Source organism: Bradyrhizobium sp. (assembly GCF_035701725.1).
In the GTDB taxonomy this organism is placed as follows: Bacteria; Pseudomonadota; Alphaproteobacteria; order Rhizobiales; family Xanthobacteraceae; genus Bradyrhizobium.
In genome coordinates this window covers 1-43884 of the sequence record NZ_DASSRP010000317.1, presented here as the reverse complement: position 1 = coordinate 43884, position 43884 = coordinate 1, and the positions used below count along the sequence as shown (strand labels likewise).

General features: G+C 62.3%; 40 protein-coding genes and 1 pseudogene. 26 read left to right on the top strand and 15 right to left on the bottom strand.

Annotated elements, in window-relative coordinates; genetic code table 11:
* From VFL62_RS19045 to VFL62_RS19025, 5 genes are all read right to left on the bottom strand, one after another.
* On the bottom strand, window positions 1-480 hold a 480-nt coding region (locus VFL62_RS19045), incomplete at its 3' end, for an ATP-binding cassette domain-containing protein (RefSeq protein WP_325173934.1).
* Window positions 477-1463, bottom strand: a complete 987-nt coding sequence (locus VFL62_RS19040; RefSeq protein WP_325173933.1) for an ABC transporter ATP-binding protein — start codon at window positions 1461-1463, stop codon at window positions 477-479. The genes VFL62_RS19045 and VFL62_RS19040, both read right to left, overlap by 4 nt.
* Window positions 1460-2422 carry an ABC transporter permease gene (locus tag VFL62_RS19035; RefSeq protein ID WP_325173932.1) on the bottom strand — a complete coding sequence of 321 codons (963 nt, stop codon included), beginning with the start codon at window positions 2420-2422 and terminating at the stop codon, window positions 1460-1462. Before VFL62_RS19035 ends, VFL62_RS19040 begins: the two co-directional genes overlap by 4 nt.
* 11 nt (window positions 2423-2433) lie before the next feature.
* Entirely contained in the window at window positions 2434-3414 is a 981-nt protein-coding gene (locus VFL62_RS19030; RefSeq protein ID WP_325173931.1) for an ABC transporter permease, read from the bottom strand.
* 104 nt (window positions 3415-3518) lie between these two features.
* Window positions 3519-5114, bottom strand: a complete 1596-nt coding sequence (locus tag VFL62_RS19025; RefSeq protein ID WP_325173930.1) for an ABC transporter substrate-binding protein — start codon at window positions 5112-5114, stop codon at window positions 3519-3521.
* 198 nt (window positions 5115-5312) lie between these two features.
* Between VFL62_RS19025 and VFL62_RS19020 the strand changes: the two genes are divergently transcribed.
* From VFL62_RS19020 to VFL62_RS18995, 6 genes are all read left to right on the top strand, one after another.
* On the top strand, window positions 5313-6554 hold the full coding sequence (locus VFL62_RS19020) for an FAD-dependent oxidoreductase (protein WP_325173929.1): 1242 nt from the start codon (window positions 5313-5315) through the stop codon (window positions 6552-6554).
* A gap of 90 nt (window positions 6555-6644) precedes the next feature.
* Window positions 6645-6899: a DUF6489 family protein gene (locus VFL62_RS19015; RefSeq protein WP_325173928.1), complete on the top strand. Its 255-nt coding sequence runs from the start codon at window positions 6645-6647 to the stop codon at window positions 6897-6899.
* Window positions 6896-7699 carry an alpha/beta hydrolase gene (locus VFL62_RS19010; RefSeq protein ID WP_325173927.1) on the top strand — a complete coding sequence of 268 codons (804 nt, stop codon included), beginning with the start codon at window positions 6896-6898 and terminating at the stop codon, window positions 7697-7699. The genes VFL62_RS19015 and VFL62_RS19010 overlap by 4 nt, the downstream gene beginning before the upstream one ends.
* A 64-nt stretch (window positions 7700-7763) precedes the next feature.
* Window positions 7764-9314, top strand: coding sequence for a wax ester/triacylglycerol synthase family O-acyltransferase (locus VFL62_RS19005; RefSeq protein WP_325173926.1), 1551 nt, complete (start codon window positions 7764-7766; stop codon window positions 9312-9314).
* A 10-nt stretch (window positions 9315-9324) separates the two neighbouring features.
* Window positions 9325-10320 (top strand): alpha/beta hydrolase, encoded by a 996-nt coding sequence (locus VFL62_RS19000; RefSeq protein WP_325173925.1) that lies wholly within the window; start codon window positions 9325-9327, stop codon window positions 10318-10320.
* Between the two features lie 132 nt (window positions 10321-10452).
* Window positions 10453-13686, top strand: a complete 3234-nt coding sequence (locus VFL62_RS18995; protein WP_325173924.1) for a bifunctional cytochrome P450/NADPH--P450 reductase — start codon at window positions 10453-10455, stop codon at window positions 13684-13686.
* A gap of 42 nt (window positions 13687-13728) precedes the next feature.
* On the opposite strand, the gene VFL62_RS18990 is transcribed toward VFL62_RS18995, so the two are convergent.
* A complete protein-coding gene (locus VFL62_RS18990) occupies window positions 13729-14136 on the bottom strand; it encodes a GFA family protein (RefSeq protein WP_325173923.1) in 408 nt (135 codons plus the stop codon).
* 16 nt (window positions 14137-14152) lie between these two features.
* On the bottom strand, window positions 14153-15073 hold the full coding sequence (locus tag VFL62_RS18985; RefSeq protein ID WP_325173922.1) for an alpha/beta hydrolase: 921 nt from the start codon (window positions 15071-15073) through the stop codon (window positions 14153-14155).
* A 217-nt stretch (window positions 15074-15290) separates the two neighbouring features.
* Here VFL62_RS18985 and VFL62_RS18980 point away from each other — a divergent pair, with 217 nt between their 5' ends.
* The 7 genes from VFL62_RS18980 (at window position 15291) to VFL62_RS18950 (ending at window position 21183) form a co-directional block, all read left to right on the top strand.
* Complete coding sequence (locus tag VFL62_RS18980) at window positions 15291-15677, top strand: poly(R)-hydroxyalkanoic acid synthase subunit PhaE (protein WP_325173921.1); 387 nt, start codon at window positions 15291-15293, stop codon at window positions 15675-15677.
* A complete protein-coding gene (locus VFL62_RS18975; protein ID WP_325173920.1) occupies window positions 15674-16768 on the top strand; it encodes an alpha/beta fold hydrolase in 1095 nt (364 codons plus the stop codon). The genes VFL62_RS18980 and VFL62_RS18975 overlap by 4 nt, the downstream gene beginning before the upstream one ends.
* Window positions 16765-17361, top strand: coding sequence for a GNAT family N-acetyltransferase (locus VFL62_RS18970; RefSeq protein WP_325173919.1), 597 nt, complete (start codon window positions 16765-16767; stop codon window positions 17359-17361). Before VFL62_RS18975 ends, VFL62_RS18970 begins: the two co-directional genes overlap by 4 nt.
* Before the next feature lie 181 nt (window positions 17362-17542).
* Window positions 17543-18019, top strand: coding sequence for a phasin (locus VFL62_RS18965; protein WP_325173918.1), 477 nt, complete (start codon window positions 17543-17545; stop codon window positions 18017-18019).
* Window positions 18020-18212: 193 nt separating this feature from the next.
* On the top strand, window positions 18213-18980 hold the full coding sequence (locus tag VFL62_RS18960) for an alpha/beta hydrolase (RefSeq protein ID WP_325173917.1): 768 nt from the start codon (window positions 18213-18215) through the stop codon (window positions 18978-18980).
* A 109-nt stretch (window positions 18981-19089) separates the two neighbouring features.
* On the top strand, window positions 19090-20109 hold the full coding sequence (locus tag VFL62_RS18955; protein WP_325173916.1) for a zinc-binding alcohol dehydrogenase family protein: 1020 nt from the start codon (window positions 19090-19092) through the stop codon (window positions 20107-20109).
* A gap of 9 nt (window positions 20110-20118) precedes the next feature.
* Window positions 20119-21183, top strand: a complete 1065-nt coding sequence (locus tag VFL62_RS18950; protein ID WP_325173915.1) for a YeeE/YedE family protein — start codon at window positions 20119-20121, stop codon at window positions 21181-21183.
* 6 nt (window positions 21184-21189) lie between these two features.
* On the opposite strand, the gene VFL62_RS18945 is transcribed toward VFL62_RS18950, so the two are convergent.
* The 3 genes from VFL62_RS18945 to VFL62_RS18935 form a co-directional block, all read right to left on the bottom strand.
* The gene (locus VFL62_RS18945; protein WP_325173914.1) at window positions 21190-22407 is read right to left on the bottom strand and encodes a bifunctional alpha/beta hydrolase/OsmC family protein; all 1218 of its coding nucleotides are present in this window, start codon (window positions 22405-22407) and stop codon (window positions 21190-21192) included.
* Between the two features lie 157 nt (window positions 22408-22564).
* A complete protein-coding gene (locus VFL62_RS18940) occupies window positions 22565-23884 on the bottom strand; it encodes an MFS transporter (RefSeq protein WP_325173913.1) in 1320 nt (439 codons plus the stop codon).
* A gap of 146 nt (window positions 23885-24030) precedes the next feature.
* A complete protein-coding gene (locus VFL62_RS18935; RefSeq protein ID WP_325173912.1) occupies window positions 24031-25458 on the bottom strand; it encodes an amidase in 1428 nt (475 codons plus the stop codon).
* 103 nt (window positions 25459-25561) lie between these two features.
* On the opposite strand from VFL62_RS18935, the gene VFL62_RS18930 reads away from it, so the two are divergent.
* Window positions 25562-26404, top strand: coding sequence for an alpha/beta hydrolase (locus tag VFL62_RS18930; RefSeq protein ID WP_325173911.1), 843 nt, complete (start codon window positions 25562-25564; stop codon window positions 26402-26404).
* Between the two features lie 127 nt (window positions 26405-26531).
* Here VFL62_RS18930 and VFL62_RS18925 read toward each other — a convergent pair whose 3' ends face one another.
* Complete coding sequence (locus VFL62_RS18925) at window positions 26532-27308, bottom strand: SDR family oxidoreductase (RefSeq protein WP_325173910.1); 777 nt, start codon at window positions 27306-27308, stop codon at window positions 26532-26534.
* 177 nt (window positions 27309-27485) lie between these two features.
* Between VFL62_RS18925 and VFL62_RS18920 the strand changes: the two genes are divergently transcribed.
* Both VFL62_RS18920 and VFL62_RS18915 read left to right on the top strand, forming a co-directional pair.
* Window positions 27486-28565: a tartrate dehydrogenase gene (locus tag VFL62_RS18920; protein ID WP_325173909.1), complete on the top strand. Its 1080-nt coding sequence runs from the start codon at window positions 27486-27488 to the stop codon at window positions 28563-28565.
* A gap of 234 nt (window positions 28566-28799) precedes the next feature.
* Window positions 28800-29519, top strand: coding sequence for an OmpW family protein (locus VFL62_RS18915; protein WP_325173908.1), 720 nt, complete (start codon window positions 28800-28802; stop codon window positions 29517-29519).
* An 86-nt stretch (window positions 29520-29605) separates the two neighbouring features.
* On the opposite strand, the gene VFL62_RS18910 is transcribed toward VFL62_RS18915, so the two are convergent.
* From VFL62_RS18910 to VFL62_RS18900, 3 genes are read right to left on the bottom strand one after another with little or no spacing between them, the layout of a single operon-like run.
* Window positions 29606-30520, bottom strand: a complete 915-nt coding sequence (locus tag VFL62_RS18910) for an NAD(P)-dependent oxidoreductase (RefSeq protein WP_325173907.1) — start codon at window positions 30518-30520, stop codon at window positions 29606-29608.
* Window positions 30521-30548: 28 nt separating this feature from the next.
* On the bottom strand, window positions 30549-31796 hold the full coding sequence (locus VFL62_RS18905) for a Zn-dependent hydrolase (protein WP_325173906.1): 1248 nt from the start codon (window positions 31794-31796) through the stop codon (window positions 30549-30551).
* A gap of 32 nt (window positions 31797-31828) precedes the next feature.
* Window positions 31829-32761, bottom strand: a complete 933-nt coding sequence (locus tag VFL62_RS18900; protein WP_325173905.1) for a LysR family transcriptional regulator — start codon at window positions 32759-32761, stop codon at window positions 31829-31831.
* A 114-nt stretch (window positions 32762-32875) separates the two neighbouring features.
* On the opposite strand from VFL62_RS18900, the gene VFL62_RS18895 reads away from it, so the two are divergent.
* The 6 genes from VFL62_RS18895 (at window position 32876) to VFL62_RS18870 (ending at window position 38320) form a co-directional block, all read left to right on the top strand.
* On the top strand, window positions 32876-33694 hold the full coding sequence (locus VFL62_RS18895) for a putative hydro-lyase (protein WP_325173904.1): 819 nt from the start codon (window positions 32876-32878) through the stop codon (window positions 33692-33694).
* Between the two features lie 81 nt (window positions 33695-33775).
* Window positions 33776-35020, top strand: a complete 1245-nt coding sequence (locus VFL62_RS18890; RefSeq protein ID WP_325173903.1) for an ABC transporter substrate-binding protein — start codon at window positions 33776-33778, stop codon at window positions 35018-35020.
* Window positions 35021-35045: 25 nt separating this feature from the next.
* On the top strand, window positions 35046-35924 hold the full coding sequence (locus VFL62_RS18885; RefSeq protein ID WP_325173902.1) for a branched-chain amino acid ABC transporter permease: 879 nt from the start codon (window positions 35046-35048) through the stop codon (window positions 35922-35924).
* Complete coding sequence (locus tag VFL62_RS18880; protein ID WP_325173901.1) at window positions 35924-36904, top strand: branched-chain amino acid ABC transporter permease; 981 nt, start codon at window positions 35924-35926, stop codon at window positions 36902-36904. Before VFL62_RS18885 ends, VFL62_RS18880 begins: the two co-directional genes overlap by 1 nt.
* Window positions 36901-37632, top strand: a complete 732-nt coding sequence (locus tag VFL62_RS18875) for an ABC transporter ATP-binding protein (protein ID WP_325173900.1) — start codon at window positions 36901-36903, stop codon at window positions 37630-37632. Before VFL62_RS18880 ends, VFL62_RS18875 begins: the two co-directional genes overlap by 4 nt.
* A complete protein-coding gene (locus VFL62_RS18870; protein WP_325173899.1) occupies window positions 37616-38320 on the top strand; it encodes an ABC transporter ATP-binding protein in 705 nt (234 codons plus the stop codon). The genes VFL62_RS18875 and VFL62_RS18870 overlap by 17 nt, the downstream gene beginning before the upstream one ends.
* 133 nt (window positions 38321-38453) lie before the next feature.
* Here VFL62_RS18870 and VFL62_RS18865 read toward each other — a convergent pair whose 3' ends face one another.
* On the bottom strand, window positions 38454-39113 hold the full coding sequence (locus VFL62_RS18865) for an aldolase (RefSeq protein ID WP_325173898.1): 660 nt from the start codon (window positions 39111-39113) through the stop codon (window positions 38454-38456).
* A 98-nt stretch (window positions 39114-39211) separates the two neighbouring features.
* Here VFL62_RS18865 and ltnD point away from each other — a divergent pair, with 98 nt between their 5' ends.
* From ltnD to VFL62_RS18845, 4 genes and pseudogenes are all read left to right on the top strand, one after another.
* Window positions 39212-40126 (top strand): L-threonate dehydrogenase, encoded by a 915-nt coding sequence (gene ltnD, locus VFL62_RS18860; RefSeq protein ID WP_325173897.1) that lies wholly within the window; start codon window positions 39212-39214, stop codon window positions 40124-40126.
* A 36-nt stretch (window positions 40127-40162) separates the two neighbouring features.
* On the top strand, window positions 40163-40945 hold the full coding sequence (gene otnI / locus VFL62_RS18855; protein ID WP_325173896.1) for a 2-oxo-tetronate isomerase: 783 nt from the start codon (window positions 40163-40165) through the stop codon (window positions 40943-40945).
* Window positions 40942-42216, top strand: a complete 1275-nt coding sequence (gene otnK, locus VFL62_RS18850) for a 3-oxo-tetronate kinase (RefSeq protein ID WP_325173895.1) — start codon at window positions 40942-40944, stop codon at window positions 42214-42216. Before otnI ends, otnK begins: the two co-directional genes overlap by 4 nt.
* Before the next feature lie 166 nt (window positions 42217-42382).
* Window positions 42383-43884 (top strand): annotated as a pseudogene (locus VFL62_RS18845) (efflux RND transporter permease subunit); the annotation flags it as partial.

Genomic DNA, 43884 nt, shown 5'->3' with positions numbered 1-43884 from the left:
AAATTTCCAGCCATCGTCGGCATGCAGGCCGACCAGGCCGAGCAATTCGCCGACGCGGGCGCGAATATCAGCTTCGCTTTTCAGAAGCTCGAAGGCGCGGATCGGCTCGGCGATGATGGCATCGACCCGAAGCCGCGGGTTCAGGCTCGCATAGGGATCCTGGAAAATCATCTGGATCCGGCGGCGCAAGTCCCGCCGCGCCTGACTTTGGCGCGGATCGGTCATCGATACGCCATCGATGACGACATCGCCTGACGTCGGCGGCAAGAGGCCGACCACCATCCGCGCCACGGTGGTTTTTCCCGAGCCGGATTCGCCGACCAGCGCGAAGGTCTCGCCCTTGGCGATGTCAAAAGAGATGTCGTCGACGGCCTTGAGAAATTCCAGATGCCCGCCTTCGAGCACGCGATTGAGCCACGGCTTCGAAACATCGAAGACACGTCTGAGATTTCGCACATCGACAAAAGGTTTTTCGCTCATGCCGCGGTCTCCTGCGGGGCGGCATCGTAGAGATGGCAGGCCACGGCCTGCGTGCCGCGAGCGATCGGCTCGGGCCGCTCGGTACGGCAGCGGTCGAACGCGAAGGCGCAGCGCGGATGGAACGGGCAGCCCTGTGGAACCGCCGATAGCCGCGGCATGCTGCCCGGAATCTGGACCAGACGCGTGGCGTCGCTCGCGAGCGTCGGGATCGCGCCCATCAAGCCTTTGGCGTAGGGGTGAAGCGGATTCTGCACGAGGTCGCGCACCGGGCCGATTTCGGCGATGCGCCCGGAATACATCACGGCGACGCGGTCGGAGGTTTCTGCGATCACGCCCATGTCGTGGGTCACTAGCATCACCGCCGTGCCGTGATCGCGTCCGAGGCGCTTGATCAGGGCGATGATCTGGGCCTGCACCGAGACGTCGAGCGCGGTGGTCGGTTCGTCGGCAATGATCAGTTCGGGCTCGGCGCAGATCGCGAGCGCAATGACGACGCGCTGGCGCATGCCGCCGGAAAATTCGTGCGGATAGGAATCGATGCGCTTTTCTGGCGCGGGAATTCCGACTTCCGCGAGCAGGTCGATCGCGCGCTTGCGGGCCTTTTGTTCGGAGAGACTGGTGTGGGTGCGAATGGTCTCGATCAGCTGGTCGCCGATCCGGTACAGCGGATTAAGGCTGGTGAGCGGGTCCTGAAAGATCATTCCGATCCGTTTTCCACGGATGCGGCGCATTTCTTCCGGCGAAAGATTGTCGATCCGCAGGCCCGAGAGCTGGATTTCGCCGCCGGCGATGCGGCCGGGTCGGTCGATCAGGCCAATGACGGCAAGTCCGGTCACGGACTTGCCGGCGCCGGATTCGCCGACCACCCCAAGCACTTCGCCTTTGGCGATATCGAAGGAAACGCCGTCGATCGCGCGCAGCACGTGATGACGGGTGGCGAATTCGACCCGCAGGTTTCGGACGGAAAGAACCGGTACACTCATCGCAGTTTCGGGTTGAGGGCGTCGCGCAGCCAGTCGCCGAGCAGGTTGATGGACAGGATCAGCGCGGCAAGCGCGATGCCGGGGAAGGCCACGATCCACCATTCGCCGGCGAACAGATAGTTGTTGCCGATGCGGATCAGGGTGCCGAGCGATGGCATGGTCTCCGGCATGCCGGCGCCGAGAAACGACAAGGTCGCCTCGGTGATGATGGCGAGCGCGAGATTGATGGTTGCAATGACCAGGATCGGGCCCATGGTATTGGGCAGCACATGCCGCAGCATGATGACGGGCGCGGGCAGGCCGATGAGCTGGGCCGCCGCCACATAATCCTTGTTCTTTTCCACCATCACCGAGCCGCGCACGGTGCGCGCATATTGCACCCAGAAACTGAGGCCGATCGCAAGCACGAGCACGGCCAGCATGCTCATCGCATCGAGCCGGTTGCCGAACAGCGATTTGACGATTCCGTTGACCAGGAGCGCGATCAGGATCGCGGGGAAGGTGAGCTGCACGTCGGCGATACGCATGATCAGCGCATCGAGGGCGCCGCCGAAATAGCCGGCGATCAGGCCAAGCCCGATGCCGAGCACGCCGGAAAATATGACGCCGAGAATCCCGACGACCAGCGAAATGCGCAGTCCGTAGAGGATTGCCGACAGCACGTCGCGGCCTTGCTCGTCGGTGCCGAGCAGGAACGGACTTTGGCCGTCCGCAGTCCAGAGCGGCGCAATCCGCGAATTGATCAGCTGAAGCTCACTCGGGTCGAACGGGTTCTGAACCGCGATGAGCGGGGCCGCGATCGCCACCGCAAAGAACAGCAGCGTGATAATGGCTGCCACCATGGTCAGCCGCGAGCGGCGGAATGAATAGAAGATGTCGCTGTCGAGCGCACGCCGGATCAGTCCGGCCGGCGGGGTGCGGCTTGCGCTGGCTTTGTGGGGCAGGGCGGCGTCGGACATCTCAGTTTCTCTTAGACCGGGCGGCCGACGGTCGAGCGCAAGCGCGGATCGACCACGGTGTAAAGCACGTCGACGGCCAGATTGATGGTGACGAAGATCAGCGACACCATCAGCAAATAGGCGGCCATGATCGGGATATCGACATTCTGAACGGCCTGTACGAACAGAAGCCCCATGCCGGGCCACTGGAAGACGGTTTCGGTGATGATCGCAAATGCAATAACCGAGCCAAATTGCAGGCCGGCCACGGTGATCACGGGCACCAGCGTATTTTTCAGCGCGTGACCGAAATGAATGGCGCGCGTGGTTAGCCCGCGTGCGCGGGCGAAACGGATATAGTCCGTACGCAGCACTTCCAGCATTTCGGCGCGTACCAGCCGCATGATCAGCGTCATCTGAAACAGGCCGAGCGTGATCGAGGGCATGATCAGGGCCTTCAATCCCGAGGCGGTCAGAAGGCCCGTAGTCCACCAACCCAGACGCACGACGTCGCCGCGGCCGAACGAAGGCAGCCAGCCGAGCGTCACCGAGAACAGATAGATCAGGAGAATGCCGATCAGGAAGGTCGGCAGCGAAATGCCGATCAGCGAGATCGTCTGGAACAGTTTCGCCAGCAGGGTGTCCCGGCGCAGCGCCGAATAGACCCCCATCAGGATGCCGAACACCAGCGCCAGGATGGTCGCACAGGTCGCAAGCTCCAGCGTCGCCGGCATGCGTTCTTTCAGAAGATCCGCGACCGGAAGGCGGAACTGATAGGAGACGCCGAACTTGAATTGCGCGGCATTGCTGAAATAGCGCAAGAACTGCACGGCGACAGGATCGTCAAGGCCGAGCGATTTCCTGATCTCCGCGCGCTCTGCCGCCGAGGTGTCGATCGAGACGATCTGGCTTACGGGATCGCCAACGAAGCGGAACATCGAGAACGAGATGATCCCGACGGCGATCATGACCCCGATCGCTTGAATGGCGCGGCGAAGCGTGAAAGCGAGCATTTCTTCTTTTCGCTTCTTCCTTGGATCGCAAGACGCGTGTGACTGGACTGAAACGACAAGTCCCGGAAGGTGAACCTCCCGGGACCGCAAACCTCAAGCCATTGCTATTCCTGCTTGGTAGCCCAGTAGAACAGAACCTGATTGTCGGCGCGCTGGGTGATCTTCACTTTTTTCGAAACGCCCCAGGCCAGAGACTGCTGGTGCAGCGGGATATAGCCGTAGTCCTTGATTCCGATTTCGAACGCCTGCTTGATCATCTGGTCGCGCTTGTTGGTGTCCGGCTCGATCAGGATCTTGTCGGCCAGCGCGTCAAGCTCCTTGTTGCAATAGCCGCCGAGATTGGCCTCGCCGCGCGTCGGCTGCTTCGGATCGTGGCAGCCCATGATGTCATAGAGCACGTTATGGGAATCCATCGAGGCGGGCGTCCAGCCGAGCAGATAGAACGAGGTCTGATAGCCGCCCGGTTTGAGCACCTTGCCGAAATACTGCGCCTTGGGCTGCGCCAGAAGATTCACCTTGACGCCGATGCGCGCCAGCATGCCGACCACGGCCTGACAGATGTCGGCGTCATTGATGTAGCGGTCGTTGGGGCAGTCCATCGTGACTTCGAAACCGTCCGGATAGCCCGCTTCCACCATCAGCTTCTTCGCAGCTTCGGGATCGGCTTTGGGCCGCACGAAATCCTTCGACAGTGCGAACAGCTGCGGCGCGACCATCAGCGCCGATGGCGTCGAAAGCCCGCGCATCACGCGGGTCTTGATCAGATCGACGTCGATGGCTTTGTAGAAGGCCTCGCGGACGCGAATGTCCTTGAACGGGTTCTTGCCTTTGACGTTGGAATAGAGCAGTTCAGGGCGTTCCTGGTCCATGCCGAGGAAGATGGTGCGAACTTCCATTCCGGTCAGGACTGTGGCATTGCCGCCGGTATTGACGCGGGCAATATCTTGCGTCGGCACCGGCTCGATGACGTCAACTTCGCCGGACAAAAGTGCCGCAACGCGCGTGGCGGCCGATCCGATCGGCGTGAAGACGATTTCCTTGATGTTGTGTTCGGGCTTGCCCCACCAGTTCGGATTGACTTTGAACACGGTCTTCACGCCGGGCTGATGGCTTTCGATGATGAAAGGACCGGTGCCGTTCTCGTGCAGCGAGGCGTAGCTCGGCGTGGTCGCGGAAGCCGGCGTCGGCGCGACGGAATTGTTTTCCTCGCACCACTTCTTGTCCATGATGAACCAGCCGTCCCATTGCGAGGTCAGGATCGGGTTGGGCGCATCGAGTTTGACGTCGACCGTATAGTCGTCGATCTTGATGAACTTGGCATCCGCAGGGACGTTGGTGAGGAAGTTTGAGCCTTTGGCGCGCACGCGGTCGGCGGAGAAGATCACATCATCGGCAGTGAAGGGGTCGCCATTATGGAATTTGACGCCCTTGCGCAGATGAAAGCGCCAGCGCGTCGGCTCCGGCGTCTCCCAGCTTTCGGCCAGTGCCGGGGCGATCTTCAGCTCCTTGTCGCGGGTGACCAGGCCCTCATAGACGTGGGCATGATGCGCAATGGTCGTGGTTTCCTTGAGCGTATACGGATCGAGCGACTTGAGCTCGCCCTGGTTGGCATAGCGTATGGTCTGGCTTGAGGCCGGCAGCGCCGCAAAGGCGACGATCGAAGCAGTGGCCGTTGCAAGCAAGATCTGACGTAACGGCATTGGTGAACGCTCTCCACGCTGGTGTACACTTCGCTGATGCAGCAAGGGCTGCAATAACGATGCCAAACCATGTTGCCAGAGTTTGGCCGCCGCGCAAAGGCGATTTCCTCTGGCTGCAATGGTTTACGGGCATCATGTCCTACCTAAGTTCAACGCTGGCGGCTTTTCTGGATTTCGCCAAATCGACAGGAGTGAAGGATGGCGGAACCGAAAGCGGATGTCCTCGTACTTGGCGCCGGAATGGTCGGCGTCAGCGCGGCCTTGCAGCTGCAAGGCAAAGGGCGCGATGTCATCCTCGTCGACAAGCATGAAAATGCGGGCGAAGAGACGAGTTATGGGAATGCGGGGCTGATCGAAAGTGCCTCGGTCTTTCCCTATATGTTCCCGCGCGATATCGGCCAGATTTTCAACTACGCGCTGAACCGTTCGCCGCAGGCCTATTATCGTTTTTCCGAGCTGCCGGACTTCCTGCCGTGGCTGTTGCGCTACTATCTCGCCTCGTCCCCCAAACGGGCGATGCACAGCGCCATGGCCGAGCTGCCGCTGATCCGCCGAAGCCTGATCGAGCACGAGGCATTGATTGCGGAAGCCGGCGCGGGCGAACTGCTTCGCCGCACCGGGTGGATCAAGCTGTTTCGCGCGCAAGCCAGTCTTGCGGCTGCGGCCAGCGAGGCCGAGCGGGTCAAGCAATATGGTATTCCGAGCGAGATCCTCGACCCCCGCGCGATCGCCGCGCGCGAACCCAATCTGAGCGGTGATTTTGCGGGCGCGGTCTATTGGCCGACCCCTGGCTTCATTGCCGATCCGGGTGGGCTGGCGAAGGCCTATGCGTCGCTGTTCTTGCGCAAGGGCGGACGCTTCGTCACGGCGGATGCGCGGACCCTTGCTCAGGAAGGGAGCGGCTGGCGGGTCAACGGCGCGTCCGCGCGCGAAGTCGTGGTCGCGCTCGGGCCATGGTCTGATCTGGTGTTTCGGCCGCTCGGCTATTCGATCCCGCTGGGTGTCAAGCGCGGCTATCACCTGCACCTGAAGGCGAGCGGCAATGCTGTGCTCAATCATCCGGTCCTGGATTCCGATCTCGGCTATCTGCTGGCGCCGATGAACCGGGGCATTCGCCTGACCACCGGGGTGGAGTTTGCCCGCCGCGATGCGCCGCCACGGCCGATCCAGATCGAGCAGGCGCTGCCGCGGGCACGCGCGCTGTTTCCGCTCGGCGAGCCGGTCGATGCGCAGCCGTGGATGGGTGCGCGTCCCTGCTTGCCGGATATGCTGCCGGTGATCGGCAAGGCGCCGCGCCATTCCGGGCTGTGGTTCGATTTCGGCCATCAGCATCACGGCCTGACGTTGGGCCCGGTCACGGGACGGCTGCTGGCGGAAATGATGACCGACACCGAGCCGTTCACCGATCCGCGCCCCTATGCAGTCGAGAGGTTCGGTTGACCACGTTCGGCTTTTGCCGTTCGGACGGCTTGCGTCCCCCGCGAGGCGTGTCGATACTGGTGTCCCGCTCAAGGCAGCCAGGGAGTGTCTATGAAAGTTAACGTGGAGATCGACTGCACGCCGCAAGAGGCGCGACAGTTCTTCGGACTTCCGGATGTGCAGCCGATGCAGACGGCGGTGATGGACAAGCTCCAGCAGCAGATGCTCGACAATATCCAGAAGGTCTCGCCGGACGCGCTCATGCAGAGCTGGTTGTCGTTCGATCCGAAATTCGCCGAACGCTTCACCGACATGTTCGCGGCCATGACCGGCCTTGGCGGCTCGCGCTCGCCCGACAAGAAATGACCGCGTCGCCGGACGGAGGCGACGTGCCGCCGGGCCGGCCGCTTCGCCCGCCGGGTCTCGGCCTGCTGCTGGCCGAAATGCGGGGCATCTTCGAACTCAATGCCAGCCTGATCATGTCCCCGCTGTTGATGCGGGCTCCGAGGGGAGACGGTCACCCGGTGCTGGCATTGCCGGGCTTTCTCGCCAGCGACCTCTCGATGGCCCCGCTGCGGCGCTATTTGACGGAACTCGGATACGACACCCATGCCTGGCAGATGGGCCGAAATCTCGGCGGCCTCTCGCGCATGCGTGCGGCGTTGCGCGAGCGGCTTGCCGCAATTCACGCAACCACCGGCCGCAAGGTCAGCCTGGTCGGCTGGAGCCTCGGCGGTGTCTATGCGCGCGACCTCGCGCTGCATGCGCCCGAGATGGTGCGCTCCGTGGTGACGCTTGGAAGCCCGTTCGCCAATGACGTGCGCGCCACCAATGCGACGAGACTCTACGAGGCGCTGTCCGGCGAGACGGTTGGCGATGATCCCGTGTTTCTTGAAGCGATCGCGGGGGATCTGAGCGTGCCGGCAACCTCGATCTATTCGCGGGCGGATGGCGTCGTGAACTGGCGCACCTGTCTGCTGCGTCCTTCGGCCACCGCGGAGAACATCGAGGTCTACCTCGCGAGCCATGTCGGCCTTGGCGTCAACCCGGCGGTATTGTGGGCGGTCGCCGATCGCCTCGCCCAGGGCGAAGGCCAATTCAGCCAATTTGACCGGTCCGGGCCCTTTGCCATTGCATATGCGGCGCCAGAACGGGCACAATCATGAACGGTCTGAACTAAAATCAAAAACACCGCTCAAGGTGTAGCGTCACGGTTCGCGGGAGGAGCCTATGAGCGAGGCCAGGAAACTGTCCGCCATGGACGCGTCGTTTCTGTATCTGGAAACGCCGGAAATGCCGATGCATGTCGGAAGCATGGCAATCTTCCGTCTGCCGGAGGGATACAAGGGCGACTTCTTCGAAGACTTCAAGGCGATGATCGCCTCGCGGCTGCATATCGCACCGATCCTGAAAGCGCGCCTGGAAAAGGCGCCGCTCGACATCGACCATCCGTCGTGGGTCGAGGACGATCAGTTCGATATCGATCGTCACATCTTCCGCGCCAGCCTGCCGGCGCCGCGCGATCGTGCCACGCTCGAGCGCATCGTTGGCTGGATGCATGCCAAGCTGCTCAACCGCGCGCGCCCGCTCTGGGAGTTTTACGTCTTCGAGGGCATGAAGGACAACGAGATCGGGCTCTATTCCAAGATGCACCATGCCTGCATCGACGGCGGCGCCGGGGCTGCGCTGACCAACATGATCTATGACCTGACGCCGGTGCCGCGGGTCGTGGAACCGCCGGCCGAGCGCGCCAAGGTCGGCCAGGAGCCGCGCGACATCGCGGCCAATCTCCTGGATTCCTACCAGCAGCTGTGGCGCGAACCGTTCAACGCCTCGGCGGCTGCCCAGAGCATCGAATTGCCGCGCTCCGGCAAGAGCGATCTCGGCTCGATCCTGTTCGACAATGCGATGTTCCAGATCGAGAATGCGATCAAATTCGCCGGCAACGTGCCGACGTTGCTCAAGAGCGTCTCGGACGTTGTCGGGAAGATCACCGACCCGAAATCGCGCGAGAGCCTCACCGGCATGATGTCGCCGCCGACCATTCTCAACAAGCAGATTTCATCAGAGCGCAGTTTTGCCGGGGTCTCGATCCCGTTGTCGCGCGCCAAGGCGGTGGCGAAAGCCTCCGGCGGCAAACTCAACGACGTCGTGCTGGCGATCTCGAGCGGCGTCGTGCGCCGTTATCTCGTCGAACGCGGCGCATTGCCTGCCAAGGCGATGACCGCCGCCGTGCCGATTTCACTTCGCGAAGAAGGTAACACCGACTCCAACAATCAGGTGTTCGGCATGATCTGCGCAATCGCGACCAATGTCGAGGATCCCAGAACGCGGCTGGAGACGATCATCGCGCAGTCGACCAAGGCCAAGGAGATGTCGCATCCGCTGCGCGCATTGATGCCGCAGGTGCAGAATGTGTCGATGCTGGGAGCGCCGATCCTGGTGCAGATTCTGGCGCTGCTCTACAGCCGCACCAATCTGTCGGATGTGCTGCCGCCGGCGGCCAATATCACGGTCTCGAATGTTCCGGGGCCGCGCCAGACGCTGTATGCCGCCGGCGCCGAGCTGTTGCACATCTTCCCGGTGTCGATCTCGACCCATGGGCTGGCGCTCAACATCACCGTGCAAAGCTATCGCGATCAGCTCGACTTCGGCTTCATCGCCGGCGCGAATATCATTCCGCATGTGCAGGTGCTGTGTGACATGCTGCCGGATGAATTCGCAGCGCTTGAGGCCGCTTTCGCGCCGCCCTCGGCCGAGGTGAAGGGCGCAGCGGAGTAGGGCACGCGCCATGATCGAAATGCCGCCGCTGCAATTTGCGCAGGTTAACGGGATTCGGATGGGCTTCTACGAGGCCGGTCCTAAGTCGGATGCGCCGCCGATGGTGCTTTGCCATGGTTGGCCGGAGATCGCCTTCTCCTGGCGCTACCAGATCAAGGCTTTATCGGAAGCCGGTATTCGCGTGATCGCGCCGGACCAGCGCGGCTATGGCGCAACCGAGCGGCCCGAGCCGGTCGAGGCCTACGATCTCGAACATCTGACCGGCGATCTCGTCGGTCTGCTCGATCATCTTGGGATCGACAAGGCGATCTTTGTCGGCCATGACTGGGGCGGCTTTGTCGTCTGGCAGATGCCGCTGCGGCATCCTGGGCGCGTCGCCGGCGTGGTCGGCGTCAACACGCCGCATTTGCCGCGCGCGCCGATCGACCCGATCGAGCTGTTCCGCAAGCGGTTCGGCGATCAGATGTATATCGTGCAGTTCCAGGATCCCTCGCGCGAGGCCGACAGGATCTTCGCTAGCCGGGTGGATCAGACCTTTGAGTTCTTCATGCGCAAGCCGCTGCCGCGCAAGGCGGACACGCCGGCCGCGCAGCCGGTCGAGGGGCTCGGTGCTTCGCCGAAGCTCAATCTGGCATTCCCGCAAATGGTTGCGGCCTATGATGCCAAATACGATCCACGCAAGCCGATCCTGTCGGCGGAAGAAAAGCAGGTTTTCGTCGACACTTTCAGCAAGACCGGCTTCACCGGCGGCATCAACTGGTATCGCAACTGGACCCGAAACTGGCAACGCTCGGAAGCTCTCGATCACACGGTTCGCGTGCCGTCCCTGATGATCATGGCGGAGAACGACCCCGTGCTGCCGCCATCGGCCGCCGACGGCATGGAGAAGATGGTGCCGGATCTCGAGAAATATCTGGTGCGCGACAGTGGGCACTGGACGCAGCAGGAAAAGCCGGAGGAAGTCAGCGCCAGGCTGATCGAATGGCGACGTAAGCGGTTTGGATAGACCGTCATTGCGAGCGCAGCGAAGCAATCCAGAAGAAAGACTGGATCGCTTGGTCGCTCCAGCGCAAATTGCATTGCAATTTTGTCGCGGGCTCCTCGCGATGAAGAGATGAGGTAGGGGGACTCTTTCACGATGGCATCGAAGAACAGGCTAGCTCCGATCCCGCATCCGCCGACCAAGCCGGTGGTCGGCAACATGCTGTCGCTGGATTCGACCGCCCCGGTGCAAAATCTGGCGCGGCTTGCCAGGGAGCTGGGACCGATTTTCTGGCTCGACATGATGGGCGCGCCGCTCGTCATCGTTTCCGGCCATGACCTCGTTGACGAGCTCAGTGACGAAAAGCGCTTCGACAAGACCGTGCGGGGGCCGCTGCGGCGCGTCCGTGCGATCGGCGGTGATGGCCTGTTCACCGCGGACACGACCGAGCCGAACTGGAGCAAGGCGCACAACATCCTGCTGCAGCCGTTCGGCAACCGCGCCATGCAGTCCTATCACCCGAGCATGGTCGACATCGCCGAACAGCTCGTGAAGAAATGGGAGAGACTGAACGCCGACGACGAAATCGACGTCGTCCACGACATGACCGCGCTGACCCTCGACACCATCGGGCTGTGCGGCTTCGACTACCGCTTCAATTCCTTCTATCGTCGCGACTACCACCCCTTTGTGGCGTCTTTGGTGCGATCGCTTGAAACCATCATGATGATCCGCGGCCTGCCGCTGGAAAATTTGTGGATGCAGAAGCGTCGGCGCGACATGGCCCAAGACGTCGAATTCATGAACAAGATGGTGGACGAGATCGTCGCCGAACGGCGTGCCAATGCGGCCGCCGCCGACGACAAGAAGGATATGCTGGCTGCGATGATGACCGGGGTCGACCGTGTCACCGGCACGCAGCTCGACGACGTCAACATCCGCTACCAGATCAACACGTTCCTGATCGCCGGCCACGAGACCACGAGCGGACTGTTGTCCTGCACGATCTATGCTCTGCTGAAACATCCGGAAGTACTGAAGAAGGCCTATGAGGAAGTCGATCGCGTGCTTGGGCCGGATATCAATGCCAAGCCGACCTATCAGCAGGTGACGCAGCTCACTTACATCACGCAGGTGCTGAAGGAAGCCTTGCGGATGTGGCCGCCGGCGCCGGCCTACGGCATCACGCCGCTGAACGATGAGGTCATCGGCGGCAAGTACAGGCTCAAGAGAAACACCTTCATCACGGTGCTGGTGCTGGCGCTGCATCGCGATCCCTCGGTTTGGGGGCCCAATCCTGATGCCTTCAATCCGGACAACTTTTCGCGCGAAGCGGAAGCGGCGCGCCCCGTGAATGCGTGGAAGCCGTTCGGCAACGGACAGCGCGCCTGCATCGGCCGCGGCTTTGCGATGCATGAAGCCGCGCTTGCGATCGGCATGATCCTGCAACGCTTCAAATTGCTCGACGTGCATCGTTACCAGATGCATCTGAAGGAAACGCTGACGATCAAGCCGGATGGTTTCAAGATCAAGGTGCGGCCGCGAACCGATCAGGAGCGCGGTAATTTTGCCGGCGCGACGGCGGCAAAGCCTGCGGCGCCGGCGGCAGCGCCAAGGGTGCGGACCCGGCCCGGTCACAACACGCCGCTGCTCGTGTTATACGGCTCCAATCTGGGCACGGCCGAAGAGCTTGCGACACGTGTCGCCGATTTAGCCGAAGTCAACGGCTTTGCGACTACGCTCGCGCCGCTCGACGATTACGTCGGGAAATTGCCGGCCAAAGGCGGCGTGCTGATCTTTTGTGCTTCGTATAATGGTGCGGCGCCTGACAATGCGACACGATTTGTCAAATGGCTTGGCAGCGGCTTGCCGAAGGATGCATTTGCCGGCCTGCGCTATGCCGTGTTCGGCTGCGGCAATAGCGATTGGGCCGCGACCTACCAGTCGATCCCGCGCCTGATCGATGAAGAGCTGGCCGCGCATGGCGGCAGGAGCGTTTATACGCGCGGCGAGGGCGATGCCCGCGGCGATCTCGACGGCGAATTCGAGAGTTGGTTTGCCAAGCTTGCGCCGCTCGCCACTAAAGAGTTCGGCATCGAGTCCAGCTTCAGCCGCAGCGCCGAAGATGAACCGCTCTACAGCATCGAACCGGTGGCGCCATCGGTTTCCAACGTCGTCGTCGCACTCGGGGGTGCCGCGCCGATGCAGATCATCGCCAATACTGAGCTGCAGAACAAGACCGGCCCCAACCCGTCACAACGCTCGACCCGGCACATTGAGGTGCAGTTGCCTCCCGGCGCGAGCTATCGCGTCGGCGATCATCTGAGCGTCGTTCCACGCAACGATCCCGCGCTGGTGGATTCGGTTGCGCGCCGGCTCGGCTTTCTTCCCTCGGACCAGATACGGCTGCAGGTCGCCGAGGGCCGGCGCGCGCAATTGCCGGCGGGCGAGGCCATCTCGGTCGGACGGTTGCTCGCCGAGTTTGTTGAATTGCAGCAGGTCGCAACCCGCAAGCAGATCCAGATCATGTCGGAGCACACCCGCTGTCCGGTGACGAAGCCAAAACTCCTGTCATTCGTCGGCGAGGACGCGGCGTCCGGCGAGCGTTACCGCAACGAGATTCTTGGCAAACGCAAATCGGTGTTCGACCTGCTGGAAGAACATCCGGCCTGTGAGCTGCCGCTGCACGTCTATCTCGAAATGCTCTCGCTGCTCGCCCCGCGCTATTACTCCATCTCGTCGTCGCCTTCGCTTGATGCCTCACGATGCAGCATCACCGTCGCGGTGGTCGAAGGACCCGCCGTGTCGGGACGGGGCATTTACAAGGGTATTTGTTCGAATTTCCTGGCCGGCCGCCGCGCCGGCGAGACCATCTATGCGACCTTGCGCGAAACCAAAGCCGGCTTCCGGCTGCCGGCCGATCCGGCGGTGCCGATCATCATGATCGGTCCCGGCACGGGCCTCGCACCGTTCCGCGGCTTTCTTCAGGAGCGCGCCGCGCTGAAGGCGAAGGGCTCGACCTTGGGGCCGGCGATGCTGTTCTTCGGCTGTCGGCATCCCGAGCAGGATTACCTTTACGCCGAGGAGCTGAAAGCTTTTGCGGCCGAGGGCATCACCGACCTGTACACGGCGTTCTCGCGTGGCGACGGCCCAAAGACCTATGTGCAGAATCTGATTGCGGCCCAAAAGGACAAGGTCTGGGCGCTGATCGAGCGGGGCGCGATCATCTATGTCTGTGGCGATGGCGGCAAGATGGAGCCTGACGTCAAGGCGGCGCTGGTTGCGATCTATCGCGAGAACAGCGGTGCGGATGCGCAAGGCGGCCAGCGGTGGATCGACGATCTCGGCGCGAAAAACCGCTACGTACTCGACGTCTGGGCGGGCGGCTGACGCAATTCAATGCCGTCCCCGCGAATGGACGACCAGCATCATTTATCTTGGCGGTAGCTTCTCGAAGCTCGGCATGCCCTCGGGGATCGAATGAAACGCCTGCTTGTCGCAGGTGAAGATCGCGATCTTGGGCGTTCCATATTCACCGGGATCGTCGAGCGTGCCGACCTTGAGGATTGCCGCGGGCAGTCCCGGCCGGTGGGTCACCAGATGCGTGCCGCACTCGGCGCAGAAATCGCGGGTCACCGGATTGTCCAGGTCGCTGCGAGTGAATTTTTTCGGGGTTCCTTTGGTATAGCTGAACCCTTTGATCGGCATCAGCATGAACATATTGGGAGCGCCGCCGGAGAAGTATTGACACTCCCGGCAATGGCATTGCGCCTTCAGCATCGGGTCGCCCTCGGCGACGTAGCGCATGTTGCCGCAATAGCATCCGCCTTCCAGTCTCATCGGGCTCTCCTGGTCCTCAGTGTGTCCTCGCAGAAGCCGCGTGCGCGTGCTTGTCGATCGCGTCGATGATCTGCGGCCACATCCTTATCGGCAGCGCATGACCCATGTGCTCGATCATCACCAGCTTCGCCCCGGGGATCGAGGCCGCGGTGTCCTTGCCGCCGGCGGGGCGAACCAGCGGATCGACGGTGCCGTGAATGACCAGCGTCGGGGCCTTCACGCCGCGTAGCCGTTGCTTGCGGCTGCCCGAGGCCAGAATCGCCCGCATCTGTCGGCCGACGCCGGGCGGGTTGAGACCGCGCGCAAAGGTGCGCTCGGCGCGCGCGGGATCAAGCGCTTCGTCGTCCGGGAAAGAGCCGGCGCGCAGCACCTTCCAGGTTTTGCCGAAACGCACGATGTATTCTTCCTTGGATTTCGGCGGTGGCGCCATCAACACGGCCATCGCCTCGCGCGTCGGGCCGGGAATTTTCGGGTTGCCCGTGGTCGACATGATCGAGGTCAGCGATTTCACACGCTGCGGAAACGAGATCGCGATTTCCTGGGCGATCATTCCGCCCATCGAGGCGCCGACCAGGTGAGCCGACCTGATGCCTAGCGCGTCCATCAGGCCGACGGTATCTTCGGCCATGTCGCTCAGCCGGTAGGGCGCCTTCACCGGGATCCTGAACAGGCGAAGCTTCAGCAATTCCAGCGCGGTCAGCGGCCTGCCGCCGGACAGTCTGCTGGACTGGCCAATGTCGCGATTGTCGAAGCGGATCACGCGAAAACCGCGCGCGGCCAGTTGCCGGCAGAATTCGTCATCCCACTGGATCATCTGCGCGCCCAGCCCCATGATGAGGATCAGCGGTTCGGCGGCGGGATCGCCAAAAATCTCGTAACAAAGATCGATGCCGTTGGCCCGCGCGATCTGCGGCGGTTGGTGAAAGGGCGCGTTCACGTCGGCGGTTCCTTCTTGCAGTACTTTGAGCGAACCTGTCGGTGGTGCATTTTATGCCACGCTTTTTCGCGCTGCAGAAGCCGCCGCGCGCGAAATCGCCTTTGCGGTTGACCGGCCTTACGCGAGGGTGTCGTATGATGGCTGGCGGTTGTCCCGTTTCGCGGAATAAGCAGCCCACCTCGACGCAACGACGTCGCGATCTTGCTGGAGGACGCCGATGGCAGACAAGAGCAGCGATCCGGTCGCGCTGTGGCAGAACATGATCGGCGAGATGGAAAAAGGCTTCAATGCCTTTGCCAACCAGGCGATGGCTTCGCCGCAGTTCAGCAAAGCAGTCAATCAAATGGGCGGAGCGACCGCCAACGCGCAAAAGCAGCTCAGCGAGCTGATGGAGAAATATCTGGTCTCCATGAATCTGCCTAGCCGCGCCCAAATGATCGGCTTGGCCGAGCGGCTGCAATCGATTGAAGGCCAGCTCAACGAGATCAAGGCGATGCTGCATCAGATGCAGGGCGGTGCGGCCGGCAACTCGGCGACGTCTCGGCAGGCGCCGCGTCCGCCGCGCACCAAGCGTCCGCCCCCGGCGGGCGGAGAGCCAAAATGATGGCCGCCGGTCCGGATCTGGCAGGTATCGATCTCGCCTCGATCCCGGCACGGATTCAGACCGAAGTCGAGCGCGCGATCCAGCGCAGCATCAAGGGTGTCGAATATATTTCGACCTCGGGGCCCTCGCTGGGCTCGACCCCAAAGGACATTCTCAGCGCACGCGGCACGATGAATCTCTATCACTATCGGCCGGTGGCGGACGAAATCTACCGCGTGCCGATCCTGATCGTGATGGCGACCACCAATCGCGGCTATATCCTGGACCTGGTGCCGGGCCAAAGCTTCATCGAGTTTCTCTTGAAGCGTGGCTACGACGTTTACATGCTGGATTGGACCGCGCCGAAACCGGAAGAGAAGAACCTGCGGATGGAGGATTACGTCCTCGATTTCATTCCGCATTGCGTTGAGCAGGTGCAGCGCGATTCCGGCGAGAGCGACATCACCGTGATCGGCTATTGTTTCGGCGGCGTGCTGTCGCTGCTTTATGGCTCGATCTTCAACGACGGCCCGATGAAGAACCTGATCTGCTTCACAACCCCGATCGACTTTCGCGAAATGAAGCTGTTTCAGAATTTTTCCGACCGTCGTTATTTCGATGTCGATCACCTCGTCGATAGCGTCGGCAATGTGCCGCCGGAGATGATCCTGTCTTCCTTCGAGATGCTGCGTCCGGCATCGCGGGCGGCGAGCCAGGTTCAGCTATGGGAGAACATCTGGAACGACGAGTTCGTGAAATCGTACCGGATGTTCGACCGCTGGGCGACCGATACTCTGCCGCTCGCGGGCGAGTATTTCCGCACCATCACCAAGGACCTGATGTGGGACAATAAGCTTTATAACGACACCATGACCGTCGGCGGCCGCAAGGCCGACATCGCCCGTATCAAGGTGCCGATCCTGCATGCGGTCGCCGAGCACGATCACATCATTCCCTATGGCGCTGCCAAGCACCTGATCGCGAAGATCGGTTCGGCCGACAAGGAGGAAGTGATCCTCAAAGGCGGCCACGTCAGTCTGGTGGCTGGCGCCAATGCGGTGCGCCGGCTGTGGCCCAAACTGGATTCCTGGCTAGGCGAGAGATCGACATGAGCGAGACGCGTTCCTATCCGCGCCGGGCCAACACGGAGGCCGGTGAAATCGAATTCCGCCTGATGGGGCGCGCCGACGAGGCTGCCGTACTGGCTTTTGCCAGGGCACTGCCGCCCCACGATCTATTGTTCCTGCCGCGCAACATCAGCCAGCCAAAGGTGCTGTCGGCCTGGATCAACGAAATCGAGGCGGGCGACATCACGAGCCTGCTCGCCCTCAAGGACGGCGGGGTGGTCGGTTGCGGCACCCTGGTCAGGGATTCCCATTCCTGGTCGCCCCATGTCGGCGAAATCAGGATGGTGGTTTCGCTCGACGTGCGCGGCAAGGGGGTGGGCCGGGCGTTGTCGCAGGAGACCTTCGCGCTGGCGCTCGGCGCCGGCCTGGAAAAGCTGTCAGTGCAGATGACGGTTGACCAGCGCGCCGCCGTTGCGCTGTTTGAGAGCCTCGGTTTCAAGGCCGAAGCGTTACTGCGGGACCACGTCCGGGACGTCGACGGTAAAAAGCACGACATTGTCGTCCTGGGGCACAATGTGGCGCAGGTCCAGGCACAAATGGAGGCCTATGGCGTTCCGGGTGCCGTAAGACCTTCTTAAAACTTCGGAATCGGCCGTTTCCTTGGGCAAATTGCCCGAATATTCCGCTCATCACGAATTTGTGATATCGCGTTGCAACATATATATTGCATCGCACCATTAACCCTGTTATGTAGAGGTCACCCCGGGCCAAGTGGACGGGGAGAGCCCATAGCTCAAACCCTGAGGATGGAGAGACCCCATGACCACCGAAACCAATTCCGTGTACAACACCTTCAAAGAAGCCTTTGCTCCCGTGACCGAAGCCTTCAAGAACTTCCAGAATCTGGAAGTGCCCGAGGCTGCTCGTGAATTCGTGAAGAAGCAGGCCGAGACCGCCAAGGAACGTGCCGCCGACTTCTACGCCGGTTCGGAAAAGGCCTCTGAAGTGATCGAGTCCGCCGTCGCGGGTTCGGTCAGCGAAGCCGCCAAGATCGGCCGCAACATTCAGCAGGCGATCTACCAGGATACGGAAGCGTTCTTCGCCGGCGTCGACAAGCTCGCTTCTGCGAAGTCGATCAACGAAGCGGTTCAGATCCAGTCGGATTTGCTGCGTGCGCACGGTGAGACCCTGGTCTCGCGCGCCAAGGCGTCGACCGAGTATCTCGGCAAGCTCGTCACCGAAGGTGCGAAGTCCGCGCAGGACAACTTCGCGAAGGTCTACAACAAGACTGCCTGATCGCAGCCTTCGAGTAGCATCCCTTTTCAAGGCCCGCTTCTTGCGGGCCTTATTTTTTGCGGCGCACGCGATAGCCTCTTTTTCCAAGAGGTTTCCTGCTGCTGTGTGATGGACGCTATTGTCCTGCCGGCTGGGCGCGGCTTGAATGAGCGAATCGGCGCCATAGCTTTCTCTCGTCCGAAAGGGAGATCCGATGACCGCGACTGCCCACACGCTGCGTCCGCCGTCGCGGACCCTGATGTTCCTCGAGGGACGGGCGATCCACGAGTTCGGCGCGTTCTTGGGCGCATTGCCGCTGCTCAGCCTGGCGCCGCGTGGCGACGGGCATCCGGTGCTCGTACTTCCCGGTCTCATCGCATCAGATGTTTCCACCCGGCCGCTGCGCAGCTTCCTGCAGAACAAGGGTTATGCGGTCAGCGGATGGCGGCAGGGCCGCAACCTTGGCCTGCGCGACGGTGTGCAGGAGGGACTGGTCGATCTCGTTTGCGAACTCAGCGACCGGCATGGACGTAAGATCAGCCTGGTCGGCTGGAGCCTTGGCGGCCTCTATGCACGTCAGCTCGCCAAGACGATGCCGGACCGGGTGCGTTCGGTCATCACGCTCGGCAGCCCGTTCGCAGGTCATCCGAAGGCCACCAATGCCTGGCGCGTCTATGAGATGGCCAGCGGCCGCCGCGCCGAGGAGGACCATCGTTTCGGCGGATCGTTATCGGAACCGCCTCCGGTGCCGACCACGGCGATCTTCAGCCGCACCGACGGCATCTGCGCCTGGCAGGGCTGCAAGGAGAAACCGTCTGCGATCGCCGAAAGCATCGAGGTTGAAAGCAGCCACTGCGGCATGGGCCATCACCCGGCCGTTGTCTATGCCGTTGCCGACCGCCTCGCGCAGGTCGAAGGTCAATGGCAGCCGTTCGACCGCTCGGGCTGGCGCAGCCTGATCTATCCCGATCCCAACCGCTAGGTTCTCGTGCCGACGGCCGCTCCTCCGCGCGCCTTCGCGCGGGCGGGCATTGTCGCATGGACGAAAACTGCGCTAAGCGTGGACAATCGTCTGTAATCCGGAAAATACGATGCCGTCCGAGAATAATTCCAATACGCAGCCGGTCACGGTTGAGGCGCGCTGCGTTCGCCTCAACGCCAAGGCAGAGACGCCGGCCGCTGTCATGCCTGCGGTCGAGCGGCGACTGTTGTCGCGCGGCGACGGTCAGGTCCTGATCGAGATCAAGGCGGCCGCCGTCAATCCTTCCGATATCAAGGCGGCGACAGGGTTGATGCCCTACGCGGTGTTCCCGCGCACCTCGGGCCGAGATTATGCCGGTGTCGTGATCGACGGTCCGACCAATATGATCGGCCGCGAAGTGTTCGGCTCATCCGGCGATCTCGGCATTCGCCGCGACGGCACCCATGCCACGCATCTGGTCGTCGAGGCGGATGCCGTCGTGGAAAAGCCGAAGAACCTGTCATGGGCCGAAACCGCCGGGATCGGCGTGCCTTTCGTCACCGCAATCGAAGGCTTTCGTCGCGCGGGGATGCCGGAACGGCACGAGACCGTGCTCATCTTCGGGGTGACCGGCAAGGTCGGGCAGGCCGCGGTGCAGATCGCGAGCTGGCGCGGCGCGCGCGTGATTGGCGTGGCCCGCAAGGACGAAGCATATGCGGGACACAGCAATGGTCCCGTCGAGATGATCGATTCCTCAACGACCGATGCCGCCTCACGCGTCCGCGAACTGACGGACGGCAAGGGCGCCAACATCGTGTTCAACACGGTCGGCGATCCCTATTTTCAGGCAGCGCACAAGTCGCTCGCTTTGCGTGGACGTCAGATCCTGATCGCAGCGATCGACCGCATCGTCCAGTTCAACATTCTCGAATTCTATCGCGGCCAGCATTCCTACTTCGGCATCGACACGCTCGGCCTGTCATCGACCGCGACAGGCGCGGTGCTGCGCGAACTGGTTCCGGGCTTCCTGAGCGGCCACCTCGAACCGTTTGCGATCCGGCCGAATGCGATCTATCCGCTGGAAGATGCGCGGTCGGCTTTTCTCGCGGTTGCAGGGTCCTCGCGCGACCGCATCATCCTGCGGCCATAAGCTGAAAAAATGCCGCAGGACTTCAACATCGTCGTCGGCGCGGGCGCGTTGATCGGCTTTGCCTACGGCATCGTCGGGTTATTGAGCGGCTTTTGTCTCTTGAGCAGCCTGCGTGGCTGGTGGACGGATGGCGACGACCGTTTGATCCGTACCTTTGCGCTGGCGCTCGCGGTCGCGGTGATCGCGACACAAAGTTTGGTCGGATACGGTGCCGTCGATCTCACCAAATCGGTCTATCTCCAGCCGTCATTCTCGATGCCGCTGATGTTCGGCGGCGGGCTGTTGTTCGGCTACGGCATGGTGCTGTCGAACGGCTGTGGCTCGCGGGCACTGGTGCTGCTCGGCCGCGGCAATCTGCGTTCATTCGTGGTCGTGATTGTGCTCGGCATATCGGCGCAGATGACCTTGCGCGGATTGCTCGCGCCGGCGCGAATGGCGTTGTTGCAGGCATCGACGATCAAACCGGCTCACCTGACGCTGCCCGAGCTGTTGTCGACGGGCGGCGGACTGCCGGCGCGGATCGCGGTGGCTTCGGCGATATCGGCGGTCTTGATCATCTTCGCCTTTGCGCACGCGCGGTTCCGCCGCGCAAGCGGACAGATCGCGGCGGGCATCGCGGTCGGCTTGCTGGTGGCCGCGGGCTGGATCGCGACCGGTTATCTCGGCGCGGATGAATTCAATCCGGCCGCGGTGACCTCGCTGACCTTCATCGCCCCTGTCGTCGATGCCGTGCAATATGTGATGCTGTCGACCGGGTTGACCCTCAATTTCGGCATTGCCATGGTATTCGGCGTTTTCGCCGGCAGCCTCATCACCGCGCTCGCGACCGCTCGCTTTCGTCTCGAAGGCTACCAGTCTGCGCAGCACATGCTTCGCTCGATCATCGGCGCGGCGTTGATGGGATCGGGCGGGGCGATGGCGCTGGGCTGTTCGATCGGGCAGGGGCTGACCGGAATCTCGACGTTGGCGCTCTCATCCTTTGTCGCCGTCGCCGGCATCCTCTTGGGCACGGCCGCGGGTCTTCGCGGCGCGCTCCGGGTCCCGCCGCTCAAGGAGCAAGACGCAGCCAGCTGAACGCCGTCAGCTCTTGGCGCTGGTGAGGATGCGAACTTCCGATGTCAGGGTGCGGTGTACCGGGCATTTATCGGCGATCTCCAGCAGTTTCTCGCGCTGCTCGGCATCGAGCGGGCCTTCCATCGTGATCACGCGCTCGATCTGATCGAGCATGCCGGCCTTGGTTTCGCACTCGGCGCAATCTTCCGCGTGAATCTTGCCATGCCTGAGCGTGACGGTCGTCCGCGTCAGCGGCAGCGACTTTCGGTCGGCGTAAAGCCGCATCGTCATCGAGGTACAGGCGCCAAGACCGGCCAGCAGGAGATCGTAGGGCGCAAGCCCGGTGTCCTCGCCACCCGCGGCCGCGGGCTCGTCAGCGAGCAGTTGATGCGGACCAACCGAAACGGTTTGCTGGAATTTGCTGTTGCGGGTCTCGCGCACGATCACTTCGCGCGGCGTCATGCTTTGGTCCGCACTTTGGGCCGTTGGTATTTCGACATAGCGAGAGGCCCACGCGGCGATGACGTCGGCGACATAGGCGGCATCGCGCCGGTCGCTCAACAGGTGGTCCGTATCCGAAAGCGACACGAAGCTCTTGGGATGCCTGGCAGCGACGAAAATGCGCGTCGCGTTGTCGATGCCGACCGTATCGTCGGTCGGTGAGTGCATCACGAGCAATGCCCTGCGGAGCCGCGTGATGTGGCCCATCAGGTTGTGTTCAGCGATATCGTCGAGGAATTCGCGTTTGATGGTGAAGGGACGGCCGGCGAGCGACACTTCCGCCTGGCCGTCCTCGCGGATTTTCTCGATCGAAGCGGCGAACTGGCCGGTGACGTGCGTCGGATCGGACGGCGCGCCGATGGTAACGACCGCCTTGGCTTCTGGAATCTGGTCGGCCGCGGCCAAAATAGCGGCGCCGCCGAGACTGTGGCCGATCAGAAGGCTGGGCGCTTGATAGGCCTTGCGCAGATGATTGGCGGCCCGCACCAGGTCGGCGACATTGGAGGAGAAGGTCGCGTTGGCGAAATCGCCCTCGCTCGATCCAAGACCGGTGAAGTCGAACCGCAGCACCGCGATGCCCCTGGCGGCGAGCGCAACCGCGATCCGCTTGGCGGCCAGCACGTCCTTGCCGCAGGTGAAGCAATGCGCAAAGAGCGCGTAGGCGCGCACCGGCCGATCCGGCGTATCGAGCGCGGCCGCCAGTTGGCCCCCCGAACCTGGGAATTGAAAGCGTTCGGTGGGCATGGGCGTCTCCAACGACGGCTCACCTCTCCCCGGCGGGGAGAGGTCGGCGCGAAGCGCCGGGTGAGGGGTCTGTTGACAGACTTTAACCCCTCACCGGAATTTTTCACCAGGCTCAAAATTTCACCTCTCCCAAAAGGAAAGGTGAGAAACGATCATTCTATTCGTGCCGATGCATCGCCGATTCATGCTTGGTATCGCGCATCGTCGAGTAAATGATCAGCGACAGAAAAATGATGCCGGAGAGATAATAGTAGAACCAATCCTCATGCCCGAGGCTCTTGAAATAGAGTGCAACCGCGGGCGCCGTGCCGCCGAAGATCGAGACCGTGATCGAATAGGGGATGCCGACGCCAAGCGCTCGGATCTTGGTCGGAAACAGCTCCGCCTTCACCACCGCATTGATCGAGGTATAGCCGGCGGTGAAGATCCAGGCCCCGCAGATCAAAAGGAACACCATCAACGGCGATTTGCTTCCCTTCAGTTCGGTCAGGATCGGCACAGTGGCGAGCGTGCCGACGACACCGAAGAAGATGAGGAGCGGCTTGCGGCCGATCCGGTCCGACAGGGCCCCATAGACCGGTTGCAGAAGGGTTGCAAAGACGAGCGTGCCGAAGATCACTATGGTGGTTTGATCCGCGGTGAGGCCGACCGACAATTTGACGAAAGTCTGCATGTAAGTCGTGAACGTATAGAAGGCCGCAGTGCCGCCCGCGGTCAGCCCGACTACCAGCAGAAGCTCGCGGGGGTATTGCAAAAGGCCGAGAATCGAGCCGGTCGGCTTCACAACCTTCCTGGCTTCTTCGAACGCTTCGGTCTCGTGTAGATTACGGCGCATGACGGCAGCGAAAATCGCGAGCGCCGCTCCGATCACGAACGGGATCCGCCAACCCCATGCACTCAATTCTTCTGGAGTCAGAAACACTTTCTGCAACAGCAACAGTACAATGATTGCGGTGAGTTGCCCGCCGATCAAGGTGACGTACTGAAAGCTCGAGTAGAATCCGCGATGCTTGGCGTCAGCGACCTCGCTGAGATACGTGGCGCTGGCGCCATACTCGCCGCCGAGGCTCAACCCTTCGATGATGCGCGCCAGCGCCAGGATCGCGGGAGCGGCGATGCCGATCGAGGCATAAGTCGGGGTGACCGCGATGATCAGCGAGCCGAAGCACATGAAGACCACGGACAAGGTCAGCGACAGCCGGCGGCCATGATGGTCGGCTATGTAGCCGAACAACCAGCCCCCGAGCGGTCGCATCAGGAAAGTCGCGGCGAACAGCACGGCGGCGTTGAGCTGCACCACCACGGGATCACTGTTCGGGAAGAACGCTGGGCCGAAGTAGAGGGCGAACGCCGTATAAGCGTAGAAGTCGTACCACTCGACCAGATTGCCGACGGAACCAATGAAGATCGCCTTCACGCGGCGCTCGACGTCCTGGATATCGAGACGGTCGGTCGCGCTTGCAGTCTGTTCGGTCACGTTTTCTCCCCCGAAACTGTTTTTTGAAGGCTGCCCGCACCAGCGGCCGGCCAAGTGGTTATTGCTTGAGGCGGATTATAGCGGCGGAACAGCCGCCCGCCAGCTTCCACTGATCGCCTCGCTTCTTGAAGTTCGTGGCGTGCGGATTACTGCCGGGCCGGTCTGGGGTCAATCGGCGTGGCATCGCGCAGGCCCAGAATGTCCTCCAGCACCTTGGCGCCGGCGAGCAGCGACGGTTCGCCGCGTGGCGGGGCTACCACTTGCATGCCGACCGGAAGCCCCGAGGCGGTAAACCCGCAAGGCAACGACATGGCCGGACAGCAGGTGAGCGTGATCGCGTAGACGATGCCGAGCCATACGACATAGTTGTCGAACTTCCTGCCGGCGCATTCGGCGACGTAGCGGTTTTCGATCGGGAACGGGGCAACGATCGTCGCCGGCGTCAGAAGCAGGTCATAGCTGTTGAAGAATTCGAGCATGCGTGCGGCCATCGCAACCCGTTGTCCTTCGGCGCGTTCAAGCTGCTCGACGGAAAGCTTCAGACCTTCTTCGATGTTCCATATCACTTCCGGTTTGAGATAATCGCGCTTGTTCCGCAGCAGCGCGGCTTTGGAGATCGCAAAATCGAAGGCGCGCAGCACGTGAAAGCATTCATGGGCTTCGCGCAGATCGGGATGAGCTTCCTCGACAACGACGCCCGCCTCGGCGAAGCGCAAGGCCGCTTTGCGCGTGATCGCTGCGACCTCGGGATCGACCGGCGTGATGCCAAGATCGGGCGAGTAGGCGACGCGCTTCGGCTTGTTGCCGGACCGGGCGGCCGACAGGAATGACGTCGGCAGGCGGGGCAGGGACAAGGGATCGGCGGGGTGCTCGCCGCTCATCGCGTCCAACAACAGCGCGATGTCCTCGACATTGCGCGCCATCGGGCCGTGGACCGTCAGGTTGCGGTCGATCTTGAAGGCCGGACTATGCGGCACGCGGCCGATGCTCGGGCGCAGGCCGACCACGCCGCAGAAACTCGCGGGATTGCGCAGCGAGCCGCCCATATCCGTGCCGTGCGCAAGCCACGCCATGCCGGTCGCGAGCGCCACCGCGGAGCCGCCGGAAGAGCCGGAAGCGGAGCGCGACGTGTTCCACGGGTTGCGCGTCGCGCCAAATACTTCGTTGAAGGTGTGTGCGCCGGCGCCGAATTCCGGGGTGTTGGACTTGGCGTAGACGACGGCGCCATTGGTTTCGAGCAGCTCGACGACGATGTCGGACTGCCTGGCGACGGTATCCTTGAAGATCGGCGACCCCTGCGTGGTCTTCACGCCCGCGACGTTGGTGAGGTCCTTGATCGGGACCGGAAGTCCGGCGAGCAAGCCTCGCTCCCCGGCCGGTCTCTGCATCAGCACCTTGGCGCTGGCGCGCGCCCGGTCGAAACACAGGATCGGCAATGCGTTGGTTTTGGGATCGACCTCGGCGATGCGGTTCTCGAGTGCATCGAGCAGGTCCAATGGCGTGACCTCGCCGGATCGGAGTTGGTCGACGAGTGCGCATGCCGTTGACCGTATGAGCGCTTGATCCGATGGCATCGGGCTTTCCCTTGAGTGGCCGATTTTTGATAGACGATTGTCTAACCCCGTAAAACGCCCTACGACAAGGACCGAAAGTAGGCAGATGGGCGGAGACAGCAGCATGACCACGCCGTTTGAGGAGCTTGACTGGCGCAGCCTCAGTCAGGAGGCGCTCGACAGCGGTCTGAACAACTCGGCGGCGGTTGCCGGCAGCGGCGAGATGGTGGACGGGTGGGGAAAGCTTTCGGCGGAAATGCGCGCCAGGCACGGCGCCCACCTCAATCTCGCCTACGGCCCCCGTGCGCGCAACCGCATCGACTTCCTTAAGGCGGCTCCGAACGCGCCGACGCTGCTGTTCATCCATGGCGGTTATTGGCAGATGCGCGCCAAAGAATTCTTCACGATGTTCGCGGCAGGCCCGATGGCGCATGGCATCAATGTTGCGCTGATCGGCTATACGCTCGCGCCCGAAGTTACGCTCGAGCAGATCGTCGCGGAAATTCACGCCGGGATCGACCATCTCGCCGGCCGATTGGCGGAGCTGGGCGCCGACGCCAGCCGCCTGGTGGCCTCCGGTTGGTCCGCCGGCGGTCACTTGACGTCGATGGCGATGCAAAACAAGCACATCAAAGGCGGGGTGGCGATCAGCGGCATCTACGATCTCGAGCCGATCCGGCACTCTTATCTCAACGTCAAACTCGGCCTCGACGAGGCGATGTCCAGGCGTAATTCGCCGATGCTGCTGACCCACGGGGCCAAGCCGATGGCGCTGACCGTAGGCGGTGCGGAGCTGCCGCTGCTGCGCCAGCAGACCGCCGATTTTGCCGCTTATCGCGCCTATCACGCGCTGCCGGTGATCTATGAAGAGATCCCCGGCGCCAATCATTTCACCATCATGGATCAAATGGCATCGCCCGCGGGACGGATCACGACGATGATCCGCGAGATCATCGAGCGGGTGTAGTTGCGTTTCCCGGATGCTGTGCAGCGCGGAGGGATGCGCTGCTGATCCGGGATCGTGGTGGGTTGTCGGTGGGTCCCGGCTCTGCGGAGCAGCATATGAACGCTGCATCGCGTCCGGGACAAGAAGGCTAGCCCCAGCCGGCTGCGATGCCGCCGTCGACGGTATAAATCACGCCTGACGTGTAGGCTGAACGGTCGGAGGCTAGGAACGCCATCAGGTCCCCGATTTCGCGCGGATGCGCGGGGCGGCCGAGCGGTAAGCCTTTCTGAAATTCCTTGTAGCGATTTTCGTCGCCGAGCTGGTTCTTGGCGCGGGTCTTCAAGAGCGTGACGTGGCGGTCGGTGCCGACCGGGCCCGGATTGATGCCGACCACGCGGATGTTGTCGGCCAGGCTCTTGCTGCCGAGCGCGCGGGTGAACGACATGATCGCGGCGTTGCCAGTCGAGCCGCAGATATAGTTCGCATCGAACTTCTCGCCGGCGACGCCGATATCGTTGACGATGACGCCGCCGCCACGCGCTTTCATCTGCGCGTAGATCGCGCGCGTGATGTTGATATAGCCGAACACCTTCAGTTCCCAGGCATGACGCCAGGTGGCCTCGTCGATCCTGTCGATCGAGCCGCCGGGAATGTCGCCGGCATTGTTGACGAGGATGTCGATGTCGGCGGCCTCTTTCACCAGCCGTGTGATGTCTTCGGGCTTGCGCAGGTCCGTGACGATCGTCGCGGCATCGATCTGGTGCGCCGAGCGCAGGCGTTCAGCGACCGCCTTGAGCTGTTCGGCGTTGCGCGCAGCCAGAAGCAGGTTCGCACCTTCTTCGGCAAAGCTTTCGGCGGCGGCCGCGCCAATGCCCTTGGAAGCGCCGGTGATGAGGACGCGTTTGCCGCGCAGATGAAGATCCATGGGATTGCTCGCTAAATGGGTGGCGGGAAGGAAATGAGGGACATTTTCACTTAGGCCGCCCCTCCGGCGGCGGTCAATCTTGCACTGCACCGTTGCGCGCAAACCCTGTTTGGTCCATTGCAGGGGCCATCGCAAAGCCGGCCGATCGACAGGCCGGCGAACCCAGGGATTCTTTCGATGAGCAGCGGAAAAAAGCAATACCGGATCGCAGTCATTCCCGGCGACGGGATCGGCAAGGAGGTTATGCCGGAGGGGCTGCGCGTCATCGAGGCCGCGGCGAAGAAGCATGGCGTCGCCGTGCACTTCGATCATTTCGATTTCGCGTCCTATGACTACTACGAAAAGCACGGCCAGATGATGCCGGATGACTGGAAGGACAAGATCGGCAGGCATGATGCGATCTACTTCGGCGCGGTCGGCTGGCCGGCGAAAATTCCCGATCACGTTTCCTTGTGGGGTTCGCTGATCAAATTCCGGCGAGAGTTCGATCAATATGCCAACCTGCGCCCGGTACGATTGATGCCGGGCGTGCCGTCGCCGCTGGCCGGCCGCAAGCCCGGCGACATCGATTTCTGGGTGGTGCGCGAAAACACTGAAGGCGAGTATTCATCCGTCGGCGGGAGGATGTTCCCTGACACCGACCGCGAATTCGTCACCCAGCAGACGGTGATGACGCGCACCGGCGTCGACCGCATCCTGAAATTCGCCTTCGAACTCGCCGCCTCCCGGCCAAAGAAGCACCTGACCTCGGCAACGAAGTCCAACGGCATTTCGATCACCATGCCGTACTGGGACGAGCGTGTGGAAGCGATGGCCAAGAACTATCCGAAAGTGAAGTGGGACAAGTTCCACATCGACATCCTGACGGCGAATTTCGTGCTGCATCCGGACTGGTTCGACGTCGTGGTCGGCTCGAACCTGTTCGGCGATATTCTTTCCGACCTCGGCCCGGCCTGCACCGGTACCATCGGCATTGCCCCATCGGGCAACATCAATCCCGAAGGTGACTATCCCTCCGTGTTCGAGCCGGTGCACGGCTCGGCGCCTGACATCGCCGGGCAGGGCATTGCCAACCCGATCGGCATGATCTGGTCGGGCGCGATGATGCTGGAACATCTCGGCGAGAAGGACGCGGCAGCCGCCATCGTCAGCGCGATCGAGCGTACGCTCGGCGAGCGCACGCTGCGCACCCGCGACCTCGGTGGCAATGCCGACACCACCGCTTGCGGCAAAGCGGTTGCGGAGATGGTGGAGTAGATTCGTACCGGAGTTCATCGTGACAACCGCAGAGATGACAATGGCAGGAGAGTTGCCTGCAGGAATCCGATAGAACGAAGCGTTCAACTGTATCCTGCGTGCAACAGCTACCGCCAATCTGCGGTGGCTAGCGCGCGAGTTTGATCCAGCGCAAATTCTTGCGACCCAACCTTCCTTCATGTCCCGTTGGCTGCGCGAATCCTTCCCGCCGCCGATACATTGGGACGTTTCAAGATGACTGGAATTAAGACGAAGGTCGGATCGCTGGCCTTGGCCATCGGCCTTTTTGGTTTCGCAGGTGTGGGCTCGGCGGCCGATCTACCGGCGGCGCCTTATTACAAGGCTCCGCCGCCTGTGGCCGATGAATGGAATCCCTGGATGATCCGTCTGCGTGCGCTTGGCGTCATCCCCAACGACTCCGGGTCGGTGGATCAGGTGCCGGGATCAGGCGTCAAGGTCACCAACAACCTGACGCCCGAGCTTGATATCTCGTATTTCTTTACCAGGAATATTGCGGCCGAGTTGATCCTCGGCGTCACCCGTCACGACATCACCGGCACCGGCGTGGCGGCGACAAACGGTCTTCCTGTTGGCAGCTCCTGGCTGCTGCCCCCGACCCTGACGCTGCAATATCATTTTACTGATTTGGGCGCCTTCAAGCCTTATATCGGCGCCGGTGTGAACTACACGGTGTTCTTCGATCAGTCAGCCGGCAATGCCGCAAACGCTGCTGGCACGGTCGTAACGTCCAGTCATCTGCACAACGCATTTGCGCCTGTCGTGCAGGTCGGCTTCGACGTCATGATCAACAAGCACGTCGGATGGAACGTCGATCTCAAGAAGCTTTGGCTTGAACCAAACTGGAATGGCACGCTCAACGGCGCTGTTCCGGTGACCGGCAAAGTCAATCTCGATCCGTGGCTTGTGGGCACGGGTCTGACCTACAAGTTCTGAGACAATAGCAGGTGGTTACCGAGCGGGGCAGGTCACGATCTGCTCCGCCTGTTTTTGCGACGGAGCGACCGGTTCGTTTGATCCGGTCAGTTCGATTTCGCGATCCTTCGGCAATGTTCCCACGCAGCCTGGATCAGGTTCTCGCTCGCTTCCGGTGTGCGGAACGCGGCATGCGCCGACAGCGTGACGTTTGGGATTTTGGTCAGCGGATGGCCTGATGGCAGCGGCTCGGTGTTGAATACGTCGAGCCCGGCGTGGCGGATATGGCCTGACTTCAAAGCCTCGATCATCGCCGCTTCGTCGACCACGGCGCCACGCGCGGTATTGATCAGGATCACCCCCGGCTTCATCGCGTTGATGCGTTCGCGGGAGAGGAAGCCGCGCGTCTCGTCGTTGAGCAGAAGGTGGAGCGACACGATGTCGCTCTGTCCCAGCAGCGTCTCGACGGAAGCGAACTCCACGCCGGAAAATTGTTTTGGCGAGCGGTTCCAGGCGATCACCTTGATGCCGCTGCCCAGCGCGATGCGGGCCACCTCGGCCGCGATGCCGCCAAAGCCGATCAGGCCAAGCGTCTTGCCGGTCAATTGCATGCCGTCTTCGCCCAGCCAGTTTCCGGCCCGGATCGCACGATCCATCGTCGCAATACCGCGCGCCGCCGCCCACATCAGCGCGATCGCGCATTCGGCGACCGCCGTATCGCCGTAGCCCTTGATCAGGTGAACGGTAATGCCGAGCTGGCCAAGTTCATCCGGGTTCATGTAGCTGCGCGCGCCGGTCCCCAGGAACACCACGTGCTTGAGGCCGTTGCAGCGCTTGGCAACGTCCGTCGGCAATTCGGTGTGGTCGATGACGACGACTTCGGCGCCGTCGACCAGCGCCGGCATGTCAGCGGATTTGATGTCGGGGTCACGGTTGACGCGCACGGCGGGATCGCCGGGTTCGTTCAGCCGCTCGAAAATATCGGCAAGCGAATCGTCAGCATCGACAAAAACGCCGCGCACGAAACTCTCCTTCGTCCTTAAGACAGGCTCACGACGCGACGCCGGCGAGCGCCAGCACGGTATGCATCAGGACATTGGCGCCCGCCGCACAATCGACTTGCGTCGCGTCTTCCAATTCGTTGTGGCTGATACCGTCCTTGCAGGGCACGAACACCATCGCGGCCGGAATCTTCGTATTGAGATTGCAGGCATCGTGTCCGGCGCCGGACGTGATGCGGCGATGTGAGAAGCCGAGTTTCTTGGCCGCGCTCTCCACCGCATCGACAAGCTTCGGGTCGAAATGGGTCGGCGGCTTGCGCCAGATCAGATCGACCGTAACCTCGACCTTGCGCCGCGCTGCAATCTCCTTGATGGCGGCGCGCAGGTCTGCATCCAGCGCGTCCATGATTTTGGCATCGGCGCTGCGGCAGTCCATCGTGAAGGCGATTTCGCCGGGAATGACGTTGCGCGAGGGATTCGCGATGACCGCCTCGCCGATGGTGCCGACAGCATTCGGTCCGTGCTTCTTGGCGATCGCCTCCATTGCGAGCACGATCTCCGACAAGGTTGCAAGCGCATCGCGGCGAAGCTGCATCGGCGTCGAACCTGCATGGCTTTCAAAGCCCACAATCTTGCCGTCGTACCACAGCACGCCTTGGCCGGAATCGACGACGCCGATGGTCTTGCCTTCGGCTTCGAGAATTGGCCCTTGCTCGATGTGCAGCTCGACGAAGCCTGAGAATTTCTGGAAGCCGACCGGCTTATCGCCGCGGTAGCCAATGCTGTCCAGCGCCTCGCCGACGGTCACGCCTTCGGCATCCTTGCGCGAGAGGATATCATCGGTGGTGAAATCGCCGACATAGGCCGCAGACGCCATCATCGCCGGCGCAAAGCGCGAGCCTTCCTCATTGGTCCAGTTGGCAATGCAGATCGGAATTTCGGTCTCAATGCCGGCGTCATTGAGCGTACGTACCACTTCGAGCGCGGCGAGCGTGCCGAGCACGCCGTCGTATTTGCCGCCGGTCGGCTGGGTGTCGAGATGCGAGCCGAGCCCGATCGGCGCCTTCGACATGTCGCGGCCCTTGCGCAGGCCGAACATCGAGCCCAGCGCGTCGACATGTACTTCGAGGCCGGCGGCCTCGCATGCCTTGCGAAACCAGTCGCGCACCTGCTTGTCTTCGGGACCCAGCGTCAGCCGCCGCACGCCGCCTTTCGGGGTGGCGCCGAATTTGGCGGTCTCGTGAATCGTGCCCCAGAGGCGGGCGGAGTCGATTTGCAGGTTAGATGCGGTGGGCATGAGATTTTCCGGTGATAGGGACGGGCCCTGATTCAATGACGCGCCCTTCGCGGCGCGTCAATGATCGAACCGTCCGTTGCAGCGCTGCTCTGCGCGATCCTGGCAGCGAGGTCGGCGACGCGTTCGACCGCGAGCGTGTCCGGCGATTCCAGCCAACTCGCCCAAAACGTCAAAGGCGGGATCTTAAGGTCGGTTGAAAGCAGCCGAAGCCTTCCGTCCGCCAGTTCGTTTTCCACGATGGAGGTCGGAATGACAGCAATACCGAGGCCTTCGAGCGCCATATGGATCACGGTCGCGAGCGAGGCGCTGGCGTGCAGGCGGATCGGCGGCAGGTCAGGCCGGTTGAACAGCGAGCGCACGGTCTCATAAGGCTGTGTCTTGCGCGGAAAGGTGATGATCGGAAATTTCGCGAGGTCTTTCGCCTTCAGCGGGCCGGCGGGCAGACCGAGCGACGGGCTTGCCAGGAACCCGATCGGGTAGTCGCATAACACGCGGTTGCGCACGCCGGAGGTCGCGATTGGCCCGAGCGACAGAGCGAGCTCGATTTCCTGTCCCATCAGGCGGGCGTTCAGGTTTGGTGTGATGTCGACCTCGATCTCAAGCGACAGGTTGGGGTAGTCGGTGTTGACGCTCTTGACCAGCCGCGACAGCCAGGTGTGCACGATGGTTTCGGCGACGCCGAGCCGCAGCACGCCGCGCATCGCCGAACGATCGCCGACTTCTGACATCATCTCGGCCCGCAGACCGATCAGCTTCTCGGCATAATGCATCAATTGCCGGCCGCTCGCGGTCGGCGACACCACGCGATGATCGCGGTTCAACAGCTTGACGCCGAGTTCGCGTTCGAGCTGGGCAATCCGCTGCGAGATCGCGGGCTGCGTGGTGTTAAGGCGCTGGCCGGCACCGCGGAAACTGCCGAGCGTCACCACCCAAAGGAATGTCTCGATAGACTTGAAGTCCACCATGTTGCCGGTCCTGCTCTGATAAGCATGGCTTATCCAAACTGATTAGAAAGTAAGATTAGACTTTATAGTACGTGTGAGTTTCACTGATGTCGAGATCATGGGCAGGAAGACATCATGACCATTTCTGCGGCAGTGCAGCCGTTTCGTGAGGACGGAGATTTACTTCCAAGCCGGGAGGCCCGACTTGCCTACCGTTCGGGAAAGACGGGATCCACTGCCGGCGTCGCCAAGGGCTTTGTTCAGGGCAATCTTGCGATCCTGCCGGAAAAATTCGCGGCATCGTTTCATCGTTTCTGCCAGCTCAATCCCAAGCCGTGCCCGATCATCGGCATGTCCGATGTCGGCGATCCCCGCATTCCTTCGCTCGGACTCGACCTCGACATTCGCACCGACGTGCCACGCTATCGCGTCTGGCGCGACGGCGAGGTGATCGACGAGCCGACCGATGTCAAGGCGCACTGGCGTGACGATCTCGTCGCCTTCGTGCTCGGCTGTTCGTTCTCGTTTGAAGAAGCGTTGCTGGCTGAAGGCCTGCCGATCCGCCATATCGAGCGCGACGTCCGCGTGCCGATGTACAGGACCAATGTCGCCTGCCAATCGGCCGGGCCGTTCGCCGGCCCGATGGTGGTGTCGATGCGTCCGTTCAAACCGGCGCAAGCGATCCGCGCGGTGCAGATCACCACGCGCTTTCCCTCGGTGCATGGGGCGCCGGTTCACTTGGGCCATCCGCATCTGATCGGCATCACGGACATCACCAGGCCCGATTACGGCGATCCGGTTCCGGTCGAAGCGGACGAGATCCCGGTGTTCTGGGCGTGCGGCGTCACACCGCAGGCCGTGATCGCTGCGGCCAAGGTGCCATTTGCTATCACCCATGCACCGGGCTTGATGCTGGTAACCGACTTGCAGAACAGGGACCTTGCCGTGCTTTAACCGGAAGCAACGCTTGCCGTTCTTTGAGGCTTTACGCATGCTCTCAATCGTTTCATAGCCGCGATACAAAAGGATTCTTCGATGACGATCTCCCGCCGAAACGTGTTGCTCGGGGCCACCGCGAGCGCTGCTCTGCTGCCGATGGCCTCGCGTGCCCAAACCTCCGAAGTTGTCATCGGTGTGATCTATCCGTTGTCGGGCGCGAGCGCCCAGATCGGCGTCGACGCGCAGAAGGCGTTCGAGACCGCGGCCGAGATCATCAACAAGAAATTCGATTTCGATCTGCCGCTGGCGCGCGGCGAGGGGCTGCCGGGTCTCGGCGGCGCCAAGGTCCGCCTCGTTTTCGCCGACCACCAGGCCGATCCGCAGAAGGGCCGCGCCGAAGCCGAGCGCCTGATCACGCAGGAGAAGGTCTGCGCGGTCGTCGGTACCTATCAGAGTGCGGTTGCGGTCACCGTCAGCCAGATTTGCGAACGCTACCAGATCCCGTTCATGTCGGCGGACAACTCCTCGCCGAGCCTGCATCGCCGCGGCCTGAAATTCTATTTCCGCGCCTCGCCGCATGACGAAATGTATTCCAAGGCGATGTTCGACTTCTTCGACGTCATGAAGAAGAAGGGCACCAAGATCGAAACCCTGTCACTGTTCCATGAAGACACGATCTTCGGCACCGATTCCGCCAATGCGCAGACCAAGCTCGCCGCCGAGCGCGGCTACAAGATCGTCGCCGACGTCAAGTATCGCGCCAATTCGCCCTCGCTCTCTGCCGAAGTGCAGCAGCTCAAGGCCGCCAACGCCGACGTGCTGATGCCTTCGAGCTACACCACCGATGGCATCCTGCTGGTCAAGACCATGGGCGAACTCGGCTACAAGCCGCCGGCGATCGTGGCGCAGGATGCCGGCTTCTCGGAAAAGGCGCTTTATGACGCGGTCGGCGACAAGCTGGAAGGCGTGATCTCGCGCGGCACCTTCTCGCTCGACCTGGCGCAGAAGCGGCCGATGGTCGGCAAGATCAACGACATGTTCAAGGAAAAGTCCGGCAAGGACCTCAACGATTACTCCTCGCGGCAGTTCATGGCGCTGATCCTGATGGCGGACGCCATCAATCGCGCCAAATCGACCGAAGGCGAGAAGATCCGCGACGCCCTCGCCGCAACGGACGTTCCCGGCGACCAGACCATCATGCCCTGGAAGCGGGTCAAATACGACGAGACCGGCCAGAACAACGATGCCGATCCGGTCCTGCTGCAATATGTCGGCGGCAAGTTTGTCACCATCTTCCCGGCGCAGGCGGCGGTTGCCGACGCCTCCTGGCCAATGAAGTAGATTTCGCTATGCGGGGGCAGGGGGCGTGACCGCCGAAACCATCATTCAAAGCCTGGCCAGCGGCCTCTTGATGGGACTGCTCTACGGCCTGATCGCCGCGGGGCTGGCGCTGATCTTCGGCCTGATGGACGTCGTGAATTTCGCGCACGGCGAATTCCTGATGATCGCGATGTACGCGACGTTCTTCCTGTTCGCGTTCTTCGCGATCGACCCGCTACTGTCGGCGCCGCTGGTCGCCGCGGCGCTGTTCGTGTTCGGCGCTGTGGTTTATCTTTTTATCGTGCGGTTTGCGATGCGCGCCAAAGCCAATGCCGGCATGGTGCAGATCTTTTCGACGTTCGGCCTTGCGATCGTGATGCGCGGGCTTGCGCAGTATTTCTTCACGCCGGATTATCGCAGCATCACGCATTCCTGGCTCGGCGGCAAAACCATTTCGCTCGGTGGCATCTTCCTGCCGGTGCCGCAGCTATGCGGTGCGTTCGTGGCGATCGCTGCGTTCGTCGCGCTCTATTTCTTCATCAACCGCACCGACTTCGGCCGGGCGCTTGAGGCGACGCGTGAGGACGCCGGCGCAGTCGCCCTGGTTGGCATCGACAAGAACCGCGTGTTTGCGCTCGGCTGGGGCCTGGGCGCAGCGCTCGTTGGCCTCGCCGGCGCGATCATGGCGATCTTCTTCTACATTTATCCCGATGTCGGCGCGTCCTTTGCGCTGATCGCCTACGTCACGGTGGCGCTTGGCGGCTTCGGCAGCGTGTTCGGTGCCTTCGCCGGCGGACTGATCGTCGGCCTTGTCGAGGCGTCCACGGCGCTGATCCTGCCGCCGTCGCTGAAATCGATCGGCATCTACGCGGTCTATCTGCTCGTGGTCTTCATCCGGCCGCGCGGCCTGTTCGGGTCAATGTGATGGATACGACTTTCGCCCAGCGCCGCCGCCGCGATCTCGTCATCGCCGCCGTCTTTACGGCGATCTCGGCTGCCGTCCCGTTGTTCGTGAAGGACGTCTACGTCCAGAACATCATGGTGCTGACCCTGATGTATGCGGCGCTGTCGCAGAGCTGGAACATTCTCTCCGGCTATTGCGGACAGATTTCGCTCGGGCATGCGCTCTATTTCGGGCTCGGCGCCTATACGACGGCGTTGCTCTTCACCAAGTTCGGCGTGCTGCCCTGGTTTGGCATGATCGGCGGTGGCTTGATCTCGGCGGCCATCGCGATGGCGCTCGGCTATCCCTGTTTCCGTCTGCGCGGGCATTATTTCGTCATCGCGACCATCGTGATTGCCGAGACCGCGCTTCTCTTGTTCCAGAACTGGGATTGGGCAGGGGCTGCGCTCGGTATCGATATTCCCGTGCGCGGCGATAGCTGGCTGAAATTCCAGTTTACCCGCAGCAAGCTGCCTTACTTCTATTTTGCTCTGGCGCTTGCCTGCATCGCCTGGCTCGTCACCTGGTGGCTGGAAGATTCCAAATGGGGCTATTGGTGGCGCGCGGTGAAGGATAATCCGGATGCCGCCGAAAGCCTCGGCGTCGTCGTCTTCAATTCCAAGATGGGCGCGGCCGCGGTCTCGGCCTTCCTGACGGCGATCGGCGGCAGCTTCTACGCGCAGTTCGTCTCCTATATCGATCCCGAAAGCGTCATGGGCTTTCAGTTCTCGCTGCTGATGGCGCTGCCGGCGGTGCTGGGAGGCATCGGCACATTGTGGGGACCGGTGCTCGGCGCCGTCATCCTCATTCCGCTCACGGAACTGACCCGTTCGTTCATCGGCGGCTCCGGCCGCGGCGTCGACCTGATCGTCTACGGCGGGCTGATTGTCCTGATCTCGCTGGCGCGGCCGCAAGGATTGGTCGGACTGTTTTCGCTCCGGCGCAAGGAAGTCGCCCGATGACCGCGCTGTTGGAAACCAAAGGCATCTGGCAGCGCTTTGGCGGCCTGGTCGCCAACAGCGATGTCTCGATCTCGATCGGGCGCGGCGAAATCGTCGGCCTGATCGGTCCGAACGGCGCCGGCAAGTCGACGCTGTTCAATCTGATCGCGGGCGTCTACACGCCGACGCAAGGCTCGATCATCTTCGATGGCGAGGATGTCACGCGGCTATCGGCGGCGGAACGCTGCGAACGCGGCATCGGGCGCACCTTCCAGGTCGTCAAGAGCTTCGAGACCATGACCGTGGTCGACAACGTCATCGTCGGCGCGCTGATCCGCACCACCGTGATGCGTGAGGCGCGCCGCAAGGCCCACGAGGTGCTGGAGTTCTGCGGGCTGGCGGCGCGGGCCAACACGCTCGCCAGCCAGCTCATTCCATCGGAGAAGCGTCGCCTCGAGGTGGCGCGTGCGCTTGCCACCGAGCCGAAACTGCTGCTGCTCGATGAAGTGCTCACCGGGCTGACGCCGATCGAGGCGCAGACCGGCGTCGAACTGGTTCGCAAGGTGCGCACCACGGGCGTCACCGTGCTGATGGTCGAGCACGTCATGGAGATTGTGATGCCGCTGGTCGATCGCGCCATCGTGCTCGATCTCGGGAAAGTCCTGGTCGAGGGCAAGCCGGCCGACGTCGTTCGCGATCCGAAAGTGATCACGGCCTATCTTGGGGATCGTCATGCTGTCGGTGCGTGAAGTCACCACCGCCTATCAGGGGCTGGTTGCGATCTCGCAGGTCTCGATCGAGGTTGAGAAGGGCGAGGTCGTCGCCGTCGCCGGCGCCAATGGTGCCGGCAAGTCGACGCTGTTGAAGACCATTGCCGGCGCCGAGCGGCCGCGTTCCGGCAGCGTCACCTTCGATGGCGACCGCATCGACGGCATGGCGCAGCACCTGATCACGGCGCGCGGCATCGCTTACGTGCCGGAGAACCGCCGCCTGTTTCCGCGGCTGTCGGTGCGCGACAACTTGCGGCTCGGCAGCTATCTCTACCGTGGCAAGGCGGACCGCGAAGGCCCGCTTGATCTCGTCTTCAAGCTGTTCCCGCGATTGTCCGAACGGCTCGAGCAGCGCGCCGAGACGCTTTCCGGCGGCGAGCAGCAAATGCTCGCGATCGGCCGCGCGCTGATGACACGTCCGCGGCTTCTGATGCTGGACGAGCCCTCGCAAGGCATCATGCCGAAGCTGGTCGATGAGATCCTCCAGGCCGTCAAGCGCATCCGCGATACCGGCGTGACGGTTCTGATCGTCGAGCAGCGCATCGCCGAATGTCTGGAAATCGCCGATCGCGCCTACATTCTGCAAACCGGCCGGCTGCAGATGCAGGGCACGGCGTCCGAAATCATGAGCAATCCTGACGTGCGCAAGGCGTATCTGGGATTGTAATCCCGTGTCCCGGACGCGCCGCGGCATGAAACGACGCGGCGCAGAGCCAGGACCCTCGTTTTGGTATTGGCCCCGGATCAGCGGCGCATCACGCCGCAATCGCAACGTGCTGCGCAGCCTCCGGGGCACGAGATCAATGCTGGTGATCGTCTGGTAACGTCACGCCGAACACCCTGGTCAAATCTGCGACCTGCGCCGGCGTGAGGTAGCGCGGGTTCAAGCCGCGCAACAGCAGATAGAGCTTGGCCGTCTCTTCCAGCTCTTCGACGGCGAACACGGCCGCTTCCAGCGTGTCGCCCGAAACCACCGGACCGTGATTGGCGAGCAATACGGACGAGTATTTCCCCGCGAGCCCCTTGATGGCGTCGGCCACAGCCGGATCGCCGGGCCGGTAATAGGGCACGAGCGCAGTCGCGCCGCATTTCATCATGTAGTACGCTGTCATCGGCGGCAGCGCCGCGCGCGGATCGATTTCCGGCAGCATCGAAAGCGCGACCGAATGGGTCGAGTGCAGGTGCACGACGGCGCGCGCCGCGCTGCGGGTCTGGTACAGCGCGCTGTGCAGCGGCACTTCCTTAGTCGGGGCATCGCCTGAGAGGAGCTTGCCGGCCGTATCCAGCCGTGACAGCCGCGTCGGGTCGAGGAAGCCGAGCGAAGCGTTGGTCGGCGTCACCAGCCAGCCGCCATCGTCGAGTTTGACGGAAATGTTGCCCGAGGAGCCCGGCGTCAGGCCGCGCTCGAACAGGGAACGCCCTAGGCGGCAGATTTCCTCGCGGATTTTTGTTTCGCTCATGGTGGCGCTTCCTTTTCCAACCTTCTCTCATGCTTTGGCAGAGCGGCCAAGCCGTGATAGGCAGGGGTCAAATCCGTAGAATGTAAGGGAAACGCCGCATGTCTTCTTCCGCCAAACCGCGCGTCGCCGTGATCGGGCTCGGCTCGATGGGGTACGGCATGGCCTCGGCGCTCAAACGCGCCGGATTCGAGGTCACCGGATGCGATGTCGCCGCGGACGCAGTCAAGCAGTTCGTCGCCGAGGGCGGGAAGGGCGCTAGCAGCCCGGCCGAAGCGGCTGACGCGGCCGATATCGTCGTCAGTGTCGTCGTCAATGCCGCCCAGACCGAAGCCATCCTGTTCGGCAAGGACGGCGTTGCGGAGACGCTGGCCAATGGTGCGGTGTTTGTTTCCTCCGCGACCATGGACCCGGAAATCGCGCGGCGGCTTGCCAAGCAGCTGGAAGCAACCGGGCGGCACTATCTCGACGCGCCGATTTCCGGCGGTGCGCAGCGGGCGGCGCAGGGTGAGTTGACCATCCTGGCCTCTGGCAGCGCGGCTGCCTTTGCCAAAGCGCGGCCGGCGCTCGATGCGATGGCGGCCAAGCTTTATGAGCTCGGCGATGCCGCGGGCCAGGGCGCGGCCTTCAAGATGATCAACCAGCTGCTTGCCGGCGTTCATATCGCGGCGGCTTCCGAGGCCATCGCCTTTGCCGCCAAGCAAGGCCTCGACATCCGCAAGGTCTATGAGGTCATTACGGCTTCCGCCGGCAATTCCTGGATGTTCGAAAACCGCATGCCGCATGTGCTCGATGGCGACTATACGCCGCGCAGTGCGGTCGAGATCTTCGTCAAGGACCTCGGCATCATCCAGGATATGGCCCGATCGGCCAAATTCCCGGTTCCGGTCTCGGCCGCCGCGCTGCAAATGTTTCTGATGACCGCGGCGTCAGGCATGGGTCGCGATGACGATGCCTCGGTGGCGCGGATGTATGCCCGCGTCACCGGCACGCATCTTCCCGGCGAGCCCAAGTAGCATCGAGCAGCAACCCCATCGAGAAGAGGACGACCGATGCCCCGTTTTGCCGCCAACCTCACGCTCATGTTCAACGAGGTGCCATTCCTCGATCGTTTCGAGGCGGCGGCGAAAGCCGGCTTCACGGCGGTCGAGTTCCTGTTTCCCTACGCCTATCCGGTCGAGGAGATCGGCAAGCGCCTGCACGGCAACGGCCTGACCCAGGCGCTGTTCAACCTGCCGCCCGGCAATTGGGATGCGGGCGAGAAAGGCTTTGCCGCCTTGCCGGAGCGCTTCGACGATCTGAAACAGAGTCTCGTCACCGCGCTGCCTTACGCCCAGGCGACCGGCGTCAAGCGGTTGCATCTGATGGCGGGGCTGGCCGATCGAGGCGACCGGCGCGCCGTCGAGGCGTTTTACAAGTCGGTGGCCTATGCGGCGGAATTCTTCGCGTCCCACGGTATCGATGTCGTGCTCGAGCCGCTCAATATGCGTAACACGCCGAACTATTTCCTCAACGACTTCGGCTTTGCCCACGAGTTGATTCAGGAATTGAAAATTCCGAACCTGAAATTGCAATTCGATATCTACCACTGCCAGATCCTGCACGGCGACGTCACCATGCGGCTGCGCGAGATGATGCCGACGATCGGGCATATCCAGATTGCGAGCATTCCCTCGCGCCACGAGCCTGATGACGAGGAGCTCAACTATCCCTTCCTGTTCGCCGAGCTGGACCGGCTCGGTTACAGCGGCTTCGTCGGCTGCGAATATAATCCGCGCGGCAAGACCACGGATGGTTTGGCGTGGTTCAAGCCATATGTGGGGAAGACGTCGTGAAACTCGCGCTGGGCTGTATCGCCGACGACTATACCGGTGCATCCGATCTCGCCAATACGCTGACGCGCGCGGGCCTGCGCACGGTACAGACGATCGGCGTTCCCTCCGACAAGCTCGAATTGCCCGAAGTCGATGCGGTGGTGGTGTCGCTGAAGAGCCGTTCGATCGAGGCAGGCCTTGCCGTGACGCGTTCCTCCGCCGCCGACAAATGGCTGCGCAGCCGCGGTGCGGAGCACGTGCTGTTCAAGATTTGCTCGACCTTCGATTCCACCGATGCCGGCAATATCGGTCCGGTGATGGATGCGCTGCGCGCCGATTCCGGCGACAAGATCGTTCTGGTCACGCCGGCTTTTCCCGAGACCAAGCGCACCGTCTACCAGGGTAATCTGTTCGTCGGCTCCGTGCCGCTGAACGAGAGCCCGTTGAAGGACCATCCGCTCAACCCGATGCACGATTCAAATTTGGTGCGGGTGCTGGCGCGTCAGAGCAAGACCAAGATCGGGCTCGTCGATCTCACAACCGTCGTTCGCGGGCCGGAAGCGGTGCGCGCACATCTGGCGGATCTTGCTGCCAAGGGGTTTGGCGCGGCTATCATCGATGCCGTGTTCGACCTCGACCTGGAGACGATCGGAACTGTGGCGCTCGACCATCGCCTGTCGGTCGGCGCGTCGGGCATTGGATTGGGGCTGGCGCGCGCGCTGGTGGCTGCGGGCAGGGGCGAAAGCGACGCCGGCAAGCTCGCGGAGGCCCCGGTCGGCGGGCCGGCCGCGTGTCTTGCGGGCAGTTGCTCCCAGGCGACGCTGCAGCAGATTGCGAGCGCCGAAGAGACGATGGCCGTGCTTCATCTCGATCCGGACCGGATTATCACGGGGCAGGACGAGGTCGCCCGCGCGCTCGCCTGGGCCGTGCAGCGACTGGCCGAGGGACCGGTCCTGATAGCTTCCAGCTCGACGCCGGAAGAGGTCGCAGCCCTGCAATCCCGTCATGGGCGTGATGCAGCCGGGCATGCCATCGAGCAAGCGATGGCTGATCTCGCCGAAGGTCTGGTGCGATGCGGCGTGCGGCGGCTGGTGGTGGCCGGTGGTGAAACTTCAGGCGCCGTCGTCGATCGCTTAGGCATCCCGGGTTTCCTTGTCGGCCCGGAAATCGCGGCAGGAGTTCCGGTATTGCGTGCCGTCGGTGCCAAGGAAGGCGCGATGATTCTTGCCCTGAAATCAGGCAATTTCGGCGGTCCACGATTCTTTAACGACGCCCTTGAGCTGATGCATTAACCCGGAACGGGCACAGTCTCACGTCGGGCCGCTTGGCGACGACAATAAGTTCGCGTGGAATTGAAGGGATTTGACGGTTCCGTTGTTAGCTATTTGGCGGCGTTTCAGGTAAATGCCGCACTGCATCATTATCGTCCGATAAGTTAGATCCGGGAATGGCTGTTCCATGACTGAGCTGGTCCGTATCGCCCTGAACCGGCCATACACGTTCGTCGTGCTGGCGCTGCTGCTCCTGATTATCGGGCCGCTGTCGGCGCTGCGGACGCCGGTCGATATCTTTCCGGATATCCGGATTCCGGTCATCGGCGTCATCTGGCAGTACACCGGTTTGCCGCCGGATCAGATGTCCGGCCGCATCATCACCCAATACCAGCGGATCCTGACGACCACCGTCAACGATATCGAGCACATTACGGCGAACTCGTATAACGGCATCGGCATCGTCAAGATTTTCTTCCAGCCGAACGCCGACATCCGCACCGCCAATGCGCAGGTGACCTCGGTCTCGCAGACCATCCTTAAGCAGATGCCGCCCGGCGCGACGCCGCCGTTGATCATCAATTACAGCGCCTCGACGGTTCCGATCATCCAGCTCGCGCTATCGGGCGAGGGCCTCACAGAACAAATTCTCGGCGACATCGCCATCAACCAGTTGCGCACGCCGCTGGTCACCGTGCCGGGCGCCGCAATCCCGTATCCGTACGGGGGCAAGCAGCGCCAGATCCAGATCGACGTCGATCCGCAGAAGCTGCAGTCGCTCGGACTGTCCGGCCAGGACGTCGCCACGGCGCTTGCCGCGCAGAACCTGATTCAGCCGGCCGGCACCTCGAAGATCGGCAGTTTCGAATACGTCATCCAGGTCAACAACTCGCCGCTGAAGGCCGGCGAACTGGGCGACCTGCCGATCAAGGTCGTCAACGGCGCCACCGTCTATATCCGCGACGTCGCCACCGTGCGTGACGGCAATCCGCCGCAAACCAATGTCGTGCACGTCAACGGCAACCGCTCCGTGCTGATGATGGTGCTGAAGAACGGCTACACCTCGACGCTCGACATCATCGCCGGCATCAAGGCCAAAGCTGCTTCCTACAAGGATTCACTTCCTGATGCCCTGAAGATCGGATTCGTCGGCGACCAGGGTGTTTTCGTTGCGGCGTCGATCGAAGGCGTGGTGCGCGAAGGCGTCATCGCCGCGGTGCTGACCAGCGTCATGATCCTGCTGTTTCTGGGAAGCTGGCGCTCGACTCATCATTGCGACCTCGATCCCGCTCGCGGTGTTCGGCTCGATCATCATGCTGGCGGCGATCGGCGAAACCCTCAACATCATGACGCTGGGCGGCCTGGCGCTGGCGGTCGGTATCCTGGTCGACGAAGCCACGGTGACGATCGAGAACATCAACTGGCATCTGGAGCAGGGCAAGGAAGTGCGGCCTGCGATTCTGGACGGCGCGCAGCAGATCGTGGTGCCGGCGTTCGTGTCGTTGCTCTGCATCTGCATCGTTTTCATTCCGATGTTCTTCCTGCAGGGCATCCCGCGCTTCCTGTTCGTCCCGATGGCCGAAGCGGTGATATTCGCGATGATCTGGTCGTTCATCCTGTCGCGCACGCTGGTGCCGACCATGGCGATGTATCTCCTGAAGCCGCATCAGCACGAGCACGGCGCGGCGT

Excerpts from the sequence above, each read along its gene's own strand:
- VFL62_RS19040 (WP_325173933.1), bottom strand. The coding sequence starts at position 1,463 with ATGAGTGTACCGGTTCTTTCCGTCCGAAACCTGCGGGTCGAATTCGCC.
- VFL62_RS19035 (WP_325173932.1), bottom strand. The coding sequence starts at position 2,422 with ATGTCCGACGCCGCCCTGCCCCACAAAGCCAGCGCAAGCCGCACCCCG.
- VFL62_RS19030 (WP_325173931.1), bottom strand. The coding sequence starts at position 3,414 with ATGCTCGCTTTCACGCTTCGCCGCGCCATTCAAGCGATCGGGGTCATG.
- VFL62_RS19025 (WP_325173930.1), bottom strand. The coding sequence starts at position 5,114 with ATGCCGTTACGTCAGATCTTGCTTGCAACGGCCACTGCTTCGATCGTC.
- VFL62_RS19020 (WP_325173929.1), top strand. The coding sequence starts at position 5,313 with ATGGCGGAACCGAAAGCGGATGTCCTCGTACTTGGCGCCGGAATGGTC.
- VFL62_RS19015 (WP_325173928.1), top strand. The coding sequence starts at position 6,645 with ATGAAAGTTAACGTGGAGATCGACTGCACGCCGCAAGAGGCGCGACAG.
- VFL62_RS19010 (WP_325173927.1), top strand. The coding sequence starts at position 6,896 with ATGACCGCGTCGCCGGACGGAGGCGACGTGCCGCCGGGCCGGCCGCTT.
- VFL62_RS19005 (WP_325173926.1), top strand. The coding sequence starts at position 7,764 with ATGAGCGAGGCCAGGAAACTGTCCGCCATGGACGCGTCGTTTCTGTAT.
- VFL62_RS19000 (WP_325173925.1), top strand. The coding sequence starts at position 9,325 with ATGATCGAAATGCCGCCGCTGCAATTTGCGCAGGTTAACGGGATTCGG.
- VFL62_RS18995 (WP_325173924.1), top strand. The coding sequence starts at position 10,453 with ATGGCATCGAAGAACAGGCTAGCTCCGATCCCGCATCCGCCGACCAAG.
- VFL62_RS18990 (WP_325173923.1), bottom strand. The coding sequence starts at position 14,136 with ATGAGACTGGAAGGCGGATGCTATTGCGGCAACATGCGCTACGTCGCC.
- VFL62_RS18980 (WP_325173921.1), top strand. The coding sequence starts at position 15,291 with ATGGCAGACAAGAGCAGCGATCCGGTCGCGCTGTGGCAGAACATGATC.
- VFL62_RS18975 (WP_325173920.1), top strand. The coding sequence starts at position 15,674 with ATGATGGCCGCCGGTCCGGATCTGGCAGGTATCGATCTCGCCTCGATC.
- VFL62_RS18970 (WP_325173919.1), top strand. The coding sequence starts at position 16,765 with ATGAGCGAGACGCGTTCCTATCCGCGCCGGGCCAACACGGAGGCCGGT.
- VFL62_RS18965 (WP_325173918.1), top strand. The coding sequence starts at position 17,543 with ATGACCACCGAAACCAATTCCGTGTACAACACCTTCAAAGAAGCCTTT.
- VFL62_RS18960 (WP_325173917.1), top strand. The coding sequence starts at position 18,213 with ATGACCGCGACTGCCCACACGCTGCGTCCGCCGTCGCGGACCCTGATG.
- VFL62_RS18955 (WP_325173916.1), top strand. The coding sequence starts at position 19,090 with ATGCCGTCCGAGAATAATTCCAATACGCAGCCGGTCACGGTTGAGGCG.
- VFL62_RS18950 (WP_325173915.1), top strand. The coding sequence starts at position 20,119 with ATGCCGCAGGACTTCAACATCGTCGTCGGCGCGGGCGCGTTGATCGGC.
- VFL62_RS18945 (WP_325173914.1), bottom strand. The coding sequence starts at position 22,407 with ATGCCCACCGAACGCTTTCAATTCCCAGGTTCGGGGGGCCAACTGGCG.
- VFL62_RS18935 (WP_325173912.1), bottom strand. The coding sequence starts at position 25,458 with ATGCCATCGGATCAAGCGCTCATACGGTCAACGGCATGCGCACTCGTC.
- VFL62_RS18930 (WP_325173911.1), top strand. The coding sequence starts at position 25,562 with ATGACCACGCCGTTTGAGGAGCTTGACTGGCGCAGCCTCAGTCAGGAG.
- VFL62_RS18925 (WP_325173910.1), bottom strand. The coding sequence starts at position 27,308 with ATGGATCTTCATCTGCGCGGCAAACGCGTCCTCATCACCGGCGCTTCC.
- VFL62_RS18920 (WP_325173909.1), top strand. The coding sequence starts at position 27,486 with ATGAGCAGCGGAAAAAAGCAATACCGGATCGCAGTCATTCCCGGCGAC.
- VFL62_RS18915 (WP_325173908.1), top strand. The coding sequence starts at position 28,800 with ATGACTGGAATTAAGACGAAGGTCGGATCGCTGGCCTTGGCCATCGGC.
- VFL62_RS18905 (WP_325173906.1), bottom strand. The coding sequence starts at position 31,796 with ATGCCCACCGCATCTAACCTGCAAATCGACTCCGCCCGCCTCTGGGGC.
- VFL62_RS18900 (WP_325173905.1), bottom strand. The coding sequence starts at position 32,761 with ATGGTGGACTTCAAGTCTATCGAGACATTCCTTTGGGTGGTGACGCTC.
- VFL62_RS18895 (WP_325173904.1), top strand. The coding sequence starts at position 32,876 with ATGACCATTTCTGCGGCAGTGCAGCCGTTTCGTGAGGACGGAGATTTA.
- VFL62_RS18890 (WP_325173903.1), top strand. The coding sequence starts at position 33,776 with ATGACGATCTCCCGCCGAAACGTGTTGCTCGGGGCCACCGCGAGCGCT.
- VFL62_RS18880 (WP_325173901.1), top strand. The coding sequence starts at position 35,924 with ATGGATACGACTTTCGCCCAGCGCCGCCGCCGCGATCTCGTCATCGCC.
- VFL62_RS18875 (WP_325173900.1), top strand. The coding sequence starts at position 36,901 with ATGACCGCGCTGTTGGAAACCAAAGGCATCTGGCAGCGCTTTGGCGGC.
- VFL62_RS18870 (WP_325173899.1), top strand. The coding sequence starts at position 37,616 with ATGCTGTCGGTGCGTGAAGTCACCACCGCCTATCAGGGGCTGGTTGCG.
- VFL62_RS18865 (WP_325173898.1), bottom strand. The coding sequence starts at position 39,113 with ATGAGCGAAACAAAAATCCGCGAGGAAATCTGCCGCCTAGGGCGTTCC.
- ltnD (WP_325173897.1), top strand. The coding sequence starts at position 39,212 with ATGTCTTCTTCCGCCAAACCGCGCGTCGCCGTGATCGGGCTCGGCTCG.
- otnI (WP_325173896.1), top strand. The coding sequence starts at position 40,163 with ATGCCCCGTTTTGCCGCCAACCTCACGCTCATGTTCAACGAGGTGCCA.